This window comes from Aquipseudomonas ullengensis (genome assembly GCF_014174475.1).
GTDB classification, from domain to species: Bacteria; Pseudomonadota; Gammaproteobacteria; order Pseudomonadales; family Pseudomonadaceae; genus Aquipseudomonas; species Aquipseudomonas ullengensis.
The window spans coordinates 511723-566557 of the sequence record NZ_JACJUD010000004.1 but is presented as its reverse complement, the minus strand read 5'-3'; the positions used below and the strand labels follow the sequence as shown (position 1 = coordinate 566557).

Sequence of the window (54835 nt, the reverse complement as noted above, 5' to 3'; positions counted from 1 at the left end):
GCCCGGGCCGCTGATCAGCAGGTCTTCCTTCTCGTACACCAGGTCCTGGCGCTTGTACTCGCCCATCTCGAAATCCGGGGTGAGCTGGATTGCGGTGGTGGGGCAGGCTTCTTCACAGAGGCCGCAGAAGATGCAGCGCGAGAAGTTGATGCGGAAGAAATCCGGGTACCAGCGGCCGTCCGGCGTCTCGGCCTTCTGCAGCGAGATGCAGCCGACCGGGCAGGCCACGGCGCACAGGTTGCAGGCCACGCAGCGCTCTTCGCCGTCGGGGTCGCGGGTCAGCACGATCCGGCCACGGTAGCGCGGCGGCAGGTACACCGGCTCTTCTGGGTACTGCAGGGTGTCGCGTTTGCGGAAGCCGTGACTGAACACCATCACCAGGCTGCGCAGTTGGGTCCAGGTGCCATGCACCACGTCCCAGATATATTTGATCATCGCTATTACTCCTTACTGGGCCGTAGCCAGCACAACTGCGCCGGTCACCAGCAGGTTGATCAGGGTCAGCGGCAGACAGAACTTCCAGCTGAAGGCCATGACCTGGTCATACCGTGGGCGCGGAATCGAGGCGCGCAGCAGGATGAAGATCATGATGAAGAAGCAGGTTTTCAGGGCGAACCAGATAAACGGGATCTGCGGCAGGATGCCGAACGGACCGTGCCAGCCGCCGAAGAACAGGGTCACCAGCAGCGCCGAAATGGTCACGATGCCGATGTACTCGCCAACGAAGAACATGCCCCATTTCATCCCGGCGTATTCGATGTGGTAACCGTCGGCCAGCTCCTGCTCCGCTTCCGGCTGGTCGAATGGGTGACGGTGAGTCACGGCGACGCCAGCGATAAAGAAGGTACAGAAGCCGAAGAACTGCGGAATGATGAACCACAGGTGTTCGGCCTGGTAATCGACGATATCGCGCATGTTGAACGAGCCAACCTGAGCGACGATGCCCATCAGCGCCAGGGCCAGGAACACCTCGTAGGACACGGTCTGCGCCGAGGCACGCAGGGCGCCGAGCAGGGCGAACTTGTTGTTGCTCGACCAACCGGCGAACAGCACCGCATACACCGACAGGCCGGCCATGGCGAAGAAGAACAGGATGCCGATGTTCAGGTCCGCCACGCCCCAGGTCGGGGTGATCGGGATGATCGCGAAGGCCATCAGCATGGCGGCGAAGGCGATCATCGGCGCCAGGATGAAGATCGTCTTGTCGGCGAACGGCGGCGTCCAGTCTTCCTTGAAGAACATCTTCAACATGTCGGCGGCGATCTGAAACATGCCGAACGGGCCGACGCGGTTCGGACCGTAGCGGTCCTGCCACCAGCCGAGCAGACGGCGTTCGACAAAGCTCAGCAGCGCGCCACTGATCACCACTACCAGCAGGATAACGATGGCCTTGAGCACGGCGATCAGTACGTCGACCACCTCAGGAGTGAGCCAGCTCATCATTGTGCGGCCTCCTGAACGCTAGTCACCAGGGCACCGGCGATGGCTGCCGGGATGCCTGGCAAGCCAGCCGGCAGGCCGATCAGGCCGATGGCCAGGTCTTCGTTGATCTGCAGCGGCAGGCGCAGCACCTGGCCGTTGACGGTCAGGGCGAGCAGGGCGCCGTCGTTGACCCCCAGGCGATCAGCCTCGGCCTTGGCCAGGGCCACGTACGGCTGGGCAATGCGCTCCTGGATCGGTGCGGCGCGCGAGGAGGTTTCCTCACTGCCGAACAGATGGTGCAGCGGCACGACCTGCAGGGTGCCTTGAGCCGGGTTGAACGCTGCAGCCACGGTGAACCAGGACAGGGCAGCGCCTTTGGCTTCGATCAGGCGTACGCCCGGATCGCCGGCACGCAGATGGCCGCCGACTTCGTCCTGGAACTTGTTCCAGGCCTGCGGCGAGTTCCAGCCTGGTGACCAGGCGAACGGGATCTGCTGACGGTCTTCCTGGCTGCCCGAATAGCCTTCCATGGAGAAGGCGAAGGGCGAGTCCTGGTCCTGCGGCTGACGCGGCTCGTGCACGCTGATGTTGGCGCGCATCGCGGTACGGCCACTGTAGCGCAGCGGTTCACGGGCCAGCTTGAGGCCCTTGATACGGAACGAGGCGCTTGGCGCGGCACCGGTGATGCCGGCCAATACGCTGTTGCTGGCGGCGCAGGCGGCGGTGACCTGGTCCAGCTGGGTCCAGTCCACGCCCTTGCCTTGCAGGGTGCTGTGCAGCGCGTGCAGCCAGCGCCAGCCTTCACGCACGAGGATGTTGCTGTCGTAGTAGCTCGGCTCGAATACCTGAAAGAAGCGCTGGGCGCGGCCTTCCAGGCTGACCAGGGTGCCGTCGCCTTCGGCGAAGCTGGCAGCTGGCAGCACCAGGTGGGCCTTGGCGGTGGTGGCGGTCTGCTGGTGATCGGCGACGATCACTACCTTGGCCGCAGCCAGGGCGGCGTCTACCTGGGCAGCGTCGGCGCGGCGGTACAGGTCGTTTTCCAGCACGATCACAGCGTCGGCCTGGCCGGCAGTCAGGGCTTCCAGAGCGGCGTCCAGCGACTCGCCGCCAAACAGGGCCAGGCCCATGCTGTTGGCTTCCGGGACTACCAGGCTGATGGAGCCGTTCTTCTCGCGATTTTTCAGCGCGCTGGCGATGTTGGCCGCGGCCTCGATCAGTTCCTTGCTGCCCAGTGAGGCGCCGGAGACGATCAGCGGGCGCCTGGCGCCCAGCAAGGCGTCGGCGATCAGCTGTACCAGCTCGGCTGCGTCGGCATCCAGGCCGGTCACGGCCGGGGCGCTCGGGTCAATGGCGTGGGCTACGGCGAAACCGATACGCGCCAGGTCGGCCGGGGCAGCGTGCACGCAGGCTTCGGCGATATCGTCGAGGCGGGTCGGGGTGACGCTGGCGATGAACAGCGGGTGCAGGGCGTCTTGGGCGACGTTCTGCACGGCTGCCATGTGCCAGTCCTGGATCTTCATCGAGGCGGCGATTTCAGTGGCCTTGCCCTTGACCGTCTGGCGCAGGGCCAGGGCCAGGCGTGCAGCGGTTTGGGTCAGGTCTTCACCGAGGACGAACACCGCGTCGTGGTTTTCTACCTCGCGCAGGGTCGGCACCGGCAGCGGGCCGTTCTGCAGGATGTCGCGGATCAGGCGCAGGTTGTCCAGCTCGGCAGCGGCGATACCGCTGTAGTAGTTGGCCTCACCAACCAGCTCGCGCAGGGCGAAGTTGCCTTCCAGGCTGGCGCGTGGCGAACCGATGCCGATCACGCGTTTGCCTTTGAGCAGCTCGGCGGCCTTGTCCAGGGCGGCGTCCAGGCCAAGTTTTTCGTTACCAAAGAGCGGCTGGCGCGGACGGTCTTCACGGTTGACGTAGCCATAGCCGAAACGGCCGCGGTCACAGAGGAAATACTGGTTCACGTCGCCGTTGAAGCGGTTCTCGATACGACGGATCTCGCCATAGCGCTCGCCCGGGCTGGTGTTGCAGCCGCTGGAGCAGCCATGGCAGATGCTCGGGGCGAACTGCATGTCCCACTTGCGGTTGTAGCGCTCGGAGTGAGTCTTGTCGGTGAATACGCCGGTCGGGCAGACCTCGACCAGGTTGCCGGAGAACTCGCTTTCCAGCACGCCGTCTTCGACGCGGCCGAAGTACACGTTGTCGTGCGCGCCATAGACGCCCAGGTCGGTGCCGCCAGCGTAATCCTTGTAGTAGCGCACACAGCGGTAGCAGGCGATGCAGCGGTTCATCTCGTGGGAGATAAACGGGCCGAGCTGCTGGTTCTGGTGGGTGCGCTTGGTGAAGCGATAACGGCGCTCGTTGTGGCCAGTCATCACCGTCATGTCTTGCAGGTGGCAGTGACCGCCTTCCTCGCAGACCGGGCAGTCGTGCGGGTGGTTGGTCATCAGCCACTCGACAACGCTGGCGCGGAACGCCTTGGATTCTTCATCGTCGATGGAGATCCAGGTGTTGTCGGTGGCAGGCGTCATGCACGACATGACGATGCGACCACGGGTGTCGTTTTCGTCGCTGTACTGCTTCACCGCACACTGGCGGCAAGCCCCGACGCTACCGAGCGCCGGGTGCCAGCAGAAGTAGGGGATGTCGAGTCCGAGGGACAGACAGGCCTGCAGCAGGTTGTCCGCACCGTCGACTTCGAAATCTTTGCCGTCTACGTGGATAGTGGCCATGGTTCAGGTTTCTTCTTTACCCACCGAAGCGGGCTTGGCTAATGGAATCACGGTGTGTCACGGGGCCAGGTGAGTGGCCGCCGTCACGCAAAACTTCACGCGGGGGCGAATTGCCCCGTCGCAGCCGGAGCGCCCTGGCTGGAAACACCAGCCTCGAACTCCGGACGGAAATACTTGATCGCGCTACCCAATGGCTCGACGGCACCCGGTGCGTGGGCACAGAAGGTCTTGCCGGGGCCGAGGAAGTTGACCAGGCCGAGCAGGGTATCGATGTCCTGCTGGGTGCCTTGGCCACGCTCCAGGGCGCGCAGAATCTTCACGCTCCACGGCAGGCCGTCGCGGCACGGTGTGCACCAGCCGCACGACTCGCGGGCGAAGAACTCTTCCATGTTGCGCAGCAGCGAAACCATGTTGACGCTCTCGTCCACCGCCAGGGCCAGGCCGGTACCCATGCGGGTGCCGACTTTGGCAATGCCGGCGGCGTACATCGAGGCGTCAAGGTGCTCGGGCAGCAGGAAGCCGGTACCGGCGCCGCCTGGCTGCCAGCATTTCAGCTTGTAGCCGTCGCGCATGCCGCCGGCGTAGTCCTCGAACAGCTCGCGGGCGGGCAGGCCGAAGGGCAGTTCCCACAGACCGGGGTTCTTCACCTTGCCGGAGAAGCCCATCAGCTTGGTGCCCATGTCTTCGCTGCCCGGACGGGCCAGGGTCTTGTACCAGTCGACGCCGTTGGCGACGATCGCCGGGACGTTGCACAGGGTTTCGACGTTGTTCACGCAGGTCGGTTTGCCCCATACGCCGACGGCGGCGGGGAAGGGCGGCTTGGAGCGTGGGTTGGCGCGGCGGCCTTCGAGTGAGTTGATCAGTGCGGTTTCTTCACCGCAGATATAGCGGCCGGCGCCGGTGTGGACGAACAGCTCGAAGTCGAAGCCGCTGCCGAGGATGTTCTTGCCCAGCAGGCCGGCGGCCTTGGCTTCCTCGATGGCGCGATTGAGGTTGGCGGCCGCGTCGACGTATTCACCGCGCAGGAAGATGTAGCCGCGGTAGGCCTTGAGGGCGCGCGCGGAGATCAGCATGCCTTCCACCAGCAGGTGCGGCAGCTGCTCCATGAGCATGCGGTCTTTCCAGGTGTTCGGCTCCATCTCATCCGCGTTGCACAGCAGGTAGCGGATGTTCATGGACTCGTCGTTGGGCATCAGGCCCCACTTCACGCCGGTGGGGAAGCCCGCACCGCCGCGGCCCTTGAGGCCAGAGTCCTTGACCGTCTGCACGATATCGGCCTGGGCCATTTCGCCCAGGGCCTTGCGTGCGGCGGCGTAGCCATTCTTCGCCTGGTACTCGTCGAACCATACCGGCTGCGCGTCGTCACGCAGGCGCCAGGTCAGTGGATGGGTTTCTTCGCTGCGCGCGATGGTGTTGGCTGGGCCGATGGAGGTCAGCGTCTTGATGCTCATGCGTAGGCCTCCAGCAGCTGGGCGATGCCATTGGCGTCGAGGTTGCCGTAGGTGTCGTCGTCGATCATCACCGCTGGGGCCTTGTCGCAGTTACCCAGGCAGCACACGGGCAGCAGGGTGAAACGACCGTCGGTGGTGGTTTGACCGGGCACGATGCCCAGTTTGTCCTTGAGGCTGCCAAGCAGGTTTTCGTGGCCGCCGACGAAGCAGGTCATGCTGTCGCAGACACGGATGATGTGGCGACCCACCGGCTGGCGGAAAATCTGACTATAGAAGGTGGCCACGCCTTCGACGTCGCTGGCCGGGATGCCGAGGATCTCGCCAATCGCATCGGCGGCGCCGTCCGGCACCCAGCCACGGGCTTTCTGCACGATCTTCAACGCTTCGATGGACGCCGCGCGCGGGTCTTCGTAGTGGTGCATCTCGTGTTCGATGGCCGAACGCTCGGTTTCGCTCAGGGCAAAACGGTCAGTCTGGATAAGCGTGTTCATAATCAGCGGTCCACGTCGGCCATAACGAAGTCGATACTGCCCAGGTACGCGATCAGGTCCGCCACCATGCTGCCGCGGATCACCGACGGGATCTGTTGCAGGTGCGGGAAGCTGGGCGTGCGAATCCGGGTGCGGTAGCTCATGGTGCTGCCGTCGCTCGTCAGGTAATAGCTGTTGATGCCCTTGGTCGCCTCGATCATCTGGAAGCTCTCGTTGGCCGGCATGACCGGGCCCCAGGAGACTTGCAGGAAGTGGGTGATCAGGGTCTCGATGTGCTGCAGGGTGCGCTCTTTCGGCGGCGGCGTGGTCAGCGGGTGGTCCGCCTTGTACGGGCCTTCCGGCATGTTGCGCAGACACTGGTCGATGATCTTGATGCTCTGGCGCATCTCTTCCACACGCACGATACAGCGGTCGTAGGCATCGCCGTTGACGGCCAGCGGCACTTCGAATTCGAAGTTCTCGTAGCCGGAGTACGGACGGGCCTTGCGCAGGTCGAAGTCGAGGCCGGTGGAACGCAGACCGGCACCAGTGACGCCCCATTCCAGCGCTTCCTTGGTGTTGTACTGGGCTACACCTTTGGTACGGCCGATCAGGATGCTGTTCTTCAGGGCCGCCTTTTCGTATTCGTCGAGGCGCTTGGGCAGCCAGTCGACGAATTCCTTGACCAGACCCTGCCAGCCACGCGGCAGGTCGTGGGCGACGCCACCGATGCGGTACCAGGCCGGGTGCAGGCGGAAGCCGGTGATGGCTTCGATGACCTTGTAGGCGCGCTGACGGTCGGTGAAGGTGAAGAACACCGGGGTCATGGCACCGACGTCCTGGATATAAGTACCGAGGAACAGCAGGTGGCTGGTGATGCGGAAGAACTCGGCCATCATGATGCGGATGACATCGACCTTCTCTGGCACCTTGATGCCCGCCAGCTTCTCGACCGAGAGCACGTAGGGCAGGTTGTTCATCACGCCGCCGAGGTAGTCGATACGGTCGGTGTACGGAATGAAACTGTGCCAGGACTGACGCTCGGCCATCTTCTCGGCACCACGGTGGTGGTAGCCGATGTCCGGAACGCAATCGACGATCTCTTCACCGTCCAGCTGCAGGATGATGCGGAACGCACCGTGGGCAGAGGGGTGGTTGGGGCCGAGGTTGAGGAACATGTAGTCCTCGTGCTCGTTGCCACGCTTCATGCCCCAGTCTTCCGGCTTGAAGCGTGCCGACTCTTCCTCGAGCTGCTGCTTGGCCAGGGTCAGGCTGAACGGGTCGAATTCGGTAGCGCGCGCCGGGTAGTCCTTGCGCAGCGGGTGACCTTCCCAGGTCGGCGGCATCATGATCCGGGTCAGGTGCGGGTGACCATTGAAGGTGATGCCGTAGAGGTCCCAGACTTCGCGCTCGTACCAGTTGGCATTCGGCCAGATGCTGGTAACGGTGGGGACGTTGAGGTCACCTTCTTTCAGGGCAACCTTGATCATGATGTCGCTGTTACGTTCGATCGACATCAGGTGGTAGAACACCGTGAAGTCGGCACCCGGCAGGCCGCGGCGCTGGGTGCGCAGGCGCTCGTCGACGCCATGCAGGTCGTACAGCATGACGTAGGGGCGCGGCAGGTTGCGCAGGAACGTCAGGACATTGATCAGGCGATCACGGGATACCCACAGTACCGGCATGCCGGTGCGGGTGCTCTGGACGGTAAAGGTCTCGGCACCAAAGCGGGAATTCAGCTCGATGACCACATCTTGGTCGTCGGCCTTGTACGGTGGAACGGACAGAATGCTGTCTGCAGTCATGGTCTCGGTCGCTATCGGCGGTGTACGGCGTCAGTAAGCAGGCTCGGCGAGCCTGCTTACACTTCGTCGGGGCTGCGCAGGTTGGTTACAGCGATGCGTTCGGCACGGCGCTGTTCTTTCTGCGACGGCATTTCGGCGCGGTAAACGCCTTGATCGCCGACGACCCAGGACAGTGGGCGGCGCTCCTTGCCGATGGACTCCTGCAGCAGCATCAGGCCTTGCAGGAATGCTTCGGGGCGGGGCGGGCAGCCAGGGATGTACACGTCGACCGGGAGAAATTTGTCGACCCCCTGGACTACAGAGTAGATGTCGTACATGCCGCCGGAGTTGGCGCACGAGCCCATGGAAATCACCCACTTGGGTTCCAGCATCTGCTCATAGAGGCGCTGGATGATCGGCGCCATCTTGATGAAGCAGGTGCCGGCGATGACCATGAAGTCGGCCTGGCGTGGGGACGCACGAATGACTTCCGCGCCGAAGCGCGCGATATCGTGCGGCGCGGTGAAGGCGGTGGTCATTTCCACGTAACAGCAGGACAAACCGAAGTTGTACGGCCACAGGGAGTTCTTGCGACCCCAGTTCACCGCACCATTGAGAACATCTTCGAGCTTGCCCATGTAGATGTTCTTGTGGACCTGATCTTCTAGCAGCGGGTCGGAGACAGTCTCCCGCTCGCCGATCGGATACTGCTCATTAGGCGCATCCGGATCGATCCGAGTAAGTTTGTATTGCATCGCCAAAGCCTCATTGTTTTAGCTTCGCCTGCCGATTACGACGGCCCTCGGGTGCCCAATCGAGCGCGCCGATACGCCAAAGGTAGACAAGACCAGCCAACAGAATTGCTATAAAAACTGTAGCCTCGATCAGGCCGGCCCAGCCGCTTTCGCGCACCGATACCGCCCAAGCGAAGAGAAAGAGGGCTTCAACGTCGAAGATCACGAAGAGCATCGCGACCAGATAGAACTTTGCCGAGAGGCGTAGACGGGCACTGCCGACGGGCAGCATGCCGGATTCGAAGGGGTCGTTCTTGCTGCGGCCCCAGGCTTTGCTACCCAGCAAGCTGGATAGGCCAAGCATGAAGGCGATGAGTCCGACGACTCCGAGCAGGAAAATAGCAAAAGCCCAGTTATGGGACATGGTCGTTACTACCGCATCAGGCATGCCGGCTCTCCTTGGGCAAGGGACGGCTTTCTATTATGGTGAGGTTGCAGCCCGGATAAGGCTGCCCCGCAAAGTATGGGCGCAATTTTATGCGCGCATGGCACGTTAAGTAAATTTTTCTGCATAAAAAAATGAACGGCTTAGTCAGCTATAGATGCCCTGTATGGCCCTCTAGCCGGCATGGGCTGGGCGCTACAGAGGCCTTGCGGCTTTGGTCTTATGGTCAATTCGCCGTGTTTCTGCAGTGGCGTGACGCCTTTTTGAAAGACGGCTGTCGTTAATTGTTTACGGCTGTGGCGTTTATTGATGCGCTGAGGGAACACGTCGTTTATTGCGCGTGCAGCCGTGGGACGAAAAATCACTGCTGGAGCGGCTCCAGATAGCCGTGATCGGCTCTTCTCGTGTCGATGGCGAAGATCAGGGAGCCTGTCGGTAGTGCTTTTATCGCCTGGTAGCGGTCCTCGCTGGATAGCACCAGGCAGCCGTGGCTGCGTCCGGCCACGCCATGTTGGCGAATGAAGTCCTCTTCCATATACCCATTGCCGTGCAGCACGATGGCCCGCTGTTCGGCGTTGCGGTTGCTGGTACTCAGGCCGGTCAAGCGCAGGGACAAGCCATGACCAGGTTGTGTGCTTTGGTAGTTGTCGCCCGTTCGAAAGGTGCCAAGGGAGGAGGCGTGGCTGTTGTCGGTATCGGAGAAGTGCTCGGCAAAGCCGTCGTAATCGCGATCAGAGCCTTGGCCATGTGCTACGCGATAGCTGGCCAGTAGCTGATGGCTGGTGCGGTCAAACACGAGAAAGCGCGGGCTGGTGGAGCGGCGTGCATAGTCGACCACGGCAAAGTGCGCCTGGTCGTTGTGTTGCAGCTGTGCAGTGATTGGCTGGATGACGGCTGCGGGGAGCAGTTGCTCGAGCGTGTCGGCCAGCAAGGGTGGCGAGAGCAGGAGAACCAGGGCGGTCAGCAGGTATCTGGGCATAAGGCGCTTCGCATTACCGATGCTGTCTTGGTAAGGCAAAGTCGCAGTTGCTGCAAGTTTTTCGAGCCGGAAAAAACAAACCCCAGCATCGCTGCTGGGGTTCGTCTGGCAACACGCTCAGGTCGGGCCGAAGCCCTGGTTGAGCGAACCGGTTCCTATTAGTGGAACTGGTTCATGGTGTTGTCTTTGCCGCCGGCTTTCAGGGCCGCTTCACCAGCGAAGTACTCTTTGTGAGCGTCGCCGATGTCGGAACCGGACATGTTCTGGTGCTTAACGCAGGCGATACCTTGACGGATCTCCTGACGCTGAACGCCTTTCACGTAGGCCAGCATGCCCTGGTCTGCGAAGTAACCTTTGGCCAGGTTGTCGGTGGACAGCGCGGCGGTGTGGTAGGTCGGCAGGGTGATCAGGTGGTGGAAGATGCCGGCCTGAGCCGAACCATCACGCTGGAAGGTGCGGATCTTCTCGTCGGCAACCTGAGCCAGTTCGGTTTCGTCGTACTCGACGCTCATCAGCTTGGCGCGGTCGTAGGCGGAAACGTCTTTGCCTTCGGCAGCGAAAGCGTCGAACACTTGCTGACGGAAGTTCAGGGTCCAGTTGAACGACGGGCTGTTGTTGTAAACCAGCTTGGCGTTCGGGATGGTTTTACGGATTTCGTTAACCATCTCTGCGATCTGGCCAACGTGCGGCTTCTCGGTTTCGATCCACAGCATGTCAGCGCCGTTCTGCAGCGAAGTGATGCTGTCCAGTACGCAGCGAGCTTCACCGGTGCCAGCGCGGAACTGGAACAGGTTGGAAGCCAGACGCTTCGGACGCAGCAGCTTGCCACCACGGTTCAGAACTACGTCGCCGTTGTTCAGGTCGGCAGCGGAGACTTCTTCGCAGTCCAGGAACGAGTTGTACTGGTCGCCCAGGTCGCCCGGCTCGTTGGTAACAGCGATCTGCTTGGTCAGGCCGGCACCCAGGGAGTCGGTACGAGCAACGATCACACCGTTGTCGATGCCCAGCTCGAGGAATGCGTAGCGAACAGCGTTGATCTTGGCCAGGAAGTCAACGTGCGGCACGGTGACTTTGCCGTCTTGGTGGCCGCACTGCTTCTCGTCGGAAACCTGGTTTTCGATCTGGATGCAGCAAGCACCCGCTTCGATCATTTTCTTGGCCAGCAGATAGGTGGCTTCGGCGTTACCGAAACCAGCGTCGATGTCGGCAATGATCGGGACAACGTGAGTTTCGTGGTTGTCGATCTGAGCCTGGATTTCAGCGGCTTTGGCTTTGTCGCCAGCAGCGTTGGCGGCGTCCAGAGCGGTGAACAGCAGGTCCAGCTCACGGGCGTCAGCCTGGCGCAGGAAGGTGTACAGCTCTTCGATCAGGCCGGAAACCGAGGTTTTCTCGTGCATGGACTGATCCGGCAGCGGACCGAAATCCGAACGCAGAGCAGCAACCATCCAGCCCGACAGGTAGAGGTAGCGCTTGTTGGTGGTCTTCAGGTGCTTCTTGATCGAAATCAGCTTCTGCTGACCGATGAAGCCATGCCAGCAGCCCAGGGACTGGGTGTAGACGGACGAGTCGGCGTCGTACTCGGCCATGTCTTTGCGCATGATGTCGGCGGTGTACTGGGCGATTTCCAGACCGGTCTTGAAGCGGTTCTGGGCGCGCATACGGGCCACGTATTCCGGGTTGATAGCGCTCCAGCTGCTGCCGGCGGCTTCTTTCAGGGCGGCAACGGCTTTGATGTCGTTTTGATAAGCTGACATGGTCAATCCTTCAAAGTGTGAGTTTGGTTGAGCACCGACTTCCCACCCAAAACCAACGTGCAAAAAGCTTGCAGTGTTGCGGGCGACACAAAGCAGACGTCGAAATTTCGACCGAGACGAGAGTGGAGCAGAGAGGAGGGGGGATAACGAGCAAGCAGTCCGGTGATCAGTCTGGCGTTGCTTGCTGGTTCGTGGAAACCGCTGGGCAATGCACGGGCGCTGGTCTATCGGTCTGGCTGATACGCTTGGCTTCCCCGTCCCTCAGGACAACTTTCGTTCCAGTCGCAACCTCGTCGAAACGCCTTGTTGGCTGTTAAAACACGGACCGTTCCGAATGGTGTTACGGAGCCGATCTGGAGACTCTTTAGCAGAGCCCCTGGCTAGCGGGAGCGGCGCAATGATGCGCTTCAAACGAGCGTTCGTCAACGATTTTGTAGTGCCGTGCGCATGCCACTACATGGGCTGCTAGAGCCCTTGCCGGTTCAGTCCAGGGCTTCGACTTTGATGCGCATGCTCATGTCGTTGCGGCCTTGGGTGCTATGTCGGCGCAGTGTGCCGCGATCATCGCCCTGACTCTGCTCGCTGACGCCGCCTATCGGAATCCACTCGCCCAGTTGGCCGCTGACCCGCGTGTCGGCGCTTTGTACGTCGATCACGCCCGGCTGGTACTGATTCACTCGATCATTTTTGCTGCTGATGCTGACGTGCACCAGGTTGCCGGTCAGGCTGGCGGTGACATAGAAACCCTGGGTCACGTCGCGGTATTGGGTGTTCTGGTAGACCTGACCATAGGGGCCGATGCTGGTGTCGGTGAGCGGTACGCTCTGGCCGACCTGGATCAGCGCGGGATAGCCCTCGGTGGCCTGAATCTGCTGGGTGCCGCCGCTGCGGCTGTCGGTCGAGCGGCGAATGATGCGCACCTGGTCGCGTCCGTTGACTTCGCCGCGACCGGTCTGGATATCGATATTGCCGACGCTGGCTGAGCCGTTCACCGAATAGCCATTGCTGTCCTGATAGCCGTTTTCGTTGGTGTCTACGCTGATTAGCAGGCGTCGGGGGGCGGTATCGAGTTGCTTGAGCAGTTCGCGTACTTCCTGGATTTTTTCCGGCGCGGCGTTGATCACCAATTGATTGCCGTAGGTGCTGACCTTGCCCTGGCCATCGAGTGCCGACTGCACCACCGGCAAGACTTCTTCGGCGGTGCGATAGCCCAGCGGGATCAGCTCGGTAGCGGCCTGCAAAGGTAGGCTCAGGGCTAGCAGTAGGGATGCCAGGCAGGCGCGCACGGTCATAGCAGGAAGCTCCGCAGATCGGGGTCGAGAACACTGGTGTCCCACGCCTGGTCGAACTGCGCTTGGCGCAGGCGTACGCGGCCGGGGTCGTTGTAAAGAGCGTAGCCGGCGTACTGCTCGACTTGCGGGCGTAGCAGCAGGCCGTGGCTGTCGGCGAGCAGGTAGGCGGCTTCTTCGCTGGGTAGGTCCGGGTTGATCTTGCGGATGTGCAGGTTGCTGGTCAGGCGCCGCGCCAGATTGAGCAGGCGGTGCCCCTGCTTGACCGGGCGGCTGACGTCGCGCAGCAGAATGCGCAGGTGATTCTTCGGGCTGGCCAGGAGGAAGCGACTGCAGGCGTCTTGCACGCTGCTATGGCTGTAGAGCCAGGGCTCGAGGTCCGGGGTGTACAGGCACAGGCTGTGTCGTGCCTGCTGGAGGAGTGCCAGGGCGTGAGCCTGGATCTGCTGGGGGTGTGCGAAGCGTTCCAGGTCCGCATGGCTGCCGAGCAGGAAGGGCGCCGGTTCGCGCTGCTCGCTGGGTTCCGGCTGGGCCTGCGGGTTGTGCACAGCAAAACGCCCCGGTGAGTGAAAATCGATGGCCGGTAATTCGGTTTCGCTTTCGTTCAGCGGGGCGCTTTCGTCGTTCATCTCGTCCTCTAGTCGCTATGGCGGACCATCAGCACGTGGGGAATGCCGGCTTCCAGGTATTCGCCGCCTTCGATGTGAAAGCCGAGGCGCTCATAGAAGGCGCTGGCGTGGACCTGGGCGCTGAGCTTCTGCACGGGCTGCCCGCGTTGTTCGGCGGCGGTGATGGCGGCCTGCATCAGGGCGTCGCCAACCTTGAGGCCGCGCCAGTCCTTGAGCACAGAAACGCGGCCGATCTGGCCGTCGGCCAACAGGCGTGCGGTGCCGATCGGGTAGTCACCTTCGAGGGCGAGGAAGTGCACGGCCTCGATGTCTTCGTCATCCCATTCGAGTTCGGCGGGCACCGCTTGTTCCGCGATGAACACCGCTTCGCGGATGCGCCGCAGGTCGGCATTGTCCTTCTGCCAGTGGGCCAGGCGGACGTGAATCTCACTCATCAGCAAACTCCAGACTGCCTTGCTTGACCAGTTCGCAGAGGAGCTTACGCCCGTCTTCGTCGGCAAGCCATTGGTCGAGATTGTCGCTATGCAGGGCGTCGGCGGCGCAGATCAGCTTCAGCAGTTCCTTCAGGTGCGCAGGCAGCAGGCGGCTCTGCCCGCTGGCGAACAGCACCAGGCCGAGGTCGATCTCGCTCCAGGCCAGGCGCGAGCTGGGGTTGCGCACCAGTACGGCGCCATCGCCCAGGGCGGCGAGGAATTCATCGTCGCTGACGTCGTTGCCGGCTACCAGTTCCGGGTAGCGCGGCTCGGTCATGAATTGGCCGAACCAGGTCAGCAGCAGGCGCTCGTCACCCATGTGTTCGGCCAGCAAGGCTTTGAGGCGATCGAGGGCGTCGAGCTGGATCTGGTGCGGGTCGCTGGTCGGTGCGGTACCGGCGTCGCTGTAGCGTTCTTCGTCCGGGAGGAACTGGGCGAGGAAGTCGGTGAAGTGGGTCAGCACTTCGGCGGCGCTGGGGGCGCGGAAGCCCACCGAATAGGTCATGCAGTCGTCCTCGGCGGTGCCGAAGTGGGCCAGGCGCGGTGGCAGGTAGAGCATGTCGCCGGGCTCGAGCACCCATTCGTCGGTCTGCTCGAAGTCGGCGAGGATGCGCAGGTCGGCGTGTTCCAGCAGGGCGCTGTCGCCGTCGCACATCTGGCCGATCTTCCAGCGGCGCTGGCCGTGGGCCTGGAGCAGGAACACGTCGTAGTTGTCGTAGTGCGGGCCCACGCCGCCGCCGGGCGCGGCGAAGCTGACCATGACGTCATCGATGCGCCAGCTGGGCAGGAAGTTGAAGTGCTTGAGCAGTTCGGCGACATCGGGAACGAATTGGTCGACAGCCTGTACCAGCAGGGTCCAGTCACGCTCCGGCAATTGGCCGAAGGCGTCTTCGGCGAAGGGGCCGCGACGCAGCTCCCACGGGCGCTCGCCGTGCTCGATGACCAGGCGCGACTCGACTTCTTCTTCCAGTGCCAGGCCAGCCAGCTCGTCCGGGCTGATCGGGCTCTCGAAATCGGGGATGGCCTGGCGGATCAGCAGGGGTTTCTTCTGCCAGTAGTCGCGCAGGAATTCACGGGCTGTAAGACCGCCGAGTAGTTGAAGAGGTACGTCAGTAGTCATGTTCAAGCCTTTGAAATAAAAACGCCCGGCACAGCCGGGCGTGCAAGTAAGGTGCGCCTGTTAGACGCGCTTGGCCTGGGCTACGGCGTTGCCGATGTAGTTGGCCGGAGTCAGTTGCTTGAGTTCTTCCTTGGCGGCGGCTGGCATGTCCAGGCCATCGATGAAGGTCAGCAGGGCTTCCGGGCTGATGCCTTTGCCGCGAGTCAGCTCCTTGAGCTTCTCGTAGGGATTCTCGATGGCATAGCGGCGCATCACGGTCTGGATCGGCTCGGCGAGCACTTCCCAGCAGGCGTCCAGGTCGGCGGCGATGCGGGCTTCGTTCAGCTCCAGCTTGCCGATGCCCTTGAGGCTGGCTTCGTAGGCGATAACGCTGTGGGCGAAGCCGACACCGAGGTTGCGCAGCACGGTGGAGTCGGTCAGGTCGCGCTGCCAGCGGGAGATCGGCAGCTTGCTGGCCAGGTGCTGGAACAAGGCGTTGGCGATACCCAGGTTGCCTTCGGAGTTCTCGAAGTCGATCGGGTTGACCTTGTGCGGCATGGTCGAGGAGCCGATTTCGCCGGCCACGGTCTTCTGCTTGAAGTAGCCGAGGGAGATGTAGCCCCAGACGTCGCGGTCGAAGTCGATGAGGATGGTGTTGAAGCGGGCGATGGCGTCGAACAGCTCGGCGATGTAGTCGTGCGGTTCGATCTGTGTGGTGTAGGGGTTGAACTGCAGGCCCAGGTCACCTTCGATGAATTCGCGCGCGTTGGCTTCCCAGTCGATATCCGGGTAGGCCGACAGGTGGGCGTTGTAGTTGCCCACGGCGCCGTTGATCTTGCCCAGCAGTGGTACGGCCGCGACCTGAGCGATCTGACGCTCCAGGCGGTAAACCACGTTGGCCAGTTCTTTGCCCAGGGTGGTCGGCGAGGCTGGCTGGCCGTGGGTGCGCGAGAGCATCGGCACGGCGGCGAATTGTACGGCCAGGGTGCGGATGGCTTCGGCGATCTGGCGCATCAGCGGCAGCAGTACGCTGTCACGGCCTTCGCGCAGCATCAGGGCGTGGGACAGGTTGTTGATGTCCTCGCTGGTGCAGGCGAAGTGGATGAACTCGTTGACCTTGGCCAGCTCGGGCAGGCGCTTGGCTTGTTCCTTGAGCAGGTATTCCACGGCTTTGACGTCGTGGTTGGTGGTGCGCTCGAACTCTTTGACGCGCTCGGCGTGCTCGATGGCGAAGTTCTCGGCCAGCTCGTTGAGGATGGCTTGGGCTTCGGCAGAGAAGGGCGCCACTTCCGGGATGCCGGTGTGGGCGGCCAGGCGCTGCAGCCAGCGGACTTCGACCAGGACGCGGCAACGGATCAGGCCGTATTCGCTGAAGATTGGGCGCAGTGCGCTGGTTTTGCCGGCGTAGCGGCCATCGACGGGGGAAACCGCGGTGAGCGAGGAGAGCTGCATGGAGGCGTTCTCGGGCTATCGGTCAACGAAAAGGGCGCACATCATACACGAATTAGCCCCATTCGCCGCCATTCGGCGGCTGGGCGCCGGGCGGCGCTATCGAGTTCGTGTGCTTGTGGCGACGAGTGGTGCGGCGTTTACGGGCGCAGCAGCGGGTATAGCTCTTTGAGCAACTTGCCGCGACTGAACACCAGTTGCCAGCGATGCCCGCCGAGCTGGCGCCACAGGCGCGCCGAGCGGATGCCGGTTAGTAGCAGGGCGCGTACCTTGGCGGCGACGGCGGGTTGCTGCAGGAAGCGCATGTCGCCTTGCACCTGAATGCGCTGGCGGAAGGTGCTGATGGTGTCCTGGTACAGGCCGCCGCAGGCCGCCACGACGTTGTCGTGGGTCAGGCCGAAATGGCCGACTTGCAGCTGGATTTGATCCAGGCGAGTGCCGACCACTTGCAGCATGTCCTCGCGCTTGGCCAGTTGTCGCTCCAGGCCAAGCAGGGCCAGGGCGTAGCGCAGAGGATCGCGCTGCAGGCTGGCCGGGTTGCGCTCGAGGGCGCTGGCCAGGGCCTTGTAGCCCTCGCGCAAGTTGAGGTCGTCGCCGCCGTATACGTCCAGAGTATTTTTCGGGTCGCGCACCAGCAGGCTGCCAAGCAGGCAGCCGACATCGGCTTCGCTGGCCTGGCCGGTACGGGCGAGCTTATCCACCAGGGCTGCGGCCTGGAAGACCGCTGCCAGGGCAATCAACTGATCCTGAGTGCTGCTCATGCCAGGCCGGCTCCTTCGAACCAGGGTTCGGCGCTTTCGATCACGCCACCACCGAGGCAGATTTCACCGTCGTAGAACACCACGGACTGGCCCGGGGTGACGGCGCGCTGCGGCTCGGCGAAGACGGCGCAATAGCCGCTGGCGGTCTTTTCCAGGGTGCAGGCCTGGTCGCCCTGGCGATAACGTACTTTGGCGCTGAGCTGGCGCGGGCTGCTCAGGTCCAGTGGGTTGACCCAGTAGATATCCGAGGCGAGCAGGGCGCGGCTGAACAGCCAGGGGTGCTCGTTGCCCTGGCCGACCAGCAGTACATTGCGCGTCAGGTCCTTGGCCAGCACGTACCAGGGCTCGTCGCCGGCATCCTTGAGGCCGCCGATGCCCAGTCCCTGGCGCTGGCCGATGGTGTGGTACATCAGGCCGTGATGACGGCCGATCACTTCACCTTCGGTCGTCTCGATATTGCCTGGTTGGGCGGGCAGGTATTGCTTGAGGAAGTCGCTGAAACGGCGCTCGCCGATGAAGCAGATACCGGTCGAGTCTTTCTTCTTGGCGGTGGCTAGGCCGTGTTTCTCGGCAATGGCGCGAACCTCCGGTTTCTCCAGCTCGCCGACCGGGAACAGGGTGCGGCCGATCTGCTCGCCGCCGACGGCGTGCAGGAAGTAGCTTTGATCCTTGTTCGGGTCGAGACCCTTGAGCAGTTCGCTACGCCCATCGATATCGCGACGGCGCACGTAGTGGCCGGTGGCAATCAGGTCGGCGCCCAGGCTCAGGGCGTAGTCGAGGAAGGCTTTGAACTTGATCTCGCGGTTGCACAGGATGTCCGGGTTCGGCGTGCGCCCGGCCTTGTATTCGGCGAGGAAGTGCTCGAACACGTTGTCCCAGTATTCCGCCGCGAAGTTGGCGGTGTGCAGCTTGATGCCGATGCGGTCGCACACGGCCTGGGCGTCGGCCAGGTCGGTCATCGCGGTGCAGTACTCGGTACCGTCATCCTCCTCCCAGTTCTTCATGAACAGGCCTTCCACCTGGTAGCCCTGCTCGAGTAGCAGAACAGCGGAAACGGAGGAGTCCACGCCGCCGGACATGCCGACGATGACGCGCCCTTTGGGCGAAATAACTGAGGTTTCAGACATAGGAATCAAGGCGGGTGACTGCAATAAAGGCGCGATTCTATCAGGCGTCGGGTACTGGCGGCGAATCAGGCCCGGTCGCGGATCAGGCTCAGAGGGAAGCGCTCGCCGGCCAGGTAGTCATCGATGCAGCGCAGCACCAGTTCGCTGCGCCAGCGCTCCGGCTGGGCGGCCAGTTCTTCGCGGGTCAGCCAGCGTGGACCGATAATGCCATCGTCCAGGGGGCTGTCCGGCAGGTGTTGCAGCGGTTTGGCGGCGAAACAAACGCGCTGGTAAGTCACCCCGTTGCTGGGGGCTGTATAGAGGTAGATGCCGGTGACGGCGGTCAGCTCGACCTGCCAACCGGTTTCTTCGAGGGTTTCGCGCAGGGCAGCGTCGATCAGACTTTCGTCGGCTTCCAAGTGCCCGGCAGGCTGATTAAATACCGCCTGGCCGCCTGCCAGCTCTTCGACCAGCAAAAAACGCCCCTGGTCTTCGATCACGGTGGCGACGGTAACGTGTGGGGTAAAGCGCATACAGGTCTCCGCAAAATTGCCGTCGGATGGTAGCGAGAGATGTCGTCTGCGACCAGTTCGGCGCATTCTGAGTCCGAGCTGCTAGGATAAAAGTCGGCCAGTTAATCGGTTCCTGTAGTGCTGCTTGTAGTTTGACTACAAGATGCGCTGCAAGGCAGCATTGATGCCGTTTTCGCCGCCGCATTGCGGTAAGGAAATGTCGAAAAGTGCGTGACTTCCTGTAGAAAAACTACAAGAATGCACCGCCTTTCCGAGACCTAAAGTTCCTTCCGTTACGCCATCCGCGTGACGGACTGTCAGACCACGAAAACAACGGAGTCCAGCATGGGATACCAGAAGATCCAGGTGCCTGCTAACGGTGACAAAATTACCGTTAACGCCGACATGACCTTGAACGTGCCGAACAACCCGATCATTCCCTTCATCGAAGGTGACGGCATCGGTATCGATATCAGCCCGGTGATGATCAAAGTCGTCGATGCGGCTGTAGAGAAAGCCTACGGCGGCAAGCGCAAAATTTCGTGGATGGAAGTCTACGCCGGCGAAAAAGCCACCCAGGTCTACGACCAGGACACCTGGCTGCCGAAAGAAACCCTGGAAGCCGTACGTGACTACGTTGTTTCCATCAAAGGCCCGCTGACCACTCCAGTTGGTGGCGGTATCCGCTCGCTGAACGTGGCCCTGCGCCAAGAGCTGGACCTGTATGTCTGCCTGCGCCCGGTGCGCTGGTTCGAAGGCGTGCCGAGCCCAGTGAAGCGCCCTGGCGACGTCGACATGACCATCTTCCGCGAAAACTCGGAAGACATTTATGCCGGCATCGAGTGGAAGGCCGGTTCGCCTGAGGCGACCAAGGTCATCAAGTTCCTGAAAGAAGAAATGGGCGTCACCAAGATCCGTTTCGATCAGGACTGCGGTATCGGCGTGAAGCCGGTTTCCAAAGAAGGCACCAAGCGTCTGGTACGCAAGGCTCTGCAGTACACCGTCGACAACGACCGTGAATCGCTGACCATCGTGCACAAAGGCAACATCATGAAGTTCACCGAAGGTGCCTTCAAAGATTGGGGCTACGAAGTTGCGCGTGACGAGTTCGGCGCCGAGCTGCTGGATGGCGGTCCGTGGATGCAGTTCAAGAACCCGAAAACCGGCAAGAACATCGTGGTCAAAGACGCCATCGCCGACGCCATGCTGCAGCAGATCCTGCTGCGTCCGGCCGAGTACGACGTGATCGCCACCCTGAACCTGAACGGTGACTACCTCTCCGACGCCCTGGCGGCCGAAGTGGGCGGTATCGGTATTGCGCCGGGTGCCAACCTGTCCGACACCATCGCCATGTTCGAAGCGACCCATGGCACCGCGCCGAAGTACGCTGGTCAGGACAAGGTCAACCCGGGTTCGGTCATCCTCTCGGCTGAGATGATGCTGCGCCACATGGGCTGGCTCGAGGCTGCTGACCTGATCATCAAGGGCACCAATGGCGCGATTTCGGCCAAGACCGTGACCTATGACTTCGAACGTCTGATGGACGGCGCCACGCTGCTGTCTTGCTCGCAGTTCGGTGATGCCACCATCGCTCACATGTAAGCGACGTGTGGTAACAAAAAAGGCCGGTCATATGACCGGCCTTTTTTATTTGAGCTCTATTTTAGGCTTCTACCGGAGTGCTTTGTGGCGAGCTGGTGGTCGCCGGAGATTCACTGGTTGCCAGAGCGGCGCTGATATTCACAGCGTGCAGGCCCTTGGGGCCTTGCAGAATATCGAAGCTGACGGCTTGGCCGGCCTTGAGAGTCTTATAGCCGTCCATCTGGATGGCCGAGTAATGGGCGAACAGGTCCTCATCTCGGCCGTCAGCGACGATGAACCCGTAGCCCTTGGCGTTGTTGAACCACTTGACCTTACCGCTAAGCATGCTGACATCCCTCTGCAAAGGACTCCATCACTGGAGTATCATCCACTTCAGCTCCACGCATGACTTCCGCCGGGTCTGGCGCAGGCACGGAACCCCGATACCCGAGTGGGGTATTCACTGTTTGTAACACCGTTTTGCCGTTAGTCAAGGTGGTACGGCGGATGGCTGAGAAGCCTGTCAAACTCCGTCTAGCATCAACATCCGCCAATCACGACACATCTCAATCCAGCATGCATGCACGCAGTCAGATTCGACTAACATTCAATCAGGATCGCCCCGTTACGCGGGAGGACGATGCCTCCGACCTGGCTGTTCAAGAAGCCAAGCCGTTGTTGCAGGCGCCGCCTATGTACAAGGTGTTGATGTACAACGATGACTACACGCCGATGGATTTCGTCGTCGAGGTGTTGGAGTTGTTCTTCAACCACAATCGCGAGCTGGCGACCAAGATCATGTTGACCGTTCATACCGAGGGTAAGGCGATTTGCGGGGTGTTCACCCGTGACATCGCAGAAACCAAGGCCATGCAGGTCAACCAGTACGCCAAGGAAAGCCAGCATCCGCTACTCTGTGAGATAGAGAAGGACGGTTGATACCGGCCCGCTTGGGTAAGAGGTGAAGCTATGTTGAATCGAGAGCTGGAAGTCACCCTCAATCTTGCCTTCAAGGAGGCACGCGCCAAGCGCCATGAGTTCATGACGGTCGAGCACCTGCTCCTTGCCTTGCTGGATAACGAGGCTGCAGCCACCGTTTTGCGCGCTTGTGGCGCTAATCTGGACAAGCTCCGGCATGATTTGCAGGAGTTCATCGACTCCACCACGCCACTGATCCCGCAGCACGACGAAGACCGTGAAACCCAGCCAACCCTGGGTTTTCAGCGTGTTTTGCAGCGCGCGGTATTCCATGTGCAGAGCTCCGGCAAGCGAGAAGTCACTGGCGCCAACGTGCTGGTGGCGATCTTCAGTGAGCAGGAAAGCCAGGCCGTGTTCCTGCTCAAGCAGCAGAGCGTGGCGCGTATCGACGTGGTCAATTACATCGCCCACGGCATCTCCAAGGTGCCTGGGCATGCCGACCATTCCGAGAACGAGCAGGAGATGCAGGACGAGGAGAGTGGCGAGGCGGCTGCCACTGGTAATCCACTGGATGCCTACGCCAGCAACCTGAATGAATTGTCGCGCCAGGGTCGGATCGATCCGCTGGTCGGGCGTGAGAGTGAGGTCGAGCGGGTGGCGCAGATTCTCGCTCGCCGCCGCAAGAACAACCCATTGCTGGTTGGCGAGGCCGGGGTGGGCAAGACCGCCATCGCCGAAGGTCTGGCCAAGCGCATTGTCGATGGCCAGGTGCCGGACCTGCTGGCGGACAGCGTGGTCTATTCCCTAGACCTCGGTGCATTGCTGGCAGGTACCAAATACCGCGGTGATTTCGAGAAGCGCTTCAAGGCGTTGCTTAATGAGCTGCGCAAACGCCCGCACGCCATTCTGTTCATCGACGAAATCCACACCATCATCGGTGCCGGCGCGGCATCGGGTGGGGTGATGGATGCGTCGAATCTGCTCAAGCCGTTGCTGTCTTCCGGTGAGATCCGTTGCATCGGCTCCACGACCTTCCAGGAGTTTCGTGGCATTTTCGAGAAGGATCGTGCCTTGGCGCGGCGCTTCCAGAAGGTCGATGTCAGCGAGCCGTCGGTCGAGGATACCGTGGGCATCCTGCGGGGGCTCAAGGCGCGCTTCGAGCAGCATCACCATATCGAATACAGCGATGAGGCCCTGCGTGCAGCTGCCGAGCTGGCAGCGCGCTATATCAATGATCGGCACATGCCGGACAAGGCCATCGACGTAATCGACGAGGCGGGCGCCTATCAGCGTCTGCAGCCGGAAGAGAAGCGTGCCAAGCGCATCGAAGTGGCTCAGGTTGAAGACATCGTCGCCAAGATCGCGCGGATTCCGCCAAAGCACGTCAGCAGTTCCGACAAGGAGTTGCTGCGCAACCTCGAGCGTGATCTCAAGTTGACGGTCTTTGGTCAGGATGCGGCGATCGATTCGCTATCGACGGCGATCAAGCTGTCGCGTGCGGGGCTCAAGGCGCCGGACAAGCCGGTGGGTTCGTTCCTGTTTGCCGGCCCGACCGGTGTGGGCAAGACCGAAGCCGCTCGTCAGTTGGCCAAGGCGATGGGTATCGAGCTGGTGCGCTTCGACATGTCCGAGTACATGGAGCGACACACAGTTTCGCGCCTGATCGGGGCGCCGCCAGGCTATGTCGGTTTCGATCAGGGTGGTCTGCTGACCGAGGCCATCACCAAGCAGCCGCATTGCGTGCTGCTGCTCGATGAGATCGAGAAGGCCCATCCGGAAGTCTTCAACCTGCTATTGCAGGTGATGGATCACGGCACCCTGACCGATAACAACGGGCGCAAGGCGGACTTCCGCAACGTGATCCTGATCATGACCACCAACGCAGGGGCGGAAACCGCCGCGCGGGCGTCGATTGGCTTCACCCATCAGGACCATTCGTCCGATGCCATGGAAGTCATCAAGAAAAGCTTCACGCCGGAGTTCCGCAATCGCCTGGATACCATCATCCAGTTCGGTCGCTTGAGTCACGAAGTGATCAAAAGCATCGTCGACAAGTTCCTCACGGAGCTGCAGGCGCAGCTTGAGGACAAGCGTGTCCAACTGGAGGTCAGTGATGCGGCGCGTGGCTGGCTGGCCGAGTCGGGCTATGACGTGTCGATGGGTGCGCGGCCAATGGCGCGGCTGATTCAGGACAAGATCAAGCGGCCGCTGGCCGAAGAAATCTTGTTTGGCGAGTTGGCCGAGCACGGCGGTGTGGTGCATATCGACCTGGTGGCGGGTGAGCTGAGCTTTGAGTTCGAGACCACTGCAGAGCCTGCCTGACTAAGTTTGCAGGCAAGCAAAAACGCCCGGCATTGCCGGGCGTTTTCATTTCGACTGAGCTTAGCGGGCGCGGTAGGTGATGCGGCCTTTGCTCAGGTCGTAGGGCGTCAGCTCTACGCGGACCTTGTCGCCAGTCAGGATGCGGATGTAGTTCTTACGCATCTTTCCGGAGATGTGCGCGGTAACGACGTGCCCATTTTCCAACTCCACACGGAACATGGTGTTGGGCAGGGTGTCGACGACAGTGCCTTCCATTTCGAAGCTGTCTTCTTTCGACATGCAGTAAAGCCCTCGGTGTCCAATGAATGGCCCGGCGCAACTGGCCCCAGGCAAAAGCGGCGTGCATTGTGCCCGAAATTGCCAGGTTGCGCCAAGGGTTCAGGTGAGGGCGGTCCACCGTTGATTGACGAACAGCTCAATGGGACGGTATTGGGTCTTGTAACTCATCTTGCGGCAGTTCTTGATCCAATAGCCGAGATAGACCGCTTGCAGGCCTAATCGAGCGGCTTCGCCGATCTGCCAGAGAATGGCAAAACGGCCCAGGCTGCGCTTTTCCTCGTCGGGGTCGTAGAAGGTGTAAACCGCCGAAAGGCCGTTGGGTAAGAGGTCGGTTACCGCCACGGCGACCAGTCGACCGTCCAGACGGAACTCGTAGAACCGGGCGAAAGGCAGGTCGCGGACCAGAAAGGTGCTGAACTGATCACGCGTCGGCGGGTACATGTCGCCATCGGCGTGGCGCTGCTCGATGTAGCGCACGTACAGGTCGTAATACTCTTCGTTGAAGGCCGGGCGTACGGCGCTCACTTGGATGGCGGCATTGCGTTTGAGGATGCGCTTTTGCTGGCGATCAGGAATGAACTGGTCGGCGGGGATGCGTGCCGGTACGCAGGCGGTGCAGCGCTGGCAGTGCGGGCGGTAAAGGTGATCGCCGCTGCGGCGAAAGCCCATTTCCGATAGTTCGGCATAGACCTGCACATCCATGGGCTGGCTGGGGTCGAGGAACAGCGTGGTGGCCTGTTCCTCGGGCAGATAGCTGCAGGGATGTGGCTGGGTGGCGTAGAACTTGAGGCGAGCCAGCTCGGTCATGGTCAACCCTCGGGAAAACCTTTGAACAAGTGTAAGCCAGTGTTCGGAACTCGCCTAGGCAAGCCAGTCGGCTGTGTTGGGTTGGTCGAGGTGGCGCTGCAGGTAGTCGGCGAACGCGGTGCGGGTTATGGGGCGGGCGCCGAAGCTGTGCAGGTGCTGGGTGGGCATCTGGCAATCGATCAGTACGAAGCCCCACTCGCACAGTTTGCCTACCAGTGTGGCGAAACCGACCTTAGACGCGTTGTCGGTGCGGCTGAACATGGATTCGCCAAAGAACAGCTGCCCCATGGCCAGGCCGTACAGGCCGCCAACCAGTTGTTCGTTTTGCCAGACCTCTACCGAGTGGGCGATGCCCTGCTCATGCAGTTGCAGGTAGGCGCTTTGCATCGGCTCGGTGATCCAGGTGCCGTCGGCATAGTCGCGTGGGCCGGCGCAGCCTTGGATGACGCCGGCAAAGTCGCGATCGAAGCTGACCTCGAAATGGCCCCGGCGGATCAGCTTGGCCAGGCTGCGGGAGACATGCAGTTCCTGCGGGGGCAGGACGGTGCGCGGATCGGGTGACCACCAAAGCAGTGGCTGGCCTTCCGAATACCAAGGGAAGCAGCCGTGACGATAGGCGGCGACCAGGCGCGCGGCGCTGAGGTCGCCGCCTGCGGCCAGGAGTCCATTGGGTTCGCGCAGCGCCTTGTCCAGCGAAGGAAAGGTCAGTGAGTCGCGTTGCAGCCAGGTCAGCATGCGGGGGAGGGGAGGCGGGTGCGGGCACCCGCCACTCGACAATCAGATGTCGAGGTATTTTTCGGCATCGAGTGCGGCCATGCAGCCGGCCCCGGCCGAAGTAATTGCTTGGCGGTAGACGTGGTCCGCCACATCACCGGCGGCGAAGACGCCTTCGATGCTGGTGGCAGTGGCGTTGCCTTCACCGCCGCCCTGGACGATCAGGTAGCCGTCGCGCATTTCCAGCTGACCGTTGAACAGGTCGGTGTTGGGCTTGTGGCCAATGGCGATGAATACGCCAGCCAGTGGCAATTCCTTGCTGCTGCCGTCCGCGGTATTGGTCAGGCGTACGCCGGTGACGCCGGTGTTGTCGCCCAGCACTTCGTCCAGGGTGTGGTTCCAATGCAGGCGCACGTTGCCGTTGGCAGCTTTCTCGAACAGTTTGTCCTGCAGGATCTTCTCCGAGCGCAGCTTGTCGCGGCGGTGGATCAGGTGGACTTCCTTGGCGATGTTGGACAGGTACAGCGCTTCTTCGACGGCCGTGTTGCCGCCACCGATCACGCACACCACCTGATTGCGGTAGAAGAAGCCGTCGCAGGTGGCGCAGGCGGATACGCCCTTGCCGGCAAACGCCTCTTCGGAAGGCAGGCCCAGGTACTGGGCGCTGGCGCCGGTGGCGATGATCAGGGCGTCACAGGTGTAGATGGCGTTGTCGCCCTTGAGGGTGAACGGCTTCTGCTGCAACTCGGCGGTATGGATGTGGTCGTAAACGATCTCGGTATCGAAGCGCTCGGCGTGCTTTTGCATGCGCTCCATCAGTGCCGGGCCGGTCAGGCCTTCGACATCACCGGGCCAGTTGTCGACTTCGGTGGTAATGGTCAGCTGGCCGCCGGGCTGCATGCCGGTGATCACCAGGGGCTTGAGGTTGGCGCGGGCGGCATAGACGGCAGCGGTGTAGCCGGCTGGGCCGGAGCCCAGAATGATCAGGCGTGAATGCTTGACTTCGCTCATAAAAAGACCCCATAAGCCTTTGTCACAAAAGAGAATGCATGCTCCAATTGAGCCGCACGGAAGATATAGCCAAGTATGCTACACCGAAGCGCGATGGGCCGGCAAAACGCGCCGCCAGCGTCGGGCCTGCATGGCAACGGACCTGTAAATCCGTACAATGGTCCGGCTTTCCGAATCCATCGATGGTTGGTCGCGCTCTGTGCGCAGGAATAACAGCGTTTTGAAGAACTCCACCTCTACCGCTCAGGTGCCGCTCTGGCGTCAGCAATTGCACTACCGACTCAAGGAAGGTGCACTGATCGCCCTGGCCGCCCTCTGTCTCTATCTGTGGATGGCTCTGCTGACCTACGACCCGGTCGATCCGGGCTGGACGCATACCAGCAATGTCGAGCAGGTGCAGAACGCCGCCGGGCGCGCGGGCGCCTGGTTTGCCGACGTGCTGTTCATGATCCTCGGCTATTTCGCCTACCTGTTTCCGCTGCTGCTGGGCATCAAAACCTGGCAGGTGTTCCGTCATCGCCACCAGCCCTGGCAGTGGAGCGGCTGGCTGTTTTCCTGGCGGCTGATCGGTCTGGTATTCCTGGTGCTGGCCGGTTCCGGCCTGGCCTATATTCATTTTCACTCCGCTACCGGCATGCCGGCTTCGGCGGGCGGTGCGCTGGGCGAAAGCCTGGGGCAACTGGCCGTCAATGCCCTGAACGTGCAGGGCAGCACGCTGCTGTTCCTGGCCCTGTTCCTGTTCGGCATGACGGTGTTTGCCGATCTGTCCTGGTTCAAGGTGATGGACGTCACCGGCAAGATCACCCTCGACCTGATCGAGTTGATCAACAGCCTGATTACTCGTTGGTGGGAGTCGCGCCTGCAGCGCAAGCAACTGGTTGCACAACTGCGCGAAGTGGATGAGCGGGTCAGCGAAGTGGCGGCTCCGGTGGTACATGACCGCCGCGAGCAGGCGAAGGTCAAGGAGCGCCTGATCGCCCGCGAGGAAGCGCTGACCAAGCACATGAGCGAGCGCGAAAGCCGCCCGGCGCCGGTCATCACGCCGCCACCGCCGCCCAAAGCCGCCGAGCCGAGCAAGCGCGTGCTGAAAGAGAAGCAGGTGACCCTGTTCGAAGACAGCGCCGTGGCCGGTACCCTGCCGCCGATTTCGATTCTCGACCCTGCTGAGAAGAAGCAGAAGCAGTACTCCCCTGAATCCCTGGAGGCCATGTCGCGCCTGCTGGAGATCAAGCTCAAGGAGTTCGGCGTCGAGGTTATGGTCGAGTCCGTACACCCGGGCCCGGTGATTACCCGTTTCGAGATCCAGCTGGCCGCGGGGATCAAGGTCAGCCGCATTTCCGGCCTGGCCAAGGACCTGGCGCGCTCGATGGCGATCATCAGTGTGCGCGTGGTCGAGGTGATTCCGGGTAAGACCACCGTGGGCATCGAGATTCCCAACGAAGACCGGCAGATCGTGCGCTTCTCCGAAGTGCTGTCGTCGCCCGAGTACGACGACGCCAAGTCGCCGGTCACCCTGGCCCTGGGTCACGACATCGGCGGTAAGCCGGTGATCACCGACCTGGCCAAGATGCCGCACCTGCTGGTGGCCGGTACCACCGGCTCCGGTAAGTCGGTGGGGGTCAACGCGATGATCCTGTCGATCCTGTTCAAGTCCGGCCCGGAAGACGCCCGGATGATCATGATCGACCCGAAAATGCTCGAACTGTCGATCTACGAGGGTATTCCGCATCTGCTGTGCCCGGTAGTCACTGACATGAAGGAGGCCGCCAACGCCCTGCGCTGGTCGGTGGCCGAGATGGAGCGCCGCTACAAGCTGATGGCCGCCATGGGCGTGCGTAACCTGGCTGGCTTCAACCGCAAGGTGAAGGACGCCGAGGAAGCCGGCACGCCGCTGACCGATCCGCTGTACAAGCGCCAGTCGATGGAAGATGAGGCGCCGCTGCTGAAGACCCTGCCGACCATCGTCGTAGTGGTCGATGAATTCGCCGACATGATGATGATCGTCGGCAAGAAGGTCGAAGAACTGATCGCGCGTATCGCGCAGAAGGCCCGTGCCGCCGGTATCCACCTGATTCTGGCGACCCAGCGCCCGTCGGTCGACGTGATCACTGGTCTGATCAAGGCCAACATCCCGACCCGTATGGCCTTCCAGGTTTCCAGCAAGATCGACTCGCGCACCATCCTTGACCAGGGCGGCGCCGAACAGCTGCTGGGCCACGGCGACATGCTCTACCTGCCGCCAGGCACCGGCCTGCCGATTCGCGTGCATGGCGCCTTCGTCTCCGACGAAGAAGTGCACCGCGTGGTCGAAGCCTGGAAGCAGCGCGGCTCGCCAGACTACATCGAAGACATCCTGGCCGGCGTCGAAGAGGCCGGTAGCGGTTTCGATGGCGGCAGCAGCGGTGAAGGTGGTGAGGGCAGCGAGGCTGACCCGCTGTACGACGAGGCCGTCAACTTCGTGCTCGAAAGCCGCCGCGCCTCCATCTCCGCCGTGCAGCGCAAGCTGAAAATTGGCTACAACCGTGCCGCACGCATGATCGAAGCCATGGAAATGGCCGGCGTGGTCACGTCGATGAACACCAACGGCTCGCGCGAAGTGATCGCGCCGTCGCCCGTCCGGGACTGATCTGCAGTCCGTAGTATGAAGAGGATTTCCATGCGACTGATCCGCATGCTGCTGTTGGCCACGCTGGCCTGCACAGCCGTTACTGCCCAGGCCAACGATGATGTCGCGGTCAAGCGCCTGAGCGCGCTGCTCGACCAGGCCCAGACCCTCAGCGGGCGTTTCTCCCAGTTGACCCTGGACGGTACCGGCACTCAGCTGCAGGAAACCTCCGGCCAGCTGGCGCTCAAGCGTCCGGGGCTGTTTCGCTGGCATACCGATGCGCCGCAGGAGCAACTGTTGGTGTCCAACGGCCAGAAGGTTTGGCTGTATGACCCGGACCTGATGCAGGTGACCATCCAGAGCCTCGACCAGCGCATGACCCACACCCCGGCGCTGCTGCTGTCCGGCGATGCGTCGAAGATCAGCGAGAACTTCGAGATCAGCTTCAAGGAAGCCGGCGAAGTGGTCGACTTCATGCTCAAGCCCAAGGCCAAGGACACCCTGTTCGACAACCTGCGCCTGTCTTTTCGCAAGGGCGTGATCAACGACATGCAGCTGATCGACGCGGTCGGCCAGCGCACCAACATCCTGTTCCTCAGCGTCAAGATGAACGAGAAACTGGATGCCGGCCTGTTCGACTTCGAGGTGCCCAAGGGTGCCGACGTGATTTCGGAAACCAACTAAGAGTCTGCCGCCGCCTGCCATGGATCTGTTCCGCTCTGCCCCTGTCGCTCAGCCCCTGGCCGCCCGTTTGCGCGCGACCAGCCTGGACGAGTACGTCGGTCAGGAGCATGTGCTGGGCCACGGCAAGCCGCTGCGCGAAGCGCTGGAGCAGGGCGCGCTGCACTCGATGATCTTCTGGGGCCCGCCGGGCGTGGGCAAGACCACCCTGGCCAAGCTGCTGGCGCAGGTCTCCGAGGCGCACTTCGAGACGATTTCCGCGGTGCTCTCCGGGGTCAAGGAAATCCGCCAGTCGGTGGAAGTGGCCAAGCAGCAGGCCGCGCAGTATGGCCGCCGTACCATCCTCTTCGTCGATGAGGTGCACCGCTTCAACAAGAGCCAGCAGGATGCCTTTCTGCCCTATGTGGAAGACGGCACGCTGATCTTCATCGGCGCTACCACCGAGAACCCGTCTTTCGAGCTGAACAACGCGCTGCTGTCGCGCGCTCGCGTCTATGTGCTGAAAAGTCTCGACGAGGCAGCCATGCGCAAGCTGGTGCAGCGCGCGCTGACGGAAGAAAAGGGCCTGGGTAAACAGCAGCTGAGCCTGCCGGACGAGAGCTTCCAGATCCTCCTGGCCGCCGCCGATGGTGACGGCCGGCGTCTGCTCAACCTGCTTGAGAACGCCGCCGACCTGGCCGAGGACGGCAGCGAGATCGCTCCCGAACTGCTGCAGAACCTGCTGGGTGATAGCCGGCGGCGTTTCGACAAGGGTGGCGAAGCCTTCTACGACCAGATTTCCGCGTTGCACAAGTCGGTGCGCGGCTCCAACCCGGACGGCGCACTGTACTGGTACGCGCGCATGCTCGATGGCGGCTGCGATCCGTTGTACCTGGCGCGCCGCGTGGTGCGCATGGCCAGCGAGGACATTGGCAATGCCGACCCGCGGGCCCTGACCCTGTGCCTCAACGCCTGGGACGTACAGGAGCGTTTGGGCAGCCCGGAAGGCGAGTTGGCCGTGGCGCAGGCCATCGTCTACCTGGCCTGTGCGCCGAAGAGCAACGCCGTGTACATGGGCTTCAAGGCCGCCATGCGCGACGCCGCCGAGCATGGCTCGCTGGAAGTGCCGCTGCACCTGCGCAACGCGCCGACCAAGCTGATGAAGCAGCTCGGCTACGGCGATGAATACCGCTACGCCCACGACGAGCCGGATGCCTATGCCGCTGGCGAAGACTATTTCCCTGAACAGCTCGAGCCGCAGGCCTACTATCAGCCAGTGCCGCGTGGGCTGGAGCTGAAGATTCGCGACAAGCTGGCCCATCTGGCCGCACTGGATGCCGCCAGCCCGCGCAAAAGGAGAGAGCCATGATCGGTGTGGTGATTGCTGTCGCCCTGGGTGGTGCAACTGGCACGCTGTTGCGTTTCGCCACCGGCAACTGGGTGAGCGCACACTGGCCGCAGCATTTCTATGGCGCTACCCTGGCGGTCAACATTGTTGGCTGTCTGCTGATTGGCTATCTCTACGGGCTGTTCCTGTTGCGCCCGGAGGTGCCGCTGGAAGTGCGCGCGGGCCTGATGGTGGGCTTCCTCGGTGGCCTGACCACGTTTTCATCTTTTTCCCTCGATACGCTGCGCCTGCTGGAAAACGGCCAGGCGCCCATGGCCATCGGCTATGCGGCGGTCAGCGTAGTGGGTGGTCTGCTCGCAACCTGGGCCGGCCTGACATTAACCAAGCTCTGATCTGAACGAGAACATCTCATGCTCGACTCCAAACTGGTTCGTACCCAACTGCAGGACATTGCGGACCGCCTGGCTACCCGCGGCTTCCAGCTGGACGTGGCGCGCTTCGAGGCTCTTGAGGCTCAGCGCAAGAGCGTGCAGACCCGCACCGAACAGCTGCAGGCCGAGCGCAACACCCGTTCCAAGTCGATCGGCCAGGCCAAACAGCGTGGCGAGGACATCGCGCCGCTGCTGGCGGAAGTCGACAAGATGGGCAGCGACCTGGAAGAGGGCAAGCGCGAGCTGGACGCCATCCAGGTCGAGCTGGACAACCTGCTGCTGAACATCCCCAACCTGCCCGACGCGTCGGTGCCAGTCGGTGCAGATGAAGACGCTAACGTCGAGGTGGCTCGCTGGGGCACGCCGCGCAGCTTCGATTTCACCGTCCAGGATCACGTCGCCCTGGGTGAGCAGCATGGCTGGCTGGATTTCGAGACCGCCGCCAAGCTGTCCGGCGCCCGTTTCGCCCTGCTGCGCGGGCCTATTGCCCGCCTGCACCGCGCCCTGGCGCAGTTCATGGTCAACCTGCACACCGAGCAGCACGGCTACGAGGAGGCGTACACGCCTTATCTGGTCCAGGCCTCGGCCCTACAGGGCACCGGCCAGTTGCCCAAGTTCGAGGAAGACCTGTTCAAGGTGCCGCGTGAGGGCCAGGCTGACCTGTACCTGATCCCGACCGCCGAAGTGTCGCTGACCAACATCGTCGCTGGCGAGATCGTCGACGCCAAGCAGCTACCGCTGAAGTTCGTCGCCCACACCCCGAGCTTCCGCAGCGAAGCCGGTGCATCGGGTCGCGACACCCGCGGCATGATCCGCCAGCACCAGTTCGACAAGGTCGAGATGGTGCAGATCGTCGAGCCGAGCAAGTCCTTCGAGGCGCTGGAGGCCATGACCGGCAACGCCGAGCGCGTCCTGCAGCTGCTTGAGCTGCCCTACCGCAAGCTGGCGCTGTGCACTGGCGACATGGGTTTCAGCGCAGTGAAAACCTACGACCTGGAAGTCTGGGTGCCGAGCCAGGACAAGTACCGCGAGATTTCCTCCTGCTCCAACTGTGGCGACTTCCAGGCCCGCCGCATGCAGGCCCGTTACCGCAACCCGGAAACCGGCAAGCCGGAGCTGGTGCATACCCTCAATGGCTCCGGCCTGGCGGTAGGCCGCACCCTGGTGGCGGTGGTGGAGAACTATCAGGAGGCTGATGGCAGCATTCGCGTGCCGGAAGTGCTCAAGCCCTACATGGGCGGCCTGGAAGTCATCGGCTGATTCGGACGTTAGCTACAAATTACGGGGTGGCCAGAGCCGCCCCGTTTTGTTTTTCCTGATCGAGAGCGTGCGTCATGGATTTTCTCCCTCTGTTCCACAAACTGCAGGATCGTCCGGTGCTGGTCGTCGGCGGCGGCGAGATCGCGCTGCGCAAGGCGCGCCTGCTGGCCGATGCCGGGGCGACCCTGCGTGTGGTGGCGGATGAGGTGTGTGCCGAGCTGCGTGAGCTGGTGGGCGAGGGCGGTGAGCTGCTGCTGCGTGACTACCAGACAGACGACCTGCTGGGCGTGGGCCTGGTGATTGTTGCCTGTGACGACGAGCCGTTGCGCGAGCAGGTTTCGGCCCAGGCCCAGGCGCGCGGCGTGCCGGTCAATGTGGTGGATGCGCCCAAGCTGTGCAGCGTTATCTTCCCGGCCATCGTCGATCGCTCGCCGTTGATCGTCGCGGTCACCAGCGGCGGTGATGCGCCGGTACTGGCGCGCCTGATTCGCGCCAAGATCGAGACCTGGATTCCCGCCACCTACGGCCAGCTGGCCGGCCTGGCGAAGAAGTTTCGTGCCCAGGTGCGCGGGCTGTTCCCTGATGTGCAGCAGCGCCGGGTGTTCTGGGAAGACGTATTCCAGGGGCAGATCGCCGAGAGTGTGTTCGCCGGCAAGTTGGGCGAGGGCGAGCGCCTGCTCGAGGCGAAGATCGCCGGCAGCGCACCGCGTGCGCTGGGTGAGGTCTATCTGGTCGGCGCGGGTCCGGGCGATCCGGATCTGCTGACCTTCCGCGCCCTGCGCCTGATGCAGCAGGCCGATGTGGTGCTCTACGACCGTCTGGTGGCGCCGGCCATCATCGAGCTGTGCCGCCGCGATGCCGAGCGCATCTATGTCGGCAAGCAGCGCGCCGACCATGCGCTGCCGCAAGAGCAGATCAACCAGCGCCTGGTCGAGCTGGCCAAGTCCGGCAAGCGCGTGCTGCGCCTGAAGGGTGGCGATCCGTTCATCTTCGGTCGTGGCGGCGAGGAAATCGAGGAACTGGCGGCCCACGGCATCCCGTTCCAGGTAGTGCCGGGCATTACCGCAGCGTCCGGTTGCGCGGCCTACGCGGGGATTCCGCTGACTCACCGCGATCATGCGCAGTCGGTGCGCTTTGTCACCGGGCATCTCAAGGATGGCAGTTGCGACCTGCCGTGGCAGGAACTCAGCGCCCCGGGCCAGACCCTGGTGTTCTATATGGGCCTGGTCGGCTTGCCGATGATTTGCCAGCAACTGATCCAGCACGGCCGCGCGGCAAGTACGCCGGCCGCGTTGGTGCAGCAGGGCACCACGCGCAGTCAGCGCGTGTTCACCGGCACCCTGGCCGACTTGCCGCAACTGGTAGCCGAGCACGAAGTGCATGCGCCGACCTTGGTGATAGTCGGCGAAGTGGTGCAGCTGCGTGAAAAACTGGCCTGGTTCGAAGGCGCTCAGTCGGCCGACTGAGCGCGCGCGTTCCAGATCGTTTCGGCACGTGCCAAGGCGCTTTCGCGCGGTTCGCCTAGGGCGCGCAGGCCCAGGGCGATGGTGCTGAGCACGGCCAAACGGCCGTAAGCGTCCTCGACTTCACCCTTCCAGAAGGCCAGTAGGTGCGTCGGGTCGAGCTGTTCCGGCTTGACGTGGCGCAGGGCGGACAGCGCCGGCCATTCCTCGTCCCAGTTCTCGCCATTGGCGGTGCCGTACAAGTGGCACTGGCCGTCCGGGTTGACCTCGATCTCGCCGCCTTCGCCCTTGACCACTATGGCTGTGTCACCGAGTAGCTGGCTGGCCTCGCGGTGCACGGCCTGGTAGCCGGGGTGGAAGATGCTCTGCATCACGCAGCGCGCGCCGAGCGGGTTGAGGATGCGCGCCAGCGAGTGGATCGGCGAGCGCAGACCGAGGGTGTTGCGCAGGTCGATCATCCGCTGCAGTTGCGGCGCCCAGGCACCCAGCGGGGTGAAGGCCAAGTGCTGCTGATCGAGGGCGCTGGCGACTTCCGCCCAGGAATGGCACAGCGGAATCTCCAGAACTTCCAGCAACTGCTCGCTGAACAGGCGCCCCGCAGTGTGCGCGCCGCCACCATGCAGGTGGATGCGCAGGCCACTGGCCGCCAGGGCCTTGATCGCCAGGAGGAACCAGGGCAGGTGGCGCTTCTTGCCGGCGTAGCTGGGCCAGTCCAGGTCCACCGCAATCGGCGGGGCCTGCAGGCGCTCGCGCAGGGCTTCGGTGAAGCCTGCAAGCTCTTCGGCGCTTTCTTCCTTGTGGCGCAGGAGCATGAGGAAGGCGCCCAGTTGGGTGTCCTCGACCTTGCCGTCGAGCAGCAGGCCCATGGCTTCGCGGGCCTCCTCGCGGCTCATGCTGCGCGCGCCGCGCTTGCCCTTGCCAAGAATGCGCACGAACTGGGCGAACGGGTGTTCCGGGGGAGCTACAAGGTTCATGGGCGCGATTTTCACAGGCAGTTGGTGGGTTTCGGCAAGCCGGCGAGCTTGGCGGCTAGCTTGGCGGGCGTGCCTTTGAACAGGCGGTTCAGGTGCAGGCTGTTGCCCTTTTCCGGGCCGAGCTTGAGGGCGACGTACTTGATCAGGGGGCGGGTGGCTGGCGATAGCTGGAATTCGGCATAGAAGGCGCGCAGCAGTTCGAGGACTTCCCAGTGCTCGGCAGACAGTTGCAGTTCTTCCAGCGTGGCCAGCGCCTCGGCGGTGGCCGGCGACCAGTCGGCTAGCTCTTGCAGGTAGCCGTCCTTGTCCAGGGCGATGGGGTGGCCGTCGACGATCAGGTTGCTCATAGCCAGCTGTTTACCTTGGCGTAGCGGGTGCACAGTTCGACAAAGCCGGGGTAGTCGACGACCTGAGTACGTTCTGGTGCCGCCAGGGTGCGCGCCTGCATGTCTTCTTCGAGGGCATACAGGGCGATGCTTGCCGGCATCAGTTGCAGGGCCTGCAACTGGTTGGTGTCGGGTTGCAAGGCATAGACCGCATCACCGCTGAGCAGCAGGCCATCCTGCGGGCCAAGCAGGCGCAGGCAGCTGGCGAAACGGCTGTCGCTGAAGGGCGAGTGGGAAAGCACGTGCAGGGTGGCCATTAGATCGTGATCACTTGGTCGTAACGGTCGATAAGAAGGGTCAGTTCTGTGTCGTCAAGGCTTTCCACGGGCAGCGCCAGGGGCTGCTCCGCCAGGCCGCGTTCGCTCAGGCTGCGACTGGCGACGTAAAGGGCTTCGACGCCGAACATCGGCAGGGCCTGCAGGTTGGCGGTCAGGTCCTTCTGTTGCAGCGCGCCCGGTTGCTGGTCGGGCAGCAGCTGGAACACGCCGTCGTCGAGAAACAGCAGACCCAGCGGCAAGTCGAAGGCGCCGCCAGCCAGGGCGATGTCCAGGGCCTCGCGGGCGCTGGGGCCGGCCCAGGGTGCCTGGCGACTGATGATCAGCAGGGATTTGCTCATCAGTGCCCCCCGAAGCAGATCAGGCGATCGGCCAACTGGCTGGCTTCATGCAATTGCCCCAGCCCGGAAAGCTCCCAGGGTGCGCCAAGGTTGGCAGCCGGCCTTTGATAGCGTTGTGCTTCTTCCTCATTCAACACGCCACGGCGCAGGGCTGCAGCGATACAGACGATGGCGTCCAGGTTCTCGGCCGCAACGAAGGCCCGCCATTCGGCGGGCAGGTCCAACTCGTCCTGGGCGCTGACCACGTTGCTGGCGGCGCTGTGCACGCCATCCTGGTAGAAGAACAGGCGGACGATTTCGTGACCGCCGGCGAGTGCCGCCTGGGCAAAGCGCAGGGCGCGGCGCGAGGAGGGCGCGTGGGCAGGGCTGAACAGGGCGATGGCGAACTTCATGGCGCATCCGAACGGGAAACTCTGCGGCCATGATAAAGGCAGAACGCCGCAGATGCTTCTTGCAGGCATGAAAAAGCCCGCCGAGGCGGGCTTTTCAACGCATCTGAAGATCAGTCGTCGCTGCCCATGATGCCGAAGAGTTGCAGCAGGCTGATGAACAGGTTGTAGATCGACACATACAGGCTGATGGTCGCCATCAGGTAGTTGCGCTCACCACCGTGGATGATCGCGCTGGTCTGGAACAGGATGCTGGCCGAGGCGAACAGCACGAAACCGGCGCTGATTGCCAGCTGCAGGCCGCTGATCTCGACGAAGACGCTAACCAGCATGGCGGCAACCAGGACGAAGAAACCGGCTGTGATGAAGCCAGCCAGGAAACTCATGTCCTTGCGGGTAGTCAGCACATAGGCAGACAAGCCGAAGAAGACGAAGGCGGTCATGGCGAACGCCGAACTGATGACTTCAGCGCCGTTGGCCATGCCCAGGTAGCGGTTGAGGATCGGGCCCAGGGTGTAACCCATGAAGCCGGTCAGGGCGAAGGTCGACAGCAGACCCCAGCCCGAATTGCGCAGCTTCACCGTCAGGAAGAACAGGCCGTAGAAACCAACCAGCGTGATCAGGAAGCCAGGATGCGGCAGGTGCAGTTGCTGGGAAACAAATGCCACCAGGCCGCTGAAGGCCAGGGTCAGGGCCAGCAGGCCGTAGGTGTTGCGCAGTACTTTGCTGACTTCCTGCTGCTCAACCTGCGTCTGGGCGAGGGCGTAATCTTGTTCGTGCATGGCACCACTCCTGTAATGGCAAAAGGGTTCCGTGACCCTACTTGTCCCGATCATAACAGAGCATCGGAGAGTGCCAATGGTGAGAGTTTGACAGTGTGTTACGTTCGGGTAGTATGGCGGCCCGCGAATGCGGAGGTGTGGCTGAGTGGTTTAAAGCAACGGTCTTGAAAACCGTCGAAGGGGAGACTCTTCCGTGAGTTCGAATCTCACCGCCTCCGCCACATTCGTCCTTGTTTCACATTGCCAAGTGCAGTTTTCTGGCGTTTGCTTTTTGACGAATTTGCGTCAAGCTAAGTTCGTGAAGGCCTTCACAGTCCGGCTGTATGCCCAGAAGACCGCCCTGAGCGGCATGACGATGTGGCGAGGTTTCGCTTGATTAAGGTGCTGGTGGTCGACGACCACGATCTGGTTCGAACGGGCATAACCCGCATGCTGGCCGACATCGACGGTCTGCAGGTGATCGGGCAAGCGGATTCCGGTGAGGAAGCGCTGAAAAAAGTCCGTGAGCTCAAGCCTGACGTCGTTCTCATGGACGTCAAGATGCCGGGCATCGGTGGCCTCGAGGCCACGCGCAAACTCCTTCGCAGTTACCCCGACCTTAAAGTCATCGCCGTTACCGCGTGCGAGGACGACCTGTTTCCAACGCGTCTGCTGCAAGCCGGTGCTGCGGGCTACCTGACCAAGGGCGCGGCGCTGGAAGAGATGGTGCAGGCGATTCGCATGGCCTTCGCCGGGCAGCGCTACATCAGTTCGCAGATTGCTCAGCAGCTGGCATTGAAATCCTTCCAGCCAAACGGCAGCGGTTCGCCATTCGATCTGCTCTCCGAGCGGGAAATCCAGATTGCCCTGATGATCGCCAACTGCCAGAAGGTGCAGACCATCTCCGACAAGCTCTGCCTGTCGCCGAAGACGGTCAACACCTACCGCTATCGCATCTACGAGAAGCTTTCGATCACCAGTGACGTGGAGCTGGCCCTGTTGGCCGTGCGCCATGGCATGGTGGATGCCATTAGCTGAGATGTCCGCACCGTTCGATTCAAGTGCCTTCCTGGCCACCTGCAGCGGTCGTCCGGGTGTTTACCGGATGTTCGATGGCGAAGCCAAGCTGCTCTACGTTGGCAAAGCTTCCAACCTGAAAAAGCGCCTCGCCAGCTACTTTCGCAAGACTGGCCTGGCGCCGAAGACGGCCGCCCTGGTCGCGCGTATTGCGCAGGTCGAAACCACCATCACCGGTAACGAGACCGAGGCGCTGCTGCTCGAGCAGACGCTGATCAAGCAGTGGCGTCCGCCCTACAACATCCTGTTGCGTGACGACAAATCCTATCCCTACGTGCTGCTTTCCGATGGTGACTTCCCGCGCCTGGGCATTCACCGTGGGGCGAAGAAGGAGAAGGGCCGCTATTTCGGGCCTTATCCAAGCGCGGGGGCGATCCGCGAAAGCCTCAACCTGCTACAGAAGACCTTTCTGGTCCGTCAGTGCGAGGACAGCTATTTCAAGAATCGCACCCGGCCATGCCTGCAGTACCAGATCAAGCGCTGCAAGGGGCCGTGCGTAGGCCTGGTTGAGCCGCAAGAGTATGCGGAGGACGTGCGTCGCTCGGTGATGTTCCTCGATGGGCGCAGCAGCGCCCTGACCGATGAGCTGTCTGCAGCCATGGAAAAGGCGGCGATGAACCTGGAATTCGAGCGCGCGGCCGAGTTGCGTGACCAGATCGGCCTGCTGCGGCGGGTACAGGATCAGCAGAGCATGGAGGGTGGCACGGGGGATGTCGACGTGGTCGCGGCCATCGTTAATCCGGGCGGGGCCAGCGTGCACCTGATCAGTGTGCGCGGTGGGCGCGTACTGGGCAGCAAGACCTTCTTCCCGCAAGTGGGCATCGAAGAGGAGGGCGGCGCGGTACTGGCGGCCTTCCTGGCCCAGTACTACCTCTCCAGCCATGAGCGCGACCTGCCCGGCGAGCTGATCGTCAATGTGCAGCACGAAGATTTCCCGACACTGGTTGCAGCCATTGCCGAGCTGCGCGGGCGCGAGCTGGCCATCAGTCATCGTGTGCGCGGTACGCGGGCGCGTTGGCAGCAACTGGCGGTGACCAATGCCGAGCAGGCGCTGGGCGCGCGCCTGGCCAACCGTCAGCATGTGGCTGCGCGCTTCGAGGCGTTGGCCGAAGCGCTCGATCTGGATGAAGCACCGCAGCGGCTGGAGTGCTACGACATCAGTCACTCCAGCGGCGAGGCAACGGTTGCCTCCTGCGTGGTCTTCGGGCCGGAAGGGCCGCTCAAGTCCGACTACCGTCGCTACAACATCGAAGGGGTAACTGCTGGGGATGACTATGCGGCGATGCACCAGGCCCTGACGCGGCGCTTCAGCAAGCTGAAGGACGGTGAGGGCAAGTTGCCTGACATCCTCCTGGTTGATGGCGGCAAGGGACAGATGGCGATGGCGCGTGACGTGCTGCAGGAGCTGGCCGTGCCTGAGTTGATCCTGCTCGGCGTAGCCAAGGGCGTGACACGCAAGCCGGGTATGGAAGTGCTCTATCTCAATGATCCCGATCATGAGTTCACCCTGCCGGCCGACTCGCCGGCGCTGCATCTGATCCAGCAGATCCGCGATGAAGCCCACCGTTTCGCCATCACCGGGCACCGCGCTCGTCGCGGCAAGGCGCGACGCACTTCCAGTCTGGAAGAGGTTGCCGGCATCGGGCCCAAGCGGCGGCGCGAGCTGCTCAAGCACTTTGGGGGGCTGCAGGAGCTCAATCGCGCCAGCATCGACGAAATCGCCAAGGCGCCGGGGATCAGTAAAAAGCTCGCCGAGTCGATTTATGCGGCCCTGCACAGCGAGTAGAATGCCGGCTCACCTTGCTGGTCAGTAGTCCTGATGAACATCCCAAATCTGCTCACCGTTCTGCGCGTTGCCCTGATCCCGGTCTTCATCCTGTTTTTCTATCTCCCTTTTTCCTGGAGCTACCTGGCCGCCAGCGGGGTATTTGCCCTGGCCGCGATAACCGACTGGTTCGACGGCTACCTGGCGCGTCGTTGGGAACAGAGCACGCCATTCGGCGCCTTTCTCGATCCGGTGGCAGACAAACTGATGGTGGCCGTGGCCTTGGTGGTGCTGGTCGAGGAACACGCCACGCTCTGGCTGACCTTGCCGGCGGCCATCATCATTGGTCGTGAAATCGTCGTTTCGGCGTTGCGCGAGTGGATGGCGGAGCTGGGCGCGCGAGCGCATGTCGCAGTGTCCAATCTGGGCAAGTGGAAAACCGCTGCGCAGATGGTTGCCCTGGTGATTCTCCTGGGTAACCCGCCGCAGATGACCCTGTGGGTTGGGCTGGGTTATGTGCTGCTGATTATTGCGGCGGGCCTGACGCTATGGTCGATGATCCAGTACTTGCTGGCTGCCTGGCCGCATCTCAGCAGCAGCGCGGAAAAGAAATAAAGTTTTATTGAATCAAGGGGTTGACGCGGCGCTGTGAAGATATAGAATGGCGCCCGTCACCAAGACGCGGGAATAGCTCAGTTGGTAGAGCACGACCTTGCCAAGGTCGGGGTCGCGAGTTCGAGTCTCGTTTCCCGCTCCAATTTGTTGACGTTGACGCCGCTTCTTGCGGCGTCTTCGTTTGAGGCCGATTAGCAGAGTGGTTATGCAGCGGATTGCAAATCCGCGTACATCGGTTCGATTCCGGTATCGGCCTCCAGTATAGAAAAGCCCCGTAGATCGCTGATCTACGGGGCTTTTTCTTTGTGGCAGGCTATAGGCGAGCAGCCTTGTCGGAGCGGCTGGGGCTGTATATAGTCCGGCCCTGGCTTTTTTCAGCGCTACTGCCCGAATGGCGAAATCGGTAGACGCAGGAGACTTAAAATCTCTCGGCCTTACGGTCATCCCGGTTCGAGTCCGGGTTCGGGCACCATCTGATTGTTCTAGCTGTCCCCATGGGCTATGAATTCCATACAAGCACGGCACGTGTGGCCGGTTTACTGTTTCTGCTGCCTGGCGCGTATTTAATTTTTGTCTTTCACACAATTTTCACAAGCGCCGGCAGATGATCGAGACAAGCTAAAGGACTAGCTCCCCATTAGAAGAGGCCCGCTCATTGCGGGCTTTTTCTTGCCTGCGATTTGGTCGTGGTGCGTCGAGGGCTGGTTTCAGTCTTCGACCCGCGTCGGTAAAGTGCGAGCCGCCCGGTTAGAGGGTGATCAGCGGATGAGCGTGCGATGTCGCAACGGGTCGAGGTGTTTCTTGAGTGCTGCGCCCAGGTGCTGGGTGGGGACGAGACTTTCGTCGCCCGGCTCAGGGAGCGCGGGTTTGCCTGTGATGCGGGTGGCTGGTGTTTCACCTTGCCGGCGCTGCATGCGCTGCTGATGCAGCGGCTGGACGCTGCCGCTCAGGTGTCGTACGCGCGGTTCTGTCAGGAACTGTTCGCCAGCGAGATCAACCTGCACCTGCGAGCGCAGGGTGCGGAAATCGTGATTGCCGAGAATCACGGCAAGATCAGTCAGAGTCTTTATTGCCTGCGTCGCCTGCCGGTCTGAACAGGTGTCGCGTGGTTTCGTTGTAGAGCGCTGAGTCGGCGAAGTCTTCGGCGCCGAGCACACGGCCGACGATGATCAGCGCGGTGCGCCGGAAGCCCTTGGCGCGTACGTTCTCTTCGATGTCGGCCAGCGTGCCGCTGACCCAGTCCTGGTCCGGCCAGCTGGCGCGATGCACCACGGCGATCGGGCAATCGGCGCCGTAGTGCGGCAGCAACTCTTCGACAATCCGCCCCAGATGATTCACGCCCAAGTGAATGGCCATGGTGGCGCCGTGACGGGCGAGGTCGTGCAGTTGTTCGCCGGCGGGCATTTCCGATTTGCTGGCGAAGCGGGTGAGGATCACCGTTTGCGACACCTGTGGCAGGGTCAGTTCGCTCTCTAGCAGGGCCGCGCAGGCCGCCGTGGCGGTAACGCCGGGAATGATCTCGAAGGGAATGCCGTGGGCGCGCAGATGACGAATCTGCTCGCCGATGGCGCCATACAGGGACGGATCGCCAGAGTGCACGCGGGCGACATCCTGGCCGCGCGCATGGGCACTCTTGATCAGCTCGACTATCGCTTGCAGGTGCAGTTCGGCGGTGTTGACCACCTGTTCGGCGCTATGTCCGGCCAGTACCGCTTCGGGTACCAGAGAGCCGGCATACAGGATCACCGGGCAACTGCGGATCAAACGCTGGCCCTTGACCGTGATCAGCTCCGGGTCGCCGGGTCCGGCGCCAATGAAATAGACCGTCATGCTCGCTCCTGTTTATCGATGAAGTCGTCCGCTATGGCCATGACGCCGGCCAGGGCGAAGGTGGCCTGGGCGCTGCTGTGTCGGCTGATCAGCAAGCTGGCTGTTGCGCCAGTGAGGGCCTCTACCTGGGCCAGTGCGCAGGCCTCGGCGACGCTGGCGCTGCCGGTGCTGTGCAAGGCTGCAACGCTGAGCTGTGTCACTCGTTCGGCGAATGGACTCAACTGGTCAGGGCTGAAAAGCGTCAGTGGCAGGTCGAGATGTTGCGCCAGGGCGAGCAGGCCCGGCTCGTCGCGTTTCTGCTCGATGCTGGCCAGGCCGCTCAGGTCTGCCGGTTGCAGGCCGTGGACGCGCAGGGTCTGTGCCAGCAGGTCATACAGGTCGGCTTCCGGGCAACCACGGCGACAGCCCAGTCCGGCGATATACAGCAGGTTGTGTTTGATCACGAGCAATGGCCTGGATGGAGACGAAAAACCCGCTGGCGGCAGGGCCGGCAGCGGGTTCGCGGGCGACTACCAAAGGCGCGCTTATGCGGCGTTGGCGCCGGCGAAGCGGCGATACAGCCACGCGCTGAGGACGCCCAGGGCGGTCCAGAACAACACGTTGGTGATCAGCGAGGCCCAGATGAACTGATGTTCCATAGCTTCCGGCGCCAGGCTCGAATGAACCTCCGGCTGCGGCGCGCCGATCACATGGGGGATGGCCAGCAATGCCGCGCCGAGCACCTTCACTGCCCAGTGGCGGGCGAAGGCGATCAGCGCCAGGCCGACTGCCGTGGCGGTGGCGGTACCGATCCACCAGTACTGGCGCAGCGCCAGGTCGGCTGCGGCCGTGCCAGGCAATTCCGGCGGCAGGCCGAGCGACGGCGCCAGGCTGAACGTAGCGAAGCCGGCCAGGCCCCAGAGCAGGCCGTCACGGGTGCGGCCCGGCGTGCGCAAGGTGTACAGGCCAGCCAGCATCAGGGCGAAGCCGACGGCGATCACCAGGTTGCTGCCCGTGGTGGCCAGCACACGTTGCCAGCCATCTTCCGGCGCCCAGGCTTCGGCGCTGTGTTCGTGAGTGTGGGCGGCGGTGCCAGCTTCATGGCTGTGCTCGGCAACCTGCTCGGTGGCGGGTTCGGCGTTCTCGTAGGTTTCACCCTGGAGAATCAGCGGGGAGACCCAGAAGCTTTGCAGCAGGGTCAGCAGCAGGGCTGCCAGCAGGCCGCTGAAACCGGCCGTCTGCGCGATACGCTTGATCATGGCTGGGCTCTCAGTGGCAGGGGAAGGCGGCGCTGTGACGGGTATCGTGCGCGGCGTTGTGTACCGCTTCGATGTGCGAAAAGCCGGCGAAGTACACCAGCAGGGCGCCGAGCAGGCCGGCACCGATGGCCAGGGCCAGGCGGTGTGAGAGCGAGGCGCTGGCCTCGGCAGAATGTGTAAGGGTGCTACTGGACATGACCGTTCCCTCTGAACTGGAAATGAAGACGTAGCAGAAGGGAACGCACGAAGAGCCTGGCGCGAGCGCACGCAGGCTTCCGGTTTGCGCCCGCCCACCGCGGGTTTGCCAAACTGTATGGATTCAGGCCGGTCTCCGGGCTTGCGACGACTGCTGAGTGCAGTGCTATGGGTCTGACCTTCCCATGCCGAGGCACAGTGGATACCGATCCCATCGTTCGCTTACCGTTGCGGGGGCAGCGTCGGACTAGCCAGCTCTGAGCGAGACAGGGCGCACCGACTTCCCGTTTCACCTTGCGCACGACGGCGCAAGACACCTGAAACAGCTTTTCTAGAACATCACGAACCCTTGGCGGGCGTCAACTTCGGCGATATTCGGCAGGCGCCGGCCGTGTTGTGCGAATTGACCCTGCGCCATGCACTGCGTAGCCTTGCCGCTTCGAGGTTCTCTGCGCCGCCAGGCGCCAGAGCTAAGAGGGAATGCGGTTCAACGCCGCAGCTGCCCCCGCAACTGTAAACGACTCGATCTCTTCCATTGCCACTGCGCTAAGCGGGAAGGCGAAGAGAGGGCCGCCCTGATCAGGGATGGGCCACGTCGTGAGCCAGGAGACCTGCCTTCGAACTGCATGATGACAACCGGGCGGGGTGATCCGGTGGCGCACGGCTGACGCGAGCCCGATGGCTGCGCAGCACGCGTCGCACCTGCCTGCCGATCCGATTTAGCTTCGAACCGCACAGGGCAGCGACAGATGAACAGCTTGGCCAAACTTCCCGTCACCATCGTTACCGGCTTTCTCGGTGCCGGCAAAACCACCTTGCTGCGCCATATGCTCAGCCACGCCCAGGGCCGGCGTATCGCGGTGATCGTCAACGAGTTCGGCGAGCTCGGCATCGACGGCGAAATCCTCAAGCAATGCTCCATCGGCTGTTCGGCAGAAGAGGCCAACGGCCGGGTCTACGAACTGGCCAACGGCTGCCTGTGCTGCACCGTGCAGGAAGAGTTCTTCCCGGTGATGCGCGAGCTGCTGGCGCGGCGTGGCGACCTCGATCACATCCTCATCGAAACCTCCGGCCTGGCCTTGCCCAAGCCGCTGGTGCAAGCCTTCAACTGGCCGGAAATCCGCAATGCCTGCACCGTCGACGCGGTGATTACCGTGGTCGACAGCCCGGCCGTGGCCGCCGGCACCTTCGCTGCCTTTCCGGATCAGGTCGATCAGCAGCGCAAGCTCGACCCCAACCTGGACCACGAGTCGCCGCTGCATGAACTGTTCGCTGACCAACTGGCCAGCGCCGACCTGGTCATCCTCAACAAGGCCGATCTGCTGGATGCCGAGACCCTGGCCGCCGTGCGCGCCGAGGTGACCGAGCAGCTGCCGCCGGCGGTGAAAGTCATCGAAGCCCACGGCGGCGAGCTGCCGCTGGACGTGCTGCTGGGGCTCAACTGCGAGACCGAACTGCACATCGACGCGCGCCGCACCCATCACGACGATGAGGACGAGGATCACGACCACGATGAGTTCGACTCCTTCTCCGTCGACCTGCCGGAGGTTGACGAAGCTCGCCTGCTGCAAGCGCTCAAGGGCGCAGTGGCCACGTACGGCATCCTGCGTATCAAGGGCTTCGCCGCCATCCCCGGCAAACCCATGCGCCTGCTGTTGCAGGGCGTTGGCCAGCGTTTCGACAAGCATTTCGATCGTGCCTGGGGCGCGGATGAGGCTCGTATCACACGCTTGGTGGTGATTGGCCAGGCGCTGGATCAGGCGGCCATCGAGGCAGAGCTGCAGGCGGCGCTGGCGTGACATTCCATTTCCCTCACCCCAGCCCTCTCCCGGAGGGAGAGGGGGCAGGGGCGGCGCGCGGTCTAAGGCCCCGCACTGCTTTTCTCCCCTCGCCCTTTGGGAGAGGGGCTGGGGGTAAGGGCGCGTCGATCAGCAGGGAGCCCTGACCCATGCACTTGCTGCGCACCCAGCCCGGCGTCGCACTGCCGGCCGACAGCATCGCCGACCTCGGCCAGACCCCGGCCGAGCTGGTGATCCTGTGCACTGGCGATTCGCACCTGTCGCTGCTGGCCGAGGTGGCGCGCAGCCTGCCCGAGGATTTCCCCAGCCTGCGCCTGGCCAGCCCGGCGCAGCTGCCCAACCATGCTTCGGTGGATTTCTACGTCGAGCAGGTGCTGCGCCACGCCAAGGTCATCCTGATTTCCGTGCATGGCGGCGTCAGCTACTGGCGCTACGGCATCGAGCGTCTGGTCGAGCTGGCCGGGCAGGGGACGCGGCTGATCCTGGTGCCCGGTGACGACAGTCCAGATCCCGAACTGACCGGCCTGGGCAACGCGTCGGCGGACGACAGTCAGCGCTTGTGGCAATACCTGCGCCAGGGTGGCGCAGACAACGCGCGCCAGCTGCTGCAGTGCATCGCCAGCCAGTGGCTGGGTCGCGATTACCCTTGGCAGGAGCCGCAAGCGCTGCCGCGTACGCTGGTCTACCACCCGCAACGCGGATACGCGACGCTCGATGACTGGCGCGCCGAGTGGCAGGCCGGGCAGCCGGTGGCGGCGCTTCTGTTCTATCGCACCCACGTGCAGGCGGCGAACACCGCCTTCGTCGATACCTTCTGCCAGCGTTTGCAGGCCCAGGGCCTCAACCCGCTGCCAATCGCCGTTGCCAGTCTCAAGGAAGCGGCGTGCCTGGAGCAGGTCGAAGCCTGGCTGGACGAGGCGGGCGCCAGCGTGATCCTCAATACCACCGGCTTTGCCCAGTCCAACCCGGAAGCGCCGCAGGAGCGGCCGTTTCGCCGTGATATCCCGGTGTTGCAGGCGCTGTGTGCGCTGGATAGCGAGGAGCAATGGCAGGCCAGCGCCCAGGGTCTTGGCCCGCGCGACTTGGCCATGCATATCGCCTTGCCGGAACTGGATGGCCGGCTGATCACCAGGCCGATCAGCTTCAAGGGCCTGGCCTGGCGCAGCGAACGCAGCCAGAGCGATGTGGTCTGCTACCGCGCGCATCTGCCGGGCATGGATTTCGTCAGTGAGCTGGCGCGGCGTTGGTGCGAGTTGCAGCGCACGCCGGCGATGGACAAACGCATCGCCCTGGTGCTGGCCAACTACCCGACCCGCGACGGCCGTATTGGCAACGGCGTCGGCCTGGATACGCCAGCGGCGGCGCTGAATATTCTCTGGGCCTTGCAGCAACAGGGCTATCCGGTCGAAGGCCTGCCGGACACGGGCACCGCACTGATCCACCAGTTGCTCGGTGGGGTGACCAACGATCTGGACAACCTCGACCTGCGCCCTTGCGCGCAGAGCCTGGCGGTGGACGACTACCAGCGTTGCTTCGCCGCGTTGCCCGAGGCTAATCAACAAGCGGTGCTGCAGCGCTGGGGCGCGCCGGAAAACGATCCGATGTTCCGCAGCGGCCGCCTGATGATCGCAGGCCTGCGCTTCGGCCTGACCTTTGTCGGCATCCAGCCGGCCCGTGGCTATCAGGTCGATGCGGCGGCGGTCTATCACGACCCCGACCTGGTGCCACCCCATGGCTATCTGGCGTTCTATTTCTGGATGCGCCAGGTGTTCGCCGCCAACGCGGTGATCCATGTCGGCAAGCACGGCAACCTGGAGTGGCTGCCGGGCAAGAGCGTCGGTCTGTCCGAAAGCTGCTGGCCGACGGCGATCCTCGGCCCGCTGCCGAATATCTACCCGTTCATCGTCAACGACCCGGGCGAGGGCGCCCAGGCCAAGCGGCGCACCCAGGCGGTGATCATTGACCACCTGATGCCGCCGCTGACCCGCGCCGAGAGCTACGGCCCGCTGCGCGACCTGGAGCGCCTGGCCGACGAATACTACGACGCCAGCCAGCTCGACCTGCGCCGCGCCGCCGAGCTGCGTGGCGAGATCCTGCTCAAGGTGCGCGAGGCCAGCCTGGACCGCGAGCTGGGCCTGCAGCTCAACGACGACCCGGCCAGCTGGCTGCCGCAGCTCGATGCCTACCTGTGCGACCTCAAGGAGTCGCAGATCCGCGATGGCCTGCATGTGTTTGGCGAGTCGCCAGCCGGCCCGTTGCGCCGCGACACCCTGCTGGCGCTGCTGCGTATTCCGCGGGGTGACGGCCAGGCCGGCAATGCCAGTCTGTTGCGCGCTCTGGCCCGTGATCTTGAGCTGGGTTTCGATCCGCTCGATTGCGATATGGCTGCACCCTGGAGCGGGCCACGGCCAGATGTGCTGCAGCGCCTGAGCGACGAGTCCTGGCGCAGCTGCGGCGATACCCGTGAGCGGCTGGAACTGCTTGGCTTGAGCCTGATCGACGAGACGCACTGCGAACCCGTTGGCCTGGCCAGCGACGCCGTGCTGCATAGCCTGCGCGGGCAGATCGCGCCGCTGCTGGATGCCTGCGGCCCGGCGGAAATGCACGGCCTGCTGGCCGCCCTTGACGGCCGCTTCGTGCCCGCCGGCCCCAGTGGTGCGCCGAGTCGCGGGCGTCTGGATGTGCTGCCGACCGGGCGCAACTTCTTCTCCGTGGATGTGCGCAACCTGCCCACGCCCACGGCCTGGCGCCTTGGCGTGCAGGCCACCGAGCGCCTGCTCGAACGCCACCTGCAGGACGAGGGCGACCATCTGCGCCAGCTCGGCCTGTCGGTGTGGGGCACCGCGACCATGCGCACCGGCGGCGATGACATCGCCCAGGCCCTGGCGCTGATGGGCGTGCGCCCGGTGTGGCAGGCCGGCAGCCAGCGCGTCGAGCGTTTCGAGGTACTGCCGCTGGAGCAGCTCGGCCGCCCACGGGTCGACGTGACCCTGCGGGTGTCCGGCTTCTTCCGCGATGCCTTCGCCAACCTGATTCGCCTGTTCGATGACGCCGTGCAGGCCGTGGCCGAGCTGGATGAACCGGCGGAGATGAACCCGCTATCGGCGCGGGTCTGGCAGGAGGCGCTGGCGCTGCAGGACAACGGCCTGGATGAGCAGGATGCCCGGCGCCAGGCTGGCTGGCGCATCTTCGGCGCCAAGCCCGGGGCCTACGGTGCTGGGGTGCAGAACGCCATCGAGGAGCGCCTGTGGCAGAGCCGCGCGGACCTGGCCGAGGTCTACCTCAACTGGGGCGGCTACGCCTACGGCAAGGGCGCCGAGGGCACACCGGCGCGCGCGCAGTTCGCCGAGCGCCTGGAGCAGCTGCAGGCGGTGCTGCACAACCAGGACAACCGCGAGCACGACATCCTCGATTCCAACGACTACTACCAGTTCCAGGGCGGCATGCTGGCGGCGGTAGAAACCCTGCGCGGCGCCAAGGTGGCCAGCTACCACGGCGACAACAGCCAACCGGACACCCCGCGCATCCGCACCCTCAAGCAGGAGCTGGCCCGCGTGGTGCGCGCCCGCGCGGCCAATCCCAAGTGGATCGAGGGCATGAAGCGCCACGGCTACAAGGGCGCCTTCGAGCTGGCCGCGACCATCGACTACCTGTTCGCCTTCGACGCCACCAGCGAACTGGTCGACGACCATCAATACGCGCTGCTCACCGATGCCTACCTGCTGGATACGGGCACCCGTGACTTTATCCAGCAGCACAATCCCGGCGCCTTGCAGGATATCCTCGAGCGCTTGCTGGAAGCCCAGCAGCGCGGGCTTTGGGAAAATCCTGGCGAGTACCGTGCGGCGCTGGAAAATCTGCTGCTGGACAGCGAAGAGTCATGAGAACCGTAGGGTGGATGGCGCCTTATCCATCCACCGAAACATCGCCATGGTGGACGAGAAAAGCGTCGTCCACCCTACGCAACCCGAATGGAAAGCAGCCATGACCGATCACCACTTCCCCCTCGCCGCCGTTGTCGGTGCCGATGCGCTCAAGCTGGCGCTGTGCCTGGTGGCGGTCGATCCGGCCATCGGTGGGGTGCTGATCGAAGGGCCGCGCGGCATGGCCAAGTCGACCCTGGCCCGCGGCCTGGCCGAGCTGCTGCCCAGTGGGCACTTCGTCACGCTGCCGCTGGGCGCCAGCGAGGAGCGCATTGTTGGCACCCTCGACCTGGATGCCGCGCTGGGTGAGGGGCGCGCGCAGTTTTCTCCGGGTCTGCTGAGCAAGGCCGATGGCGGCGTGCTGTATGTCGATGAGGTCAACCTGTTACCGGATCACCTGGTTGACCTGCTGCTGGATGCCGCCGCCAGCGGGGTCAACCATATCGAGCGTGACGGTATTTCCCACCGCCACAGCGCGCGCTTTGTGCTGATCGGCACCATGAACGGCGAGGAGGGCGAGCTGCGCCCGCAACTGCTCGATCGCTTCGGCCTTAACCTGGCTCTGGATGGCCAGCCACAGCCGGCGCAACGGGCTGAGATCATGCGGCGGCGTTTGGCCTTCGACAGCGATCCACAAACTTTCCTGCACACCTGGGACAGCGCCCAAAACGAGCTGCGTAGTCGCTGCCTGAGCGCCCGCGAGTGCCTGGCGGCGATTCCCCTGGACGATGCAGCGCTGGAAGCCATCGCCCAACGCTGTTTCGCCGCCGGGGTCGATGGTCTGCGTGCCGATCTGGTCTGGCTGCGTGCGGCCCGTGCCCATGCCGCCTGGCGCTCTGCCGAGCGTATCGACGACAGCGATATCGACGTGGTGGCCGACTTCGTCCTGCGCCATCGCCGCCGACACATGCCGCCAGCTCAGGCCCCGCAACAGCCGCAGAGCCCCTCTGCCGCCAGTGAACAGGCCTCGGGCGAAGGCCAGTGGGGCGAGCTGCCGGCCCAGCCCCAGGCCATGGGCGAGCGGCGCGAACCGCCGCGCTGGGCAAAAAAGCCCTGAGCATCCGCCCGCGTCAGCCCTTGGGTGCGGATGCCAGACCGAAACCGGGCAGCCTGAAAGGCGGGCGCAGTGGCGCCAGCCGCAGCGGGCTGCTGGGCGCCATCGACTGGCCGGCAACGCTGCTCAAGGGCCGCCCGCGCAGCCGTCAGGACCTGGTGCGCCGCCCGCGTAGCGCACAGCCCAGCGAACTCTGGCTGGTGATAGTCGATGCTTCGGCCTCTACCCGCCGGGGTGGCGCCCTGAGCCAGGCCAAGGGCCTGCTGGCCGAAGTGTTCGACCAGGCCTACCGCCAGCGCGCACGCCTGGCCTTGCTGCACGCCACCGGCCCGCAACCGCGCTGGTTATGGCACGGGCAGAAAACCAGCGGTGCCCTGCGTGACTGGCTCGACCAGCTCGGTGCGGGCGGCGGCACCCCACTGATCGACGCTCTGCAGCAAGCCGCACTGTGGCAGGCCCGGCGCCAGCGCCTGCAACCGGGCGAGCAGCAGCGCCTGTTGATTCTCACCGACGGCCGCCTGCGTGACTGGCCCGTTCTGCCAGCCAGCCAGTGCCCGGCGCTGTTGGTTGATATCGAGCGCACCCCGGTGCGCCTGGGCCGCGCACAGCTGCTGGCCGCGCAACTGGGCGCCGACTACCGCCATATCGACTCATTGGCGCCCAGCGCCACGTCTCCTACCTGGAACAGACCATGAAAGAACTGCTGCTGATCGGCATCGGCGCCGGCGACCCCGACTACATCACCATGCAGGCGCTCAAGGCGCTGCGCCGCGCCGACGTGATCTTCCTGCTGGACAAGGGCGCGGCCAAGCACAAGCTCAATGCGCTGCGCCGGGAAATCTGCGCCCGTTACCTCGAGGGGCATACACCACGTTTCGCCGAAGGCATGCAGCCGGAGCGTGAGCGCGAAGCCGCCGACTACCGCGCCAGCGTCGATGAGCTGAACCGCGATAAGCAGGCGGTGTTCGAGCAGCTGATCGATGAGCAGATGGCCGACGGCGAAGTCGCGGCCTTCATGGTCTGGGGCGATCCCTCGTTGTACGACAGCAGCATCCGCATCATCGAAGCCATCGCCAACGCCCGCAGCGATCTGAGCTACGACGTGCTCCCCGGCATCACCAGCCTGCAGGCCCTTACCGCACGCCACCGGGTACCGCTCAACAGCATCGGTCGCGCCGTGGAAATCACCACCGGCCGCCTGCTGGCTGAAGGCTGGCCACAGGGCGTGGACAGCGTCGCGGTAATGCTCGATGCCAAGGACACCTACCGTGGTTTTGTCGGCCAGGACCTGCACATCTACTGGGGCGCCTACGTCGGCACCGCCGACGAAATCCTCATCGCCGGTCCACTGGACGACGTGGCCGAGCGCATCGCCGTAACCCGCCTAGAAGCGCGCGAGCGCAATGGCTGGATCATGGATAGCTACCTGCTGCGCAAGAGCGGGACAGTGCGCAACTGAGATACCTGCTGGACAAGCAAAGCGTTGTCCACCGTTGGTTGGAACCATCAGGTCAGCGTTTGACGGCCTGTAGCGTGTAGCTCAGGGGGAGACGCCACGGGTCGGTTCGCAGGCGCCACTCTCCATCTTCGCCAAGAACCATCTGGCCCGGCAGGGCCTCCCAGGGGATGCAGTCATGTTCCTCGATGGCGACGAGGTTCAGGCCGTGGCGCAGAAGGGCGGAAATGACTTCGCCAAGCCCGTGATTCCACTCATGGGTGACGGTGGCGGTAAGCGCTGTATCGGTCGCTACGTAGGTGCTGTCGTCGTCCCATACCATGGGTTCCGGTCGCTCGAAGTACGGACGATTGATCGTTAAGGCGTCCTGGCAGTCCTCATCGAGGGCCAGGAGCATCGGATGCCCGTCACGCAGGAAGAGGCGGCCGCCTGGCTTGAGCAGGGCCGCCACATTGCGCGCCCACTTGTCGATGTTGGGCAACCAGTTGAGGGCGCCGACACCGGTATAGACCAGGTCGAAAGAAGCTTCGCCCAATGCCTGTGCGGCGTCGTAAACGGATGCTTCGACGTAGGTGATGGCTGCACCGCAGTGGCTTGCCAGGCTTCGTGCTTGATCCAGCGAGGCGGAGGAAAAGTCCAGGCCGGTCATGACTGCACCCAGGCGGGCAAGGGACAGGGTATCGGTGCCGATATGGCATTGCAGGTGTACGGTGCGTAGGCCGGTGATGTCCCCGAGGCGGGGCTGGTCGAAGCGCACCACGGCAGACAAGTGATCGGCAGAGGCAATGAACTTCGCCGCTTCATAGTCCGGTGAGGCGGCATGAAGGGGCGCACGCTCGTCCCAGTTGGCCTTGTTCAGCGCGAGGTATTCATCCATGACGTATTCCTTTGTTCGCTCGGGTTTTCCTGCGTCGGCGTAGGTTACGGCGTTGGCGCTGTTTATCCCATTTGCAGAATCAATCGCGGCGCATGATCAGTTCTGGCACTTCGCGGCCTTCGACGAACTGTTCCTGCACCAGACGCTGCACATCCGCTTCATCGCGGATCTGGTACCAGATGCCGGCCGGGTAGAGGCTCAGGGTCGGGCCTTGGTCGCAGGGGAACTGGCACTGGGTGCGGGTGATGTGCACGCCGCCTTCGCATTCCAGTTTGCCGGCCGTCTTGAGCTGTTCGCGCAGGGATTTCCACAGGGGCAGGGCGCCGCGGCGGGTGCAGCGGGGGCCGTTGCACAGCAGCACACGATGCTGGTGCGTGGGGATGCACGACCAGGCATGGGCGCTCGGCAGCGGCGCCACGTGCTGGCAATCCAGGTGCAACTCGCGGCGCTCGATCAGCGCGCAGGCGGTTTCTGCCGGGCTCAGGCCGGGCAGGCTGGCGCTGCTGTTGACGAAGACCTGGGCACTGGCGGCGAAGGGTGCGGCCAGTTGTTGCAACTCGCTGCGCAACCAATCGATGGACTGGCTGCTCGACTGCGGGTCGAGGTCGACCAGTAGCAGCGGCAGTTCACCGGCTTCCAGGCTGCTGCTGACGCGTTGCCAGAGCGGGGCGAAGCTGGCGTCGGTGCCCACCACATCGGCCAGCGCAGCAGGGCCGCGCAGTTCCTTCAGCTGGCGCTGGAACAGTTCGGCGAACGAGCCGTGCAGCAGGTCCGGGCCGACGAACAGGATGCGGGCGTAGGCGGTGGTGGTCATGGCAGTCCCGGTCAGCAAAAAGGCCGGCAGTCTAGCCGAATGCGCCGGGCAGGGCGTGCAGTGCCTGCCAGAGGCTGTCGCGGCTAGCGAATGCGCGGTCCACGGCCGGCAGCTCGGGGCGGGCCAGCAGCAGCACCGGCAGGCCGCGCTCGCGGGCGACCTGCAGCTTGGGTTCGGTGGCTGAGCCGCCACTGTTCTTGCTGATCAGCACATCGAAGTCGTGTTCGGTGAACAGTGCGCGTTCGGCCTCCAGCTGGAACGGGCCGCGTGCAGCGATGACCTGGGCGCGGGTGTTGCCGGGGTGGGCGTCGAGGATGCGCAGGGTCCACAACTGTTCGGCGGGAATCGTGTCGAGGTGCTCCAGCGGCTCGCGGCCGAGGGTGAAGAAGGGCCGGCGAAATGTGGCCAGCGCCGTGCTCAGCTCGGACCAGTCAGCCACCGAGCGCCAGTCATCCTGCTCGCCGGCCTGCCAGCCCGGCCGGCGCAGCGCCCAGCAGGGAATGCCGCAGCTGGCGGCGGCCGCCGCCGCGTTGTGGCTGATCTGCGCGGCATAGGGGTGGGTGATGTCCAGCAGCAGGCCGATG

Annotated in this window: 54 protein-coding genes, 4 tRNA genes and 2 riboswitches (2 of these 60 running past the window's edge); of the genes, 22 read left to right on the top strand and 36 right to left on the bottom strand. The window is 63.3% G+C overall.

Annotated features, from left to right (window positions below):
* The 18 genes from nuoI to H3H51_RS14925 all read right to left on the bottom strand — a co-directional run.
* Nucleotides 1–435, bottom strand: the 5' portion of a protein-coding gene (gene nuoI, locus H3H51_RS15010) for an NADH-quinone oxidoreductase subunit NuoI (protein WP_183089851.1). The gene continues 114 nt to the left of window position 1, outside the view; only the first 435 of its 549 coding nucleotides appear in the window; it begins with the start codon at nt 433–435; the stop codon falls past the left edge of the window.
* Nucleotides 436–447: 12 nt separating this feature from the next.
* Nucleotides 448–1440, bottom strand: a complete 993-nt coding sequence (nuoH, locus tag H3H51_RS15005) for an NADH-quinone oxidoreductase subunit NuoH (protein ID WP_183089897.1) — start codon at nt 1438–1440, stop codon at nt 448–450.
* Complete coding sequence (gene nuoG, locus H3H51_RS15000; protein ID WP_183089850.1) at nt 1440–4148, bottom strand: NADH-quinone oxidoreductase subunit NuoG; 2709 nt, start codon at nt 4146–4148, stop codon at nt 1440–1442. The genes nuoH and nuoG overlap by 1 nt, the downstream gene beginning before the upstream one ends.
* Before the next feature lie 95 nt (nt 4149–4243).
* Nucleotides 4244–5593: an NADH-quinone oxidoreductase subunit NuoF gene (gene nuoF, locus H3H51_RS14995; RefSeq protein WP_407926509.1), complete on the bottom strand. Its 1350-nt coding sequence runs from the start codon at nt 5591–5593 to the stop codon at nt 4244–4246.
* A gap of 2 nt (nt 5594–5595) precedes the next feature.
* On the bottom strand, nt 5596–6090 hold the full coding sequence (gene nuoE / locus H3H51_RS14990; RefSeq protein WP_407926506.1) for an NADH-quinone oxidoreductase subunit NuoE: 495 nt from the start codon (nt 6088–6090) through the stop codon (nt 5596–5598).
* A gap of 2 nt (nt 6091–6092) precedes the next feature.
* Nucleotides 6093–7874, bottom strand: a complete 1782-nt coding sequence (nuoC, locus tag H3H51_RS14985; RefSeq protein WP_183089848.1) for an NADH-quinone oxidoreductase subunit C/D — start codon at nt 7872–7874, stop codon at nt 6093–6095.
* A gap of 56 nt (nt 7875–7930) precedes the next feature.
* On the bottom strand, nt 7931–8608 hold the full coding sequence (locus H3H51_RS14980; RefSeq protein ID WP_183089847.1) for a NuoB/complex I 20 kDa subunit family protein: 678 nt from the start codon (nt 8606–8608) through the stop codon (nt 7931–7933).
* Between the two features lie 10 nt (nt 8609–8618).
* On the bottom strand, nt 8619–9035 hold the full coding sequence (locus H3H51_RS14975) for an NADH-quinone oxidoreductase subunit A (protein ID WP_183089846.1): 417 nt from the start codon (nt 9033–9035) through the stop codon (nt 8619–8621).
* A gap of 358 nt (nt 9036–9393) precedes the next feature.
* The gene (locus H3H51_RS14970) at nt 9394–10011 is read right to left on the bottom strand and encodes a murein L,D-transpeptidase catalytic domain-containing protein (protein WP_183089845.1); all 618 of its coding nucleotides are present in this window, start codon (nt 10009–10011) and stop codon (nt 9394–9396) included.
* 158 nt (nt 10012–10169) lie between these two features.
* On the bottom strand, nt 10170–11765 hold the full coding sequence (locus H3H51_RS14965; protein ID WP_183089844.1) for an isocitrate lyase: 1596 nt from the start codon (nt 11763–11765) through the stop codon (nt 10170–10172).
* Between the two features lie 482 nt (nt 11766–12247).
* On the bottom strand, nt 12248–13057 hold the full coding sequence (locus tag H3H51_RS14960; protein WP_183089843.1) for a secretin N-terminal domain-containing protein: 810 nt from the start codon (nt 13055–13057) through the stop codon (nt 12248–12250).
* A complete protein-coding gene (locus H3H51_RS14955) occupies nt 13054–13683 on the bottom strand; it encodes a DUF7931 domain-containing protein (RefSeq protein ID WP_183089842.1) in 630 nt (209 codons plus the stop codon). The genes H3H51_RS14960 and H3H51_RS14955 overlap by 4 nt, the downstream gene beginning before the upstream one ends.
* A gap of 8 nt (nt 13684–13691) precedes the next feature.
* Nucleotides 13692–14117, bottom strand: coding sequence for a GNAT family N-acetyltransferase (locus tag H3H51_RS14950; protein ID WP_183089841.1), 426 nt, complete (start codon nt 14115–14117; stop codon nt 13692–13694).
* The gene (locus tag H3H51_RS14945) at nt 14110–15276 is read right to left on the bottom strand and encodes a ribosomal protein uL16 3-hydroxylase (RefSeq protein WP_183089840.1); all 1167 of its coding nucleotides are present in this window, start codon (nt 15274–15276) and stop codon (nt 14110–14112) included. The genes H3H51_RS14950 and H3H51_RS14945 overlap by 8 nt, the downstream gene beginning before the upstream one ends.
* A gap of 60 nt (nt 15277–15336) precedes the next feature.
* Nucleotides 15337–16707, bottom strand: a complete 1371-nt coding sequence (purB, locus tag H3H51_RS14940) for an adenylosuccinate lyase (protein WP_183089839.1) — start codon at nt 16705–16707, stop codon at nt 15337–15339.
* A gap of 137 nt (nt 16708–16844) precedes the next feature.
* Entirely contained in the window at nt 16845–17465 is a 621-nt protein-coding gene (gene hflD, locus H3H51_RS14935) for a high frequency lysogenization protein HflD (RefSeq protein WP_183089838.1), read from the bottom strand.
* Complete coding sequence (mnmA, locus tag H3H51_RS14930; RefSeq protein ID WP_183089837.1) at nt 17462–18592, bottom strand: tRNA 2-thiouridine(34) synthase MnmA; 1131 nt, start codon at nt 18590–18592, stop codon at nt 17462–17464. Before mnmA ends, hflD begins: the two co-directional genes overlap by 4 nt.
* 65 nt (nt 18593–18657) lie before the next feature.
* The gene (locus H3H51_RS14925; RefSeq protein WP_183089836.1) at nt 18658–19104 is read right to left on the bottom strand and encodes an NUDIX hydrolase; all 447 of its coding nucleotides are present in this window, start codon (nt 19102–19104) and stop codon (nt 18658–18660) included.
* A gap of 324 nt (nt 19105–19428) precedes the next feature.
* Between H3H51_RS14925 and icd the strand changes: the two genes are divergently transcribed.
* Nucleotides 19429–20685, top strand: a complete 1257-nt coding sequence (gene icd, locus H3H51_RS14920; protein ID WP_183089835.1) for an NADP-dependent isocitrate dehydrogenase — start codon at nt 19429–19431, stop codon at nt 20683–20685.
* A gap of 61 nt (nt 20686–20746) precedes the next feature.
* Here the strand turns inward: icd and cspD are convergent, their stop codons facing one another.
* Nucleotides 20747–21010, bottom strand: coding sequence for a cold shock domain-containing protein CspD (cspD, locus tag H3H51_RS14915; protein ID WP_183089834.1), 264 nt, complete (start codon nt 21008–21010; stop codon nt 20747–20749).
* Nucleotides 21011–21240: 230 nt separating this feature from the next.
* Between cspD and clpS the strand changes: the two genes are divergently transcribed.
* Together clpS and clpA are read left to right on the top strand one after the other, a co-directional pair.
* Nucleotides 21241–21603, top strand: a complete 363-nt coding sequence (gene clpS / locus H3H51_RS14910; protein WP_183089895.1) for an ATP-dependent Clp protease adapter ClpS — start codon at nt 21241–21243, stop codon at nt 21601–21603.
* 30 nt (nt 21604–21633) lie between these two features.
* Nucleotides 21634–23904: an ATP-dependent Clp protease ATP-binding subunit ClpA gene (gene clpA, locus H3H51_RS14905; RefSeq protein WP_183089833.1), complete on the top strand. Its 2271-nt coding sequence runs from the start codon at nt 21634–21636 to the stop codon at nt 23902–23904.
* A gap of 60 nt (nt 23905–23964) precedes the next feature.
* Here clpA and infA read toward each other — a convergent pair whose 3' ends face one another.
* The 4 genes from infA to trxB form a co-directional block, all read right to left on the bottom strand.
* A complete protein-coding gene (gene infA / locus H3H51_RS14900; protein WP_002553999.1) occupies nt 23965–24183 on the bottom strand; it encodes a translation initiation factor IF-1 in 219 nt (72 codons plus the stop codon).
* 99 nt (nt 24184–24282) lie between these two features.
* Entirely contained in the window at nt 24283–24990 is a 708-nt protein-coding gene (locus tag H3H51_RS14895; protein WP_183089832.1) for an arginyltransferase, read from the bottom strand.
* Between the two features lie 54 nt (nt 24991–25044).
* Complete coding sequence (gene aat, locus H3H51_RS14890) at nt 25045–25725, bottom strand: leucyl/phenylalanyl-tRNA--protein transferase (protein ID WP_183089831.1); 681 nt, start codon at nt 25723–25725, stop codon at nt 25045–25047.
* Nucleotides 25726–25767: 42 nt separating this feature from the next.
* Complete coding sequence (gene trxB, locus H3H51_RS14885; protein ID WP_183089830.1) at nt 25768–26715, bottom strand: thioredoxin-disulfide reductase; 948 nt, start codon at nt 26713–26715, stop codon at nt 25768–25770.
* Between the two features lie 199 nt (nt 26716–26914).
* Between trxB and ftsK the strand changes: the two genes are divergently transcribed.
* The 6 genes from ftsK to cysG all read left to right on the top strand — a co-directional run bounded on the left by ftsK (nt 26915) and on the right by cysG (nt 34485).
* A complete protein-coding gene (ftsK, locus tag H3H51_RS14880) occupies nt 26915–29341 on the top strand; it encodes a DNA translocase FtsK (protein WP_183089829.1) in 2427 nt (808 codons plus the stop codon).
* A gap of 30 nt (nt 29342–29371) precedes the next feature.
* On the top strand, nt 29372–30004 hold the full coding sequence (lolA, locus tag H3H51_RS14875; RefSeq protein WP_183089828.1) for an outer membrane lipoprotein chaperone LolA: 633 nt from the start codon (nt 29372–29374) through the stop codon (nt 30002–30004).
* A gap of 19 nt (nt 30005–30023) precedes the next feature.
* Nucleotides 30024–31349, top strand: a complete 1326-nt coding sequence (locus H3H51_RS14870; protein ID WP_183089827.1) for a replication-associated recombination protein A — start codon at nt 30024–30026, stop codon at nt 31347–31349.
* On the top strand, nt 31346–31720 hold the full coding sequence (crcB, locus tag H3H51_RS14865) for a fluoride efflux transporter CrcB (RefSeq protein WP_183089826.1): 375 nt from the start codon (nt 31346–31348) through the stop codon (nt 31718–31720). Before H3H51_RS14870 ends, crcB begins: the two co-directional genes overlap by 4 nt.
* Nucleotides 31721–31738: 18 nt before the next feature.
* A complete protein-coding gene (serS, locus tag H3H51_RS14860; RefSeq protein ID WP_183089825.1) occupies nt 31739–33019 on the top strand; it encodes a serine--tRNA ligase in 1281 nt (426 codons plus the stop codon).
* A gap of 74 nt (nt 33020–33093) precedes the next feature.
* Entirely contained in the window at nt 33094–34485 is a 1392-nt protein-coding gene (cysG, locus tag H3H51_RS14855; RefSeq protein ID WP_183089824.1) for a siroheme synthase CysG, read from the top strand.
* On the opposite strand, the gene H3H51_RS14850 is transcribed toward cysG, so the two are convergent.
* From H3H51_RS14850 to H3H51_RS14825, 6 genes are all read right to left on the bottom strand, one after another.
* A complete protein-coding gene (locus H3H51_RS14850; protein WP_183089823.1) occupies nt 34470–35456 on the bottom strand; it encodes a glycosyl transferase family protein in 987 nt (328 codons plus the stop codon). The genes cysG and H3H51_RS14850 overlap by 16 nt on opposite strands.
* 11 nt (nt 35457–35467) lie before the next feature.
* On the bottom strand, nt 35468–35803 hold the full coding sequence (locus H3H51_RS14845) for a TusE/DsrC/DsvC family sulfur relay protein (RefSeq protein WP_183089822.1): 336 nt from the start codon (nt 35801–35803) through the stop codon (nt 35468–35470).
* Nucleotides 35800–36099, bottom strand: a complete 300-nt coding sequence (tusB, locus tag H3H51_RS14840) for a sulfurtransferase complex subunit TusB (RefSeq protein WP_183089821.1) — start codon at nt 36097–36099, stop codon at nt 35800–35802. The genes H3H51_RS14845 and tusB overlap by 4 nt, the downstream gene beginning before the upstream one ends.
* Nucleotides 36099–36458 carry a sulfurtransferase complex subunit TusC gene (gene tusC / locus H3H51_RS14835; RefSeq protein ID WP_183089820.1) on the bottom strand — a complete coding sequence of 120 codons (360 nt, stop codon included), beginning with the start codon at nt 36456–36458 and terminating at the stop codon, nt 36099–36101. The genes tusB and tusC overlap by 1 nt, the downstream gene beginning before the upstream one ends.
* A complete protein-coding gene (gene tusD / locus H3H51_RS14830) occupies nt 36458–36850 on the bottom strand; it encodes a sulfurtransferase complex subunit TusD (protein WP_183089819.1) in 393 nt (130 codons plus the stop codon). Before tusD ends, tusC begins: the two co-directional genes overlap by 1 nt.
* A 110-nt stretch (nt 36851–36960) precedes the next feature.
* Nucleotides 36961–37629, bottom strand: coding sequence for a Bax inhibitor-1/YccA family protein (locus tag H3H51_RS14825; protein ID WP_183089818.1), 669 nt, complete (start codon nt 37627–37629; stop codon nt 36961–36963).
* A 131-nt stretch (nt 37630–37760) separates the two neighbouring features.
* Here H3H51_RS14825 and H3H51_RS14820 point away from each other — a divergent pair.
* From H3H51_RS14820 to H3H51_RS14785, 8 genes are all read left to right on the top strand, one after another.
* Nucleotides 37761–37850: transfer RNA gene (locus tag H3H51_RS14820), tRNA-Ser, on the top strand.
* Between the two features lie 151 nt (nt 37851–38001).
* Nucleotides 38002–38646, top strand: coding sequence for a response regulator transcription factor GacA (gene gacA, locus H3H51_RS14815; protein WP_183089817.1), 645 nt, complete (start codon nt 38002–38004; stop codon nt 38644–38646).
* Nucleotide 38647: 1 nt separating this feature from the next.
* Nucleotides 38648–40471 (top strand): excinuclease ABC subunit UvrC, encoded by a 1824-nt coding sequence (uvrC, locus tag H3H51_RS14810; protein WP_183089816.1) that lies wholly within the window; start codon nt 38648–38650, stop codon nt 40469–40471.
* A 33-nt stretch (nt 40472–40504) separates the two neighbouring features.
* Entirely contained in the window at nt 40505–41065 is a 561-nt protein-coding gene (gene pgsA / locus H3H51_RS14805) for a CDP-diacylglycerol--glycerol-3-phosphate 3-phosphatidyltransferase (RefSeq protein ID WP_183089815.1), read from the top strand.
* Between the two features lie 66 nt (nt 41066–41131).
* A tRNA-Gly gene (locus H3H51_RS14800) sits at nt 41132–41207 on the top strand.
* Nucleotides 41208–41250: 43 nt separating this feature from the next.
* A tRNA-Cys gene (locus H3H51_RS14795) sits at nt 41251–41324 on the top strand.
* 126 nt (nt 41325–41450) lie between these two features.
* Nucleotides 41451–41537, top strand: a tRNA-Leu gene (locus tag H3H51_RS14790).
* Nucleotides 41538–41841: 304 nt separating this feature from the next.
* Complete coding sequence (locus H3H51_RS14785) at nt 41842–42159, top strand: hypothetical protein (RefSeq protein ID WP_183089814.1); 318 nt, start codon at nt 41842–41844, stop codon at nt 42157–42159.
* Here H3H51_RS14785 and cobM read toward each other — a convergent pair.
* The 4 genes from cobM to H3H51_RS14765 form a co-directional block, all read right to left on the bottom strand.
* Complete coding sequence (cobM, locus tag H3H51_RS14780; protein WP_183089813.1) at nt 42119–42895, bottom strand: precorrin-4 C(11)-methyltransferase; 777 nt, start codon at nt 42893–42895, stop codon at nt 42119–42121. The two genes, H3H51_RS14785 and cobM, sit on opposite strands and share 41 nt — an antisense overlap.
* Nucleotides 42892–43338 carry a cobalamin biosynthesis protein gene (locus tag H3H51_RS14775; RefSeq protein WP_328803668.1) on the bottom strand — a complete coding sequence of 149 codons (447 nt, stop codon included), beginning with the start codon at nt 43336–43338 and terminating at the stop codon, nt 42892–42894. Before H3H51_RS14775 ends, cobM begins: the two co-directional genes overlap by 4 nt.
* An 81-nt stretch (nt 43339–43419) precedes the next feature.
* Entirely contained in the window at nt 43420–44133 is a 714-nt protein-coding gene (locus H3H51_RS14770; RefSeq protein WP_183089812.1) for a CbtA family protein, read from the bottom strand.
* 10 nt (nt 44134–44143) lie between these two features.
* The gene (locus H3H51_RS14765; protein ID WP_183089811.1) at nt 44144–44329 is read right to left on the bottom strand and encodes a CbtB domain-containing protein; all 186 of its coding nucleotides are present in this window, start codon (nt 44327–44329) and stop codon (nt 44144–44146) included.
* Between the two features lie 109 nt (nt 44330–44438).
* Nucleotides 44439–44664: riboswitch (cobalamin riboswitch) on the bottom strand.
* An 89-nt stretch (nt 44665–44753) separates the two neighbouring features.
* Nucleotides 44754–44961, top strand: a riboswitch (cobalamin riboswitch).
* A 116-nt stretch (nt 44962–45077) separates the two neighbouring features.
* On the opposite strand from H3H51_RS14765, the gene cobW reads away from it, so the two are divergent.
* The 5 genes from cobW to cobF all read left to right on the top strand — a co-directional run bounded on the left by cobW (nt 45078) and on the right by cobF (nt 52563).
* The gene (cobW, locus tag H3H51_RS14760; protein ID WP_183089810.1) at nt 45078–46127 is read left to right on the top strand and encodes a cobalamin biosynthesis protein CobW; all 1050 of its coding nucleotides are present in this window, start codon (nt 45078–45080) and stop codon (nt 46125–46127) included.
* Between the two features lie 149 nt (nt 46128–46276).
* Nucleotides 46277–50011: a cobaltochelatase subunit CobN gene (gene cobN / locus H3H51_RS14755; protein WP_183089809.1), complete on the top strand. Its 3735-nt coding sequence runs from the start codon at nt 46277–46279 to the stop codon at nt 50009–50011.
* 100 nt (nt 50012–50111) lie between these two features.
* Complete coding sequence (locus H3H51_RS14750; protein WP_183089808.1) at nt 50112–51107, top strand: ATP-binding protein; 996 nt, start codon at nt 50112–50114, stop codon at nt 51105–51107.
* Nucleotides 51108–51127: 20 nt separating this feature from the next.
* Complete coding sequence (locus H3H51_RS14745; RefSeq protein ID WP_220791008.1) at nt 51128–51799, top strand: vWA domain-containing protein; 672 nt, start codon at nt 51128–51130, stop codon at nt 51797–51799.
* Complete coding sequence (gene cobF / locus H3H51_RS14740) at nt 51796–52563, top strand: precorrin-6A synthase (deacetylating) (protein WP_183089806.1); 768 nt, start codon at nt 51796–51798, stop codon at nt 52561–52563. Before H3H51_RS14745 ends, cobF begins: the two co-directional genes overlap by 4 nt.
* A 52-nt stretch (nt 52564–52615) precedes the next feature.
* On the opposite strand, the gene H3H51_RS14735 is transcribed toward cobF, so the two are convergent.
* The 3 genes from H3H51_RS14735 to H3H51_RS14725 all read right to left on the bottom strand — a co-directional run.
* Nucleotides 52616–53437, bottom strand: coding sequence for a class I SAM-dependent methyltransferase (locus H3H51_RS14735; RefSeq protein ID WP_183089805.1), 822 nt, complete (start codon nt 53435–53437; stop codon nt 52616–52618).
* Between the two features lie 79 nt (nt 53438–53516).
* Nucleotides 53517–54251 (bottom strand): (2Fe-2S) ferredoxin domain-containing protein, encoded by a 735-nt coding sequence (locus H3H51_RS14730; RefSeq protein ID WP_183089804.1) that lies wholly within the window; start codon nt 54249–54251, stop codon nt 53517–53519.
* Between the two features lie 31 nt (nt 54252–54282).
* Nucleotides 54283–54835 carry the 3' portion of a cobalt-precorrin-6A reductase gene (locus tag H3H51_RS14725; RefSeq protein ID WP_183089803.1) on the bottom strand. The gene runs 185 nt beyond the window's last position, so only the last 553 of its 738 coding nucleotides appear in the window; its start codon lies beyond the right edge, outside the window — the gene reads right to left on this strand; the stop codon is at nt 54283–54285.

Excerpts from the sequence above, each read along its gene's own strand:
- H3H51_RS14770 (WP_183089812.1), bottom strand. The coding sequence starts at position 44,133 with ATGATCAAGCGTATCGCGCAGACGGCCGGTTTCAGCGGCCTGCTGGCA.
- H3H51_RS14945 (WP_183089840.1), bottom strand. The coding sequence starts at position 15,276 with ATGACTACTGACGTACCTCTTCAACTACTCGGCGGTCTTACAGCCCGT.
- H3H51_RS14960 (WP_183089843.1), bottom strand. The coding sequence starts at position 13,057 with ATGACCGTGCGCGCCTGCCTGGCATCCCTACTGCTAGCCCTGAGCCTA.
- cobN (WP_183089809.1), top strand. The coding sequence starts at position 46,277 with ATGCACTTGCTGCGCACCCAGCCCGGCGTCGCACTGCCGGCCGACAGC.
- H3H51_RS14785 (WP_183089814.1), top strand. The coding sequence starts at position 41,842 with ATGTCGCAACGGGTCGAGGTGTTTCTTGAGTGCTGCGCCCAGGTGCTG.
- H3H51_RS14965 (WP_183089844.1), bottom strand. The coding sequence starts at position 11,765 with ATGTCAGCTTATCAAAACGACATCAAAGCCGTTGCCGCCCTGAAAGAA.
- nuoE (WP_407926506.1), bottom strand. The coding sequence starts at position 6,090 with ATGAACACGCTTATCCAGACTGACCGTTTTGCCCTGAGCGAAACCGAG.
- pgsA (WP_183089815.1), top strand. The coding sequence starts at position 40,505 with ATGAACATCCCAAATCTGCTCACCGTTCTGCGCGTTGCCCTGATCCCG.
- H3H51_RS14750 (WP_183089808.1), top strand. The coding sequence starts at position 50,112 with ATGACCGATCACCACTTCCCCCTCGCCGCCGTTGTCGGTGCCGATGCG.
- H3H51_RS14730 (WP_183089804.1), bottom strand. The coding sequence starts at position 54,251 with ATGACCACCACCGCCTACGCCCGCATCCTGTTCGTCGGCCCGGACCTG.
- cspD (WP_183089834.1), bottom strand. The coding sequence starts at position 21,010 with ATGCTTAGCGGTAAGGTCAAGTGGTTCAACAACGCCAAGGGCTACGGG.
- nuoG (WP_183089850.1), bottom strand. The coding sequence starts at position 4,148 with ATGGCCACTATCCACGTAGACGGCAAAGATTTCGAAGTCGACGGTGCG.
- H3H51_RS14895 (WP_183089832.1), bottom strand. The coding sequence starts at position 24,990 with ATGACCGAGCTGGCTCGCCTCAAGTTCTACGCCACCCAGCCACATCCC.
- cysG (WP_183089824.1), top strand. The coding sequence starts at position 33,094 with ATGGATTTTCTCCCTCTGTTCCACAAACTGCAGGATCGTCCGGTGCTG.
- H3H51_RS14950 (WP_183089841.1), bottom strand. The coding sequence starts at position 14,117 with ATGAGTGAGATTCACGTCCGCCTGGCCCACTGGCAGAAGGACAATGCC.
- H3H51_RS14845 (WP_183089822.1), bottom strand. The coding sequence starts at position 35,803 with ATGAGCAACCTGATCGTCGACGGCCACCCCATCGCCCTGGACAAGGAC.
- H3H51_RS14850 (WP_183089823.1), bottom strand. The coding sequence starts at position 35,456 with ATGAACCTTGTAGCTCCCCCGGAACACCCGTTCGCCCAGTTCGTGCGC.
- trxB (WP_183089830.1), bottom strand. The coding sequence starts at position 26,715 with ATGAGCGAAGTCAAGCATTCACGCCTGATCATTCTGGGCTCCGGCCCA.
- H3H51_RS14980 (WP_183089847.1), bottom strand. The coding sequence starts at position 8,608 with ATGCAATACAAACTTACTCGGATCGATCCGGATGCGCCTAATGAGCAG.
- tusD (WP_183089819.1), bottom strand. The coding sequence starts at position 36,850 with ATGAAGTTCGCCATCGCCCTGTTCAGCCCTGCCCACGCGCCCTCCTCG.
- H3H51_RS14955 (WP_183089842.1), bottom strand. The coding sequence starts at position 13,683 with ATGAACGACGAAAGCGCCCCGCTGAACGAAAGCGAAACCGAATTACCG.
- H3H51_RS14735 (WP_183089805.1), bottom strand. The coding sequence starts at position 53,437 with ATGGATGAATACCTCGCGCTGAACAAGGCCAACTGGGACGAGCGTGCG.
- H3H51_RS14870 (WP_183089827.1), top strand. The coding sequence starts at position 30,024 with ATGGATCTGTTCCGCTCTGCCCCTGTCGCTCAGCCCCTGGCCGCCCGT.
- clpA (WP_183089833.1), top strand. The coding sequence starts at position 21,634 with ATGTTGAATCGAGAGCTGGAAGTCACCCTCAATCTTGCCTTCAAGGAG.
- mnmA (WP_183089837.1), bottom strand. The coding sequence starts at position 18,592 with ATGTCTGAAACCTCAGTTATTTCGCCCAAAGGGCGCGTCATCGTCGGC.
- purB (WP_183089839.1), bottom strand. The coding sequence starts at position 16,707 with ATGCAGCTCTCCTCGCTCACCGCGGTTTCCCCCGTCGATGGCCGCTAC.
- hflD (WP_183089838.1), bottom strand. The coding sequence starts at position 17,465 with ATGAGCAGCACTCAGGATCAGTTGATTGCCCTGGCAGCGGTCTTCCAG.
- tusB (WP_183089821.1), bottom strand. The coding sequence starts at position 36,099 with ATGGCCACCCTGCACGTGCTTTCCCACTCGCCCTTCAGCGACAGCCGT.
- H3H51_RS14765 (WP_183089811.1), bottom strand. The coding sequence starts at position 44,329 with ATGTCCAGTAGCACCCTTACACATTCTGCCGAGGCCAGCGCCTCGCTC.
- lolA (WP_183089828.1), top strand. The coding sequence starts at position 29,372 with ATGCGACTGATCCGCATGCTGCTGTTGGCCACGCTGGCCTGCACAGCC.
- H3H51_RS14825 (WP_183089818.1), bottom strand. The coding sequence starts at position 37,629 with ATGCACGAACAAGATTACGCCCTCGCCCAGACGCAGGTTGAGCAGCAG.
- cobW (WP_183089810.1), top strand. The coding sequence starts at position 45,078 with ATGAACAGCTTGGCCAAACTTCCCGTCACCATCGTTACCGGCTTTCTC.
- serS (WP_183089825.1), top strand. The coding sequence starts at position 31,739 with ATGCTCGACTCCAAACTGGTTCGTACCCAACTGCAGGACATTGCGGAC.
- clpS (WP_183089895.1), top strand. The coding sequence starts at position 21,241 with ATGCATGCACGCAGTCAGATTCGACTAACATTCAATCAGGATCGCCCC.
- nuoC (WP_183089848.1), bottom strand. The coding sequence starts at position 7,874 with ATGACTGCAGACAGCATTCTGTCCGTTCCACCGTACAAGGCCGACGAC.
- uvrC (WP_183089816.1), top strand. The coding sequence starts at position 38,648 with ATGTCCGCACCGTTCGATTCAAGTGCCTTCCTGGCCACCTGCAGCGGT.
- tusC (WP_183089820.1), bottom strand. The coding sequence starts at position 36,458 with ATGAGCAAATCCCTGCTGATCATCAGTCGCCAGGCACCCTGGGCCGGC.
- H3H51_RS14925 (WP_183089836.1), bottom strand. The coding sequence starts at position 19,104 with ATGCGCTTTACCCCACACGTTACCGTCGCCACCGTGATCGAAGACCAG.
- H3H51_RS14970 (WP_183089845.1), bottom strand. The coding sequence starts at position 10,011 with ATGCCCAGATACCTGCTGACCGCCCTGGTTCTCCTGCTCTCGCCACCC.
- nuoH (WP_183089897.1), bottom strand. The coding sequence starts at position 1,440 with ATGAGCTGGCTCACTCCTGAGGTGGTCGACGTACTGATCGCCGTGCTC.
- H3H51_RS14975 (WP_183089846.1), bottom strand. The coding sequence starts at position 9,035 with ATGCCTGATGCGGTAGTAACGACCATGTCCCATAACTGGGCTTTTGCT.
- cobF (WP_183089806.1), top strand. The coding sequence starts at position 51,796 with ATGAAAGAACTGCTGCTGATCGGCATCGGCGCCGGCGACCCCGACTAC.
- icd (WP_183089835.1), top strand. The coding sequence starts at position 19,429 with ATGGGATACCAGAAGATCCAGGTGCCTGCTAACGGTGACAAAATTACC.
- aat (WP_183089831.1), bottom strand. The coding sequence starts at position 25,725 with ATGCTGACCTGGCTGCAACGCGACTCACTGACCTTTCCTTCGCTGGAC.
- crcB (WP_183089826.1), top strand. The coding sequence starts at position 31,346 with ATGATCGGTGTGGTGATTGCTGTCGCCCTGGGTGGTGCAACTGGCACG.
- infA (WP_002553999.1), bottom strand. The coding sequence starts at position 24,183 with ATGTCGAAAGAAGACAGCTTCGAAATGGAAGGCACTGTCGTCGACACC.
- cobM (WP_183089813.1), bottom strand. The coding sequence starts at position 42,895 with ATGACGGTCTATTTCATTGGCGCCGGACCCGGCGACCCGGAGCTGATC.